The 57671-nt window shown below is 41.6% G+C and carries 44 protein-coding genes and 1 CRISPR repeat array (1 of these 45 running past the window's edge); of the genes, 23 read left to right on the forward strand and 21 right to left on the reverse strand.

All coding sequences use genetic code 11. The features are described from left to right. The first annotated feature begins 36 nt into the window (after nt 1-36). Nucleotides 37-324, forward strand: a complete 288-nt coding sequence (cas2, locus tag F8S12_RS09125) for a CRISPR-associated endonuclease Cas2 (RefSeq protein WP_109006813.1) — start codon at nt 37-39, stop codon at nt 322-324. Between the two features lie 267 nt (nt 325-591). Next, nucleotides 592-2285: a CRISPR direct-repeat array (repeat unit 37 nt; unit sequence ATTGCAATTCATCAAAATCCCTATTAGGGATTGAAAC). 83 nt (nt 2286-2368) lie between these two features. Here cas2 and F8S12_RS09130 read toward each other — a convergent pair. Together F8S12_RS09130 and glmM are read right to left on the reverse strand one after the other, a co-directional pair. After that, nucleotides 2369-3547 (reverse strand): hypothetical protein, encoded by a 1179-nt coding sequence (locus F8S12_RS09130; RefSeq protein WP_196515981.1) that lies wholly within the window; start codon nt 3545-3547, stop codon nt 2369-2371. Between the two features lie 369 nt (nt 3548-3916). Next, nucleotides 3917-5389 carry a phosphoglucosamine mutase gene (gene glmM / locus F8S12_RS09135; protein ID WP_196515982.1) on the reverse strand — a complete coding sequence of 491 codons (1473 nt, stop codon included), beginning with the start codon at nt 5387-5389 and terminating at the stop codon, nt 3917-3919. Nucleotides 5390-5962: 573 nt separating this feature from the next. On the opposite strand from glmM, the gene F8S12_RS09140 reads away from it, so the two are divergent. Then, complete coding sequence (locus F8S12_RS09140; RefSeq protein WP_196515983.1) at nt 5963-6679, forward strand: biliverdin-producing heme oxygenase; 717 nt, start codon at nt 5963-5965, stop codon at nt 6677-6679. A gap of 268 nt (nt 6680-6947) precedes the next feature. Here F8S12_RS09140 and F8S12_RS09145 read toward each other — a convergent pair whose 3' ends face one another. From F8S12_RS09145 to F8S12_RS09165, 5 genes are all read right to left on the reverse strand, one after another. Next, nucleotides 6948-8270: a D-alanyl-D-alanine carboxypeptidase gene (locus F8S12_RS09145; RefSeq protein WP_196515984.1), complete on the reverse strand. Its 1323-nt coding sequence runs from the start codon at nt 8268-8270 to the stop codon at nt 6948-6950. A gap of 308 nt (nt 8271-8578) precedes the next feature. Then, nucleotides 8579-9649, reverse strand: a complete 1071-nt coding sequence (locus tag F8S12_RS09150) for an LOG family protein (protein WP_196515985.1) — start codon at nt 9647-9649, stop codon at nt 8579-8581. Nucleotides 9650-9760: 111 nt separating this feature from the next. Continuing rightward, on the reverse strand, nt 9761-9904 hold the full coding sequence (locus F8S12_RS09155) for a hypothetical protein (RefSeq protein ID WP_196515986.1): 144 nt from the start codon (nt 9902-9904) through the stop codon (nt 9761-9763). A gap of 307 nt (nt 9905-10211) precedes the next feature. After that, entirely contained in the window at nt 10212-11684 is a 1473-nt protein-coding gene (locus tag F8S12_RS09160; RefSeq protein WP_196515987.1) for a pentapeptide repeat-containing protein, read from the reverse strand. A gap of 239 nt (nt 11685-11923) precedes the next feature. Next, a complete protein-coding gene (locus F8S12_RS09165; RefSeq protein WP_196515988.1) occupies nt 11924-12586 on the reverse strand; it encodes a pentapeptide repeat-containing protein in 663 nt (220 codons plus the stop codon). Nucleotides 12587-13095: 509 nt separating this feature from the next. On the opposite strand from F8S12_RS09165, the gene F8S12_RS09170 reads away from it, so the two are divergent. From F8S12_RS09170 to F8S12_RS09185, 4 genes are all read left to right on the forward strand, one after another. Continuing rightward, entirely contained in the window at nt 13096-13575 is a 480-nt protein-coding gene (locus tag F8S12_RS09170; RefSeq protein WP_196515989.1) for a hypothetical protein, read from the forward strand. Nucleotides 13576-13625: 50 nt separating this feature from the next. Continuing rightward, on the forward strand, nt 13626-14006 hold the full coding sequence (locus F8S12_RS09175; RefSeq protein ID WP_196515990.1) for a DUF423 domain-containing protein: 381 nt from the start codon (nt 13626-13628) through the stop codon (nt 14004-14006). A gap of 372 nt (nt 14007-14378) precedes the next feature. Then, nucleotides 14379-15266 carry a phosphate/phosphite/phosphonate ABC transporter substrate-binding protein gene (gene phnD, locus F8S12_RS09180; RefSeq protein ID WP_196515991.1) on the forward strand — a complete coding sequence of 296 codons (888 nt, stop codon included), beginning with the start codon at nt 14379-14381 and terminating at the stop codon, nt 15264-15266. A 19-nt stretch (nt 15267-15285) separates the two neighbouring features. Continuing rightward, a complete protein-coding gene (locus F8S12_RS09185) occupies nt 15286-17145 on the forward strand; it encodes a sensor histidine kinase (RefSeq protein WP_196515992.1) in 1860 nt (619 codons plus the stop codon). Between the two features lie 97 nt (nt 17146-17242). Here the strand turns inward: F8S12_RS09185 and F8S12_RS09190 are convergent, their stop codons facing one another. After that, the gene (locus F8S12_RS09190; protein WP_196515993.1) at nt 17243-17548 is read right to left on the reverse strand and encodes a type II toxin-antitoxin system RelE/ParE family toxin; all 306 of its coding nucleotides are present in this window, start codon (nt 17546-17548) and stop codon (nt 17243-17245) included. Beyond that, nucleotides 17541-17774 (reverse strand): type II toxin-antitoxin system ParD family antitoxin, encoded by a 234-nt coding sequence (locus F8S12_RS09195; RefSeq protein ID WP_089130033.1) that lies wholly within the window; start codon nt 17772-17774, stop codon nt 17541-17543. Before F8S12_RS09195 ends, F8S12_RS09190 begins: the two co-directional genes overlap by 8 nt. Nucleotides 17775-18041: 267 nt before the next feature. Here F8S12_RS09195 and egtC point away from each other — a divergent pair, with 267 nt between their 5' ends. The 3 genes from egtC (at nt 18042) to egtD (ending at nt 21520) form a co-directional block, all read left to right on the forward strand. Continuing rightward, nucleotides 18042-18830 (forward strand): ergothioneine biosynthesis protein EgtC, encoded by a 789-nt coding sequence (gene egtC, locus F8S12_RS09200; RefSeq protein WP_196515994.1) that lies wholly within the window; start codon nt 18042-18044, stop codon nt 18828-18830. Then, on the forward strand, nt 18805-20157 hold the full coding sequence (gene egtB / locus F8S12_RS09205) for an ergothioneine biosynthesis protein EgtB (protein WP_196515995.1): 1353 nt from the start codon (nt 18805-18807) through the stop codon (nt 20155-20157). The genes egtC and egtB overlap by 26 nt, the downstream gene beginning before the upstream one ends. A gap of 328 nt (nt 20158-20485) precedes the next feature. Continuing rightward, nucleotides 20486-21520 carry an L-histidine N(alpha)-methyltransferase gene (gene egtD / locus F8S12_RS09210; RefSeq protein ID WP_196515996.1) on the forward strand — a complete coding sequence of 345 codons (1035 nt, stop codon included), beginning with the start codon at nt 20486-20488 and terminating at the stop codon, nt 21518-21520. 397 nt (nt 21521-21917) lie between these two features. Here the strand turns inward: egtD and F8S12_RS09215 are convergent, their stop codons facing one another. Beyond that, the gene (locus tag F8S12_RS09215) at nt 21918-22175 is read right to left on the reverse strand and encodes a hypothetical protein (RefSeq protein WP_196515997.1); all 258 of its coding nucleotides are present in this window, start codon (nt 22173-22175) and stop codon (nt 21918-21920) included. 979 nt (nt 22176-23154) lie between these two features. Here F8S12_RS09215 and F8S12_RS09220 point away from each other — a divergent pair. The 3 genes from F8S12_RS09220 to argC all read left to right on the forward strand — a co-directional run bounded on the left by F8S12_RS09220 (nt 23155) and on the right by argC (nt 26236). Then, nucleotides 23155-24447 carry a hypothetical protein gene (locus F8S12_RS09220; RefSeq protein ID WP_196515998.1) on the forward strand — a complete coding sequence of 431 codons (1293 nt, stop codon included), beginning with the start codon at nt 23155-23157 and terminating at the stop codon, nt 24445-24447. A 129-nt stretch (nt 24448-24576) separates the two neighbouring features. Further along, complete coding sequence (locus F8S12_RS09225; RefSeq protein ID WP_196515999.1) at nt 24577-25179, forward strand: hypothetical protein; 603 nt, start codon at nt 24577-24579, stop codon at nt 25177-25179. An 85-nt stretch (nt 25180-25264) separates the two neighbouring features. Further along, on the forward strand, nt 25265-26236 hold the full coding sequence (gene argC / locus F8S12_RS09230) for an N-acetyl-gamma-glutamyl-phosphate reductase (RefSeq protein ID WP_196516000.1): 972 nt from the start codon (nt 25265-25267) through the stop codon (nt 26234-26236). Between the two features lie 237 nt (nt 26237-26473). On the opposite strand, the gene F8S12_RS09235 is transcribed toward argC, so the two are convergent. The 3 genes from F8S12_RS09235 to F8S12_RS09245 all read right to left on the reverse strand — a co-directional run bounded on the left by F8S12_RS09235 (nt 26474) and on the right by F8S12_RS09245 (nt 30049). Continuing rightward, nucleotides 26474-26821, reverse strand: coding sequence for a cupin domain-containing protein (locus F8S12_RS09235; protein ID WP_196516001.1), 348 nt, complete (start codon nt 26819-26821; stop codon nt 26474-26476). Further along, a complete protein-coding gene (locus F8S12_RS09240) occupies nt 26818-29733 on the reverse strand; it encodes a glycerol-3-phosphate acyltransferase (RefSeq protein WP_196516002.1) in 2916 nt (971 codons plus the stop codon). Before F8S12_RS09240 ends, F8S12_RS09235 begins: the two co-directional genes overlap by 4 nt. A 175-nt stretch (nt 29734-29908) precedes the next feature. Then, a complete protein-coding gene (locus F8S12_RS09245) occupies nt 29909-30049 on the reverse strand; it encodes a hypothetical protein (RefSeq protein WP_196516003.1) in 141 nt (46 codons plus the stop codon). Nucleotides 30050-30076: 27 nt separating this feature from the next. Here F8S12_RS09245 and F8S12_RS09250 point away from each other — a divergent pair, with 27 nt between their 5' ends. Then, a complete protein-coding gene (locus F8S12_RS09250) occupies nt 30077-30535 on the forward strand; it encodes a hypothetical protein (protein WP_196516004.1) in 459 nt (152 codons plus the stop codon). Between the two features lie 55 nt (nt 30536-30590). Then, on the forward strand, nt 30591-31526 hold the full coding sequence (locus F8S12_RS09255) for an SGNH/GDSL hydrolase family protein (RefSeq protein ID WP_230967904.1): 936 nt from the start codon (nt 30591-30593) through the stop codon (nt 31524-31526). Nucleotides 31527-31599: 73 nt separating this feature from the next. Here F8S12_RS09255 and F8S12_RS09260 read toward each other — a convergent pair whose 3' ends face one another. The 4 genes from F8S12_RS09260 to F8S12_RS09275 form a co-directional block, all read right to left on the reverse strand. Further along, complete coding sequence (locus F8S12_RS09260) at nt 31600-33150, reverse strand: hybrid sensor histidine kinase/response regulator (protein WP_196516006.1); 1551 nt, start codon at nt 33148-33150, stop codon at nt 31600-31602. Next, entirely contained in the window at nt 33150-39134 is a 5985-nt protein-coding gene (locus tag F8S12_RS09265; RefSeq protein WP_196516007.1) for a hybrid sensor histidine kinase/response regulator, read from the reverse strand. The genes F8S12_RS09260 and F8S12_RS09265 overlap by 1 nt, the downstream gene beginning before the upstream one ends. Before the next feature lie 353 nt (nt 39135-39487). Beyond that, nucleotides 39488-41272: an ABC transporter ATP-binding protein gene (locus tag F8S12_RS09270; RefSeq protein WP_196516008.1), complete on the reverse strand. Its 1785-nt coding sequence runs from the start codon at nt 41270-41272 to the stop codon at nt 39488-39490. A gap of 107 nt (nt 41273-41379) precedes the next feature. Further along, on the reverse strand, nt 41380-42000 hold the full coding sequence (locus F8S12_RS09275; protein ID WP_196516009.1) for a glutathione S-transferase family protein: 621 nt from the start codon (nt 41998-42000) through the stop codon (nt 41380-41382). 19 nt (nt 42001-42019) lie between these two features. Here F8S12_RS09275 and F8S12_RS41595 point away from each other — a divergent pair, with 19 nt between their 5' ends. Then, nucleotides 42020-42154 carry a hypothetical protein gene (locus F8S12_RS41595; protein WP_269144789.1) on the forward strand — a complete coding sequence of 45 codons (135 nt, stop codon included), beginning with the start codon at nt 42020-42022 and terminating at the stop codon, nt 42152-42154. Nucleotides 42155-42190: 36 nt separating this feature from the next. Here the strand turns inward: F8S12_RS41595 and F8S12_RS09280 are convergent, their stop codons facing one another. Both F8S12_RS09280 and F8S12_RS09285 read right to left on the reverse strand, forming a co-directional pair. After that, complete coding sequence (locus F8S12_RS09280) at nt 42191-42661, reverse strand: alpha/beta fold hydrolase (RefSeq protein WP_269144790.1); 471 nt, start codon at nt 42659-42661, stop codon at nt 42191-42193. A 183-nt stretch (nt 42662-42844) separates the two neighbouring features. Beyond that, on the reverse strand, nt 42845-43222 hold the full coding sequence (locus tag F8S12_RS09285) for a nuclear transport factor 2 family protein (RefSeq protein WP_196516011.1): 378 nt from the start codon (nt 43220-43222) through the stop codon (nt 42845-42847). 370 nt (nt 43223-43592) lie between these two features. Between F8S12_RS09285 and F8S12_RS09290 the strand changes: the two genes are divergently transcribed. Beyond that, entirely contained in the window at nt 43593-43820 is a 228-nt protein-coding gene (locus tag F8S12_RS09290; RefSeq protein WP_196516012.1) for a LysR family transcriptional regulator, read from the forward strand. 12 nt (nt 43821-43832) lie between these two features. Then, complete coding sequence (locus tag F8S12_RS09295) at nt 43833-44132, forward strand: LysR substrate-binding domain-containing protein (RefSeq protein ID WP_196516013.1); 300 nt, start codon at nt 43833-43835, stop codon at nt 44130-44132. Nucleotides 44133-44369: 237 nt separating this feature from the next. On the opposite strand, the gene F8S12_RS09300 is transcribed toward F8S12_RS09295, so the two are convergent. Further along, nucleotides 44370-44549 (reverse strand): hypothetical protein, encoded by a 180-nt coding sequence (locus F8S12_RS09300; protein ID WP_196516014.1) that lies wholly within the window; start codon nt 44547-44549, stop codon nt 44370-44372. A 201-nt stretch (nt 44550-44750) separates the two neighbouring features. Then, nucleotides 44751-46526: an ABC transporter ATP-binding protein gene (locus F8S12_RS09305; RefSeq protein WP_196516015.1), complete on the reverse strand. Its 1776-nt coding sequence runs from the start codon at nt 46524-46526 to the stop codon at nt 44751-44753. A gap of 312 nt (nt 46527-46838) precedes the next feature. On the opposite strand from F8S12_RS09305, the gene F8S12_RS09310 reads away from it, so the two are divergent. From F8S12_RS09310 to hpsA, 6 genes are all read left to right on the forward strand, one after another. Continuing rightward, complete coding sequence (locus F8S12_RS09310; RefSeq protein ID WP_196516016.1) at nt 46839-47900, forward strand: L-histidine N(alpha)-methyltransferase; 1062 nt, start codon at nt 46839-46841, stop codon at nt 47898-47900. A 191-nt stretch (nt 47901-48091) separates the two neighbouring features. Then, nucleotides 48092-48442, forward strand: coding sequence for a histidine triad nucleotide-binding protein (locus F8S12_RS09315; RefSeq protein WP_196516017.1), 351 nt, complete (start codon nt 48092-48094; stop codon nt 48440-48442). Between the two features lie 158 nt (nt 48443-48600). Beyond that, nucleotides 48601-48855 carry a TIGR03643 family protein gene (locus F8S12_RS09320; RefSeq protein WP_196516087.1) on the forward strand — a complete coding sequence of 85 codons (255 nt, stop codon included), beginning with the start codon at nt 48601-48603 and terminating at the stop codon, nt 48853-48855. Between the two features lie 201 nt (nt 48856-49056). Then, nucleotides 49057-52590, forward strand: coding sequence for a methionine synthase (gene metH, locus F8S12_RS09325; protein WP_196516018.1), 3534 nt, complete (start codon nt 49057-49059; stop codon nt 52588-52590). Nucleotides 52591-52794: 204 nt separating this feature from the next. Next, entirely contained in the window at nt 52795-53163 is a 369-nt protein-coding gene (locus tag F8S12_RS09330) for an endonuclease domain-containing protein (RefSeq protein ID WP_196516019.1), read from the forward strand. A 583-nt stretch (nt 53164-53746) separates the two neighbouring features. Beyond that, a protein-coding gene (hpsA, locus tag F8S12_RS09335) for a hormogonium polysaccharide biosynthesis protein HpsA (protein WP_196516020.1) crosses the window boundary here: on the forward strand, nt 53747-57671 show its 5' portion. The gene runs 1013 nt beyond the window's last position; the window shows 3925 of its 4938 coding nt (coding positions 1-3925); the start codon lies at nt 53747-53749; its stop codon lies off the right edge, out of view.

Consider the following 57671-nt stretch of genomic DNA (forward strand, 5'->3'; position numbering starts at 1 on the left):
TTCCCCACTCCCCACTCCCCACTCCCCACTCCCTTCATGTATATTGTTGTCAGCTACGACATTCCAGAAGATAAGCGTCGTACTAAAATCCATTCGGTTCTCAAGTCTTACGGACAATGGATGCAACTGAGTGTGTTTGAGTGCGATATCACTCCTACTCAGTATGCTAAACTGCGATCGCGTTTAGCTAAATTGATTAAACCCGACACTGACAGCGTTCGCTTTTATTTTCTCTGTGGCTGTTGTCAGCGAAAAGTCGAACGTATTGGTGGAGAACAGCCACGGGACGAAACAATTTTCTTTGCTGAGTCCCCTTCTGGCTAGGTTTCTGTATGTTAAATGCGCGGAAGGGTGGGTGTACAAATTCCACAGTCCCAAAAAAGTGCTTCTATGTCAACTCCAGCAAGGGTTTCACCCGTTAGTCGCCCACTTTTCATCCGCGCAATCTCTGAAATGCTTACTAAAATTGGGTTTCAGCCTTTAAAGTTTCCCGACACTCTTCCCAAACGAATCCTGTAATGCTATGATTGCCCTTGAATCGCGCAACCGCACCTTGAAAACTAAATACAGCTTGGCTTTCAGCCTCCCGCGATTGCAATTCATCAAAATCCCTATTAGGGATTGAAACGTAAGTTCTTACACGGCGAATGTTACCAGAAGCAGATTGCAATTCATCAAAATCCCTATTAGGGATTGAAACTTATAAATGCGCTTCTCTCCAGACTTTCAGAACAAATTGCAATTCATCAAAATCCCTATTAGGGATTGAAACTTGAAATAAACTTGAGCGAGCGTTGAATTGTGTGGATTGCAATTCATCAAAATCCCTATTAGGGATTGAAACAATTCGTCATTGCCCAAAAATTCATCTCGTCACATTGCAATTCATCAAAATCCCTATTAGGGATTGAAACCTTGAGTTCACAAGCAAAGCGATCGCCCTTTTCTAATTGCAATTCATCAAAATCCCTATTAGGGATTGAAACGCGTGAAACTGAATTTCAAAGCAACTTCGGGCGCGAATTGCAATTCATCAAAATCCCTATTAGGGATTGAAACTACCGAGTGGTTGATTCGCTGGTACCGTTCATGCAATTGCAATTCATCAAAATCCCTATTAGGGATTGAAACAATCGTATTATTACGTTTCTGGATATGGCATAGAAATTGCAATTCATCAAAATCCCTATTAGGGATTGAAACTTGTAAGTCTTGCCGATAACGCCTAAAGCTCCACCAATTGCAATTCATCAAAATCCCTATTAGGGATTGAAACCAGTTACAGTAGGAATTGCCGTGCCTACGACAGCAGCATTGCAATTCATCAAAATCCCTATTAGGGATTGAAACAAAAAGTGGATGGGAGAGGATGGAGCGATGAGAAATTGCAATTCATCAAAATCCCTATTAGGGATTGAAACATCAGCCGTCACTCTATTGCCCTGTACTGCAATATTGCAATTCATCAAAATCCCTATTAGGGATTGAAACTACCCTACATCAATTATTTGGTGTTAGTGCTAGCCAAAATTGCAATTCATCAAAATCCCTATTAGGGATTGAAACACAACATGCCATTTATTATCGTTGTAAGCTAATGATTGCAATTCATCAAAATCCCTATTAGGGATTGAAACTTGTACCTTCAAGAGTTAGTATCCCGTAGGAGAGAATTGCAATTCATCAAAATCCCTATTAGGGATTGAAACTAGAGTGTGGCGGGAGTGGGGAGCAAGAGTTATGCATTGCAATTCATCAAAATCCCTATTAGGGATTGAAACTCAAGTGGTTGCTGCTTCCCTAGTGCAGATAGCATTGCAATTCATCAAAATCCCTATTAGGGATTGAAACAAAATACATTTTAATGCCGGGATTTTGAATCAAAAAGATTGCAATTCATCAAAATCCCTATTAGGGATTGAAACGTGGTGCGTTTCAACGGCAACATTTCTATGGAACTATTGCAATTCATCAAAATCCCTATTAGGGATTGAAACCTAAAAATACCGATGGCAAGAACGCAGGTGGTACAATTGCAATTCATCAAAATCCCTATTAGGGATTGAAACTTGGGAGTACCAGTGTTCACAAATCACCCAGTCACATTGCAATTCATCAAAATCCCTATTAGGGATTGAAACTACATTACGAACAGGCTTAGAGTCGTAGACCCGCAAATTGCAATTCATCAAAATCCCTATTAGGGATTGAAACTACCCATTGTCCGTAAATTGAAGAAAATTCCGAAATTGCAATTCATCAAAATCCCTATTAGGGATTGAAACCAATAGAAACAACTACTTAAAAAAACCTCCAGCTTAAATGCTTGGAGGTTTTTTAAGGCTAACACCTAAGAACAAATAGCTTTTTAAAACTTGACAAAATACGTATTTGTTGGCAAGACTTGGGTAGTTCCTGAATTTGTAGCCAAGTCATTTATATTACCTGTTTTAAGTACTGCAAACTTATCAGTAAAGAGCAATACTTCACCATTGCCAGGAGTAACCCAAGCTTGCCGAGTATTCAGATTATTAGGAACAACCAAAAAACTTGCATCGCCACGGTAAGCCGGGATACGTCTACCTAAGAAAAGTTGGCTATCTCTATTGGGAATTGCGTAAGCAGCAGAGGAACCCACAAAAATATTAGTGCCATTAGCATAAATGGTTTTAGGGAAATTACCATTTCCGTCACCCAATCCACTAGATGCAGGGAGTCTTGGAAAGGCTAACTGTCCGCGCTCAACAGTAAAGGTAGTAAGATCAACAACTCCCGTATATACCTTTGTTTCATCGCGCGTCTGGGCAGCATTGGTATACTTGTCGGTAGTAATCAACGTTCCAGTTACTAAGTTTTTACCATTCCATCTAAAAATTGAATTGCCACCATAAACTGAGCCGAGTACATAAAGTTTATCACCAAAAATATGTAGGCGGTTTAATCGGGTATCTGCCATGTCGTTGGCAAGATTAGCAGAATTGTAGCCCCAAAGTTTACCCTGATTATCTCCTGGTAAATTTGGGAGATTAAAAATTCTTGCTCCATCAAAACCCATCCGATAAAGAAAAGCTATTTGGACGGGGACACCTAATCTTTTTTGTTGTTGAAAACCACTGATATAAAGGTAGTTATTCTTGTATTCAAAATCCATTACCTCAGTCACGCCATAAGTATTTTTGGCTTTAAAATTGAGGCTTTGATCGTAAATTGACAGGGTATTCATAGATTGGTGAATAACCAACCCATCAATAAACTTAACTCGCGTTCTTGAATTGGCTGCGTTGGTAACTATTGTTTTATAGGTTCCGTTAGTTTCTATTTTTACTAACCCTGTAGGAACCGCTAAAACATAAGTTGTGTTATTGATCGCTGAACAGCCACGGGCATCATGATTAGAGTTTGGGATTAGTTTTTTTGTCCCATTTTCTTCTACTTCCCATACCCCTTCAGGATTGATGATCGCAACTTTACTACCGTTGGTGCAAGCTGCTCTTGGCGAAGAGATATTGACATAAGCGGCTAAAGCGGGACTAGAGTAATCAAACATATTACACCTAAGATAAAAAAAGACTTCAGTTGGTTAAGACGTTTTCAGCATAGGCCTAACTGATACAGATGTCAAAATATTTTTTGAGCGTAGCAAAATCTAACCGCATTGCAATTCATCAAAATCTCTATTACCTATTAGGGATTGAAACCTGATAAAATACTTTAAATTGGAATCACAAAATTACATTGCAATTCATCAAAATCCCTATTAAAAATCGAAATAATATTAATTATCTAAAGTTAATCGCTTTCCTGCTGATTTAACCATGCTTTTAAATCAGTTATATTAGAAAAATTGCATAGAAAAGGGGCTTAAGCCCCTTGTTTCACCAAACTTGATTTTGCCCAGTTTCACAAAGAATTGGTATTAGTCCATCAAATGTTGCTGAACTTTTGAAACTAATTCATTTGTCCAGTAGTTGGTAAGTTCGGCATCGGCAGCTTCTACCATGACTCTGATTACTGGTTCTGTACCAGAGGCGCGAACCAAAATTCTGCCAGAATCACCCATTGCAGCTTCAGCAAGAGTGATCGCTTGTTGTAGAGGTTGGCAATCTTTCCATCCTAAACGGCGATCGCGATCTATAACTCGCACGTTCCGCAACAATTGTGGATAAGTCTGGAAGCTTTGATCTACCAACTCTGCTAAAGAAACACCCGCCTCTTTTACCAAAGCTGCTACATGCAAGGCTGTTAACAAACCATCTCCAGTCACGGCATAATGACGGCAAAGAATATGACCTGATTGTTCGCCGCCTAGCATTCCCCCAGTCCGCAGCATTTCGGCTTGCACATATTGATCGCCGACTGCGGTGCGAATTAATTTGCCACCAATTTGTTGCCAAGCCTTCTCAAAGCCTAAATTGGCCATGACAGTAGATACAATCAAGTTATCCGGCAACTGTTGATTTTGTTGTAACTGGCGTCCCCACAGGTAGAGAATGTAATCGCCGTTAACTTGTCGGCCAATATTATCTACAGCTAAGACGCGATCGGCATCGCCATCAAAGGCAAAGCCTAAGTCGGCGTTGTGTTCCTGTACTGTTGCTGCAAGAATATCCAAATGAGTGGAACCGCAGTTGACATTAATGCGATCGCCATCTGCTTCATTATGCAAGCAAATTACCTCTGCTCCCATCTGTGTAAATACTGATGGTGCTAACCCAACTGCTGCTCCCCACGCCAAATCTAAAACAATCTTCATTCCCTCAAGATTTAGGGCACTATTCAAGGGTTTTTTCAATGCCTCGCTATAATGCCCCACTAACTCGAAACGTGAGTAATGCCGTCCGCAATTACTAACCCTAGCAATAGGTGATATTTTGCCACGTAGCCCCGCCTCAATTTCTGCCTGCAATACTTGCGGTAACTTCCCACCATCTGCACCAAAAATCTTAATGCCATTGTCTTCTGGGGGATTGTGGCTGGCAGAAATCATCACTCCGCCTATAGCATCACTGATGCTGGTGAGATAGGCAACACAAGGAGTGGGACATAATCCCAAATACCAAACCTCTAACCCTGCTGCTGTTAACCCTGCACTCAAAGCCATCGCTAGCATATCGCTGGAGTTTCTGGAGTCCTGTCCCAGAATGACTGGCCCTACTTTAGTCGCATGGCTACGTAAAACAATACCTGCCCAAAAACCAACTTGTAATACTAGGGGCGCACTGAGTAATTCTCCGACTCGTCCGCGAATACCATCAGTACCAAATAAAGGATTTGCTGGTAGTGGAATTAAATTCAGTGCAAAACTGCTCTCAATCCCTTTGCCCAATCCATCAGCTTCGGAAGCAGAACCCCCAGGAATTCCTGGTGTCCGAGTTATAGATGAAACCATAAGTTTAAACACTCCACACAATCACACTGAAAAATAGCACTTAAGACTTTATTCAGCAATTTTGACATGCTTTTTCTCTTGATAAATTCATTCTAGAGCAAGCTAATTTTACGTAAGAATACTTAAACTTTTCCTCTCTAATTGTAAATTTTCATAAAGTTAGTATTCGTTTTTACTTTATGAGTAAATTTTTCACATTTTAGCTAATTATTCCTTTTATGCCATAAAGTTTAGTCTTGACTTTTATGTGTGTTGGTTCACATTTTGCAATGCTACTCACAAAAAACAAGCAGTAGAAAATATTACCTTTATTTAATCGCAAGTATTTTTCAGCTTTACTGAAAATGAAAGTGAAATTTAGCTAATAACAACAAAAAATCAAAACACCGGAATATAAGCTTCTATTCGCTTAAGCTTGTTACTGTGTAAAAAACTACAAAATTATCCGAGCAGCTTAAAAATTTTTAATATAAATTCTCATCAAATAGTTTTAAGGTAACGGTTTAATGGCTTTTTAGCCATTTAGTGAATTAAAACCTCGGCAGTTGATTTTTTAAAGTTGAGAAATTTAGCATGAGCAGCAATTTAGCAGCCAAATTACGTGTAGGCACTAAAAAAGCCCATACGATGGCAGAAAATGTAGGTTTTGTCAAGTGCTTTTTAAGAGGAGTGGTAGAAAAAAACTCTTACCGAAAACTAGTTGCTAACTTCTACTTCGTCTACTCAGCGATGGAAGAAGAGATGGAAAAGCACCGTCAGCACCCAATTATTTCTAAAATTAACTTTCCCCAACTCAACCGCAAGTATACCTTAGAGCAAGACCTGGGTTATTACTTCGGGGCTAATTGGAGAGAGCAAATCCAACTATCTCCCGCAGGTAAAGCTTATGTACAGCGCATCCGAGAAATATCTGAAACAGCACCAGAATTGTTAATCGCCCATTCATATACTCGTTACCTGGGTGACTTATCTGGGGGACAAATTCTCAAAAATATTGCTGTAACAGCGATGAATTTGTCTGATGGGCAAGGAACAGCCTTTTATGAGTTTCCAGAGATTTCCGATGAGAAGGCATTCAAAGCGAAATATCGTCAAACATTGGATGAACTACCTCTTGATGATGCTATTAGCGATCGCATAGTTGATGAAGCTAACGCCGCCTTTGGTACGAACATGAAGATGTTCGAGGAATTGGAAGGCAATTTAATCAAGGCGATCGGTGTAATGCTGTACAACAGCCTGACACGGCGTCGTACACGCGGTAGTACTGAACTCGCTACTGCTGAATAAGCTAATGTGCGACACAGAGATCCGACCATTAGCTTAATCTTAAGAGTGTTAAAAGCGCTCAATACATTTAGGGGCGATCGCCTTGTGATTGTTTTGGATTTATCAAAGCAAATATAAGGAGATTGCCCCTCAATTATGTTTAATTATTTGGCGTTGCTGAACTAAGGGATGAAATATTATGTATTGAAATCTAAAACTCCTTATCCTCTCTGCGCCTCTGCGCCTCTGCGTGAAAAAATCATCCCGCATTTATGCAAAGTTCGACAAACTAACTTTTGAACAAGATGTCATTGCGACTGACTGCGCCTAACTGGGGTAAAGAGTTGATGGCTGAGTGGGGAGTGAGGGTAGCAGGAACGATTGCAGGTATTTGTAATTGTTTTACAACACTTTGCAACAGTTGGTCTTGTCCAATACGCAAACCGCCGACGTTTGTCCCCCGGTTGATAATCGCAAACCAAACCAAACCGCGATCGCGTGTAGGCATAACTCCTGCCAAAGCGCTCACATCTCGGAGAGTGCCAGTTTTGATTACAGTGGCGGGGGGAATGTGTCTAGAGTGTAGTGTTCCCCGACGATCAAACCCAGACATCGGGAACAAATCAGCCAAATTCAATTGATGGACAGATGCCTCCTTTTGAATAGCCATCAACATTGCACAAGCAGCTCTAGGGGAAATGCGATTCTCTGGCCCCAGTCCAGAACCATTGATTAACTGGATTTCCACTTGTGGCACCTTAGCAAGGTTGGCAGCAGTTGATTGCACTACAGCTGCTCCCCCCACTGACTCTGCTAGCATCTCTGCCATCTCGTTGTTACTGTAAACATTCATTTCCTTGATTAGTTGCTTCAAGGGTAATGAACGATGACGTAGTAACAAGATTTGTTGAGGATTTGGTTGCACCGCAAATTTGATCGCACCTGCAATCACGACTTTCGGCTTGGGTGTTCCCTTGGGCATGATTGAGTGGATGTAAACAGCAGGACGACCCCAAGTTGCATAATTTAGAGTTTGCTTGAGTATTAGACCTGCTAGCATCGGCTGACGTTGGAAATTCATGGCAAAATTGCCAGTAATAATCAAATTTCCCTTTACCTGCTTGATACCCATTTTATTGAGAGTATTACCAAGAGCGATCGCTTCTTCCCAAACAAACAAAGGATCGCCACCGCCAGTAATCACCAAATCACCTTGCACAACTCCTTTGACCACTGGCCCAGTGACACTTACTAAAGTATCAAATTGGTAATCTGGCCCCCAAGTTTTCAAAGCAACTAGTGAAGTAGCAATTTTGGTTAAAGAAGCAGCCGGCAGAGGTGTAGTACCTTGGTGATTTGCCATCAGCATCGGACCCGACTGCATCCAAATTCCCTGACTCTCAGCCAGATTTTGCGCCACCACTTTTGATGTTACAAGCTTTTTTAGATATGCTTGCACCGTCGTCGCCCCAGCTGGATTGGGATCAGGGGCAAGAACCAAGCCAGGGCTAGTTTGCCAAGTCAAAGCATCTAGGGCATCCAGAGGCTTGAACTGTACCCCGGCCATTTCCAGCCAGAGGGTAACCAAACCTGAACCCAATAATTCCAGCATGTTTTATTCCTCTGTTAGGATTTGATACGTTGTTTCCTGTGCCAATATACAAGGTTTTTTACAATAATCAGTATTGAGTCATCATAAATAGTGTATTTCTCATCTGTTAAGTAGGGTAAATCATATTGTTTTCGTGGCTCCTTTGATCATGCTTTTGTAGAGACGGCGATTTATCGCGTCTCTTGCCTGAACCAAACAGTCATTGCGATCGCAGCAAAGCAATCCCAGCCCTTGCATTGCTGCATAAAGCCCTTGGGTATGGCTGCGTTTAGCGCAATAACACTGTGTAATTAATTGTGTTTACTTACCTACTTTCTTTCTGGATGCGCTGCATCCTCCGGTGAAGGAGTACCCATCTGGTTAATTGTGGCAATCATCTGATACAAGCGCCCCAAGTCGCGTTGATTGAAGTACAAAAGCAGGCGGGGTAGTCCAACGGTTTCATCTTGTGCTTCTTCAGGTAATGCCTGACTTTTTTCAATGCGTCCTTGAATAATAATGTCTTTAAAATCAGTATTGAGTTGCTCTACCAGAGCGTTTGATAAAACTGTCTTGAGGCGGATGACTAACTTATTGCTTACATATCGACAGGAGTGATAAACCTGATAAAAACGGGTGATAACATCACAAGCTACATCCAGGTTATCTGTCACCGTGTAAAGGCTGGGGTCTTCAGGACTAACAAGACCTTTTTGCACAAGTTGTTTATCAATGTATTCGCTCCAAGACCGCCAGTAGTCACCACCAGGGTGATCAATTAAAACTAAAGGTACTGGGCCGAATTTACCAGTCTGGCTTAATGTCATACATTCAAAAGCTTCATCTTGAGTGCCAAAGCCTCCAGCAAACAAGGCTACAGCATCACTTTCTTTGAGGAGAAACAACTTGCGGGTAAAGAAATATTTGAAGTGAATGAGCTTAGGATCACCTTCGATAAACGGGTTCGCTTCCTGCTCAAAGGGTAATTGAATGTTTAATCCAAAGGAATTTTCTCGCCCCGCGCCTTCGTGACCCGCTTGCATAATTCCACCACCCCCGCCAGTCATCACCATAAATCCTAATTGGGAAACAGCGCGAGCAAACTCAACCGCCATTTTGTACTCTGGTGTATCTGATGCGAGGCGAGCCGAACCAAAAATGGTGACTTTGCGAACACGTCGGTAATCATAAAAAAGCTGGAAACCGCGCTCCATATCTGTTAATGAAGCCGACAATATTTTCCAATCGAGACGCTCAATTTCACTATCAGCTAGACGAACAATAGTAGCAAGTGCTTGCTGAATAAGTTGCCGATTTTTTAATGTCGGTAAGCGAGTAATCAATTCAGCGATATCCGCCTGTACAGACTCTAATGTGTCAAACGACGCAGATGAGGTCATGATAACTGCCGCAACAATGGCATTATATTTTACGTGAATGACTCACACTCTAGCAAGCGGGATATAGCCCTCTGATGTGCATTTAACACACTCAAAACTAATTTTGAGGTATTATTGCTCATTACTCAAGCTAATATCACCATGTTTCGTGTTCAAAGCTCGGCCGTTCATGCTCAAAGCTCGGTCGTTCATGCTCAAAGCTCGGTCGTTCATGCTCAAAGCTCGGCCGTTCGTGTTCAAAGCTCGGACGTTCATGCTCAAAGCTCGGCCGTTCGTGTTCAAAGCTCGGTCGTTCGTGTTCAAAGCTCGGTCGTTCGTGTTCAAAGCTCGGCCGTTCGTGCTCAAAGCTCGGTCGTTCATGCTCAAAGCTCGGTCGTTCATGCTCAAAGCTCGGTCGTTCATGCTCAAAGCTCGGCCGTTCATGCTCAAAGCTCGGCCGTTCGTGTTCAAAGCTCGGCCGTTCGTGTTCAAAGCTCGGCCGTTCGTGTTCAAAAGAATTGTTACGGAGACTTTTGGTAAAAACGGTAGAATGCGCCCAAATAACTAATGATGCTGAGATAATTTAACTAGACTGCCGCCAATGTGTCGGTGCTTCCATATAATCAGGTAAGCGAGTAGTGCGATCGCCAAGTGCCTTTCTAATCTGCTGCAACTCTAAGTTTTTAGCTCCTGTTAAAATTGTCCCTTCCAGTTTGACATCGCTAAGATTAGCTTCTAAAAAGTTAGCTCCCATGAGGTTAGCCTGAGTCAGGTTAGCTTGATAAAAGGTTGCCCTATGCAGGTTTGCTCCGATGAGGTTTGCCTGATACAAATCAGCTTCCGTTAAGCTAGCTTCTGAGAGATTGGCAAAATAGACTTCTGTTTGCTGGAGTTTGGCTGCATTCAAGTTAGCCCCAGAAAGGTTGGCACCATTCAAGTTAGCCCCAGAGAGGTTAGCACCAATCAGCCCCGTTAGTTGCAGATTAGCTTTACCCAGTTTTGCTCCTTGCAAGTTAGCTAAAAACAGCTTTGCCCCAGAGAGGTTAGCAATTTTCAAAGTTGCTTGTTGCAAGTTAGCTTTATAGAGATTCGCTCCTTGCAGATTAGCTGCACGCAGACTTGCCCCAGAGAGGTTGGCTGAACGCAAGTTTGCCCCAGAGAGGTTGGCGCGATTGAAATTAGCCCAACAGAGGTTCGCTCCACACAGACTGGTTTTTAGCAATTTGGCTTCATAGAGAACAGACCTAACGAGTTTAGCGCCGTTAAGGTCTGCCTCACTCAAGTCAGCCTGTTGCAGGTTAGCCCCACTAAGATCAGATCCACGGAGGTCAGCCTGTTGCAGATTAACACCTAGCAGGTCTGCTCCTCTGATGTCAATATTGCGTAAATCAAGTTTTTGATCTTTCGGGTCTTCGAGTAAATTACGCCTGCCGATGACAGTCAGGGCGGCTTGAATATCGGTGCGTATTTTTGGCACTTCTTCATGGAAATTCTCCTCCAACTGCTGTGTCGGACGCGACCCACCTCTACGCCTACTTGAGTAAACTACTGATGAATATTCCGGCTGTTGCTCCCCTTTTAGCTGCTCTTTTGCTGCATTTTCTCGCACAAAGGCAGTGAGAATTTCCATAATTGTCCAGTGTTCTTTAGAAAAATCTTGAGCAACTCTTTCTAAGGCATAAATTGCGCCTGTCCGGGTTTCAATCTTTTCATGTCCAAGCTGGGTAATTGCCCCCATAAAACGTTCTGCAATCAATCTATCTTGATTTAGCTTTGCATTTTGAATGCCAATTTCGAGGTTTTTCTCAGCTGCGATCGCATTTTTCTGCATCGCCTGGACACGTTTGGCTGCATAATAAACATTAAACATTGCTGCCGATGCCAGAAAAACTATTGCAGTAGTTGTTAATGCTTGGTTTCTATACTGGATCTTTTCCTGAATTGATAATTCCTTGATACTAGATAATGCAAAGAAAATTACAGTCAATGAGAAAGCAAATATAACTGTTATAGTTATCAACCAATTCAACAAAGCGTCTGTCTTTTTAGAAGACATGGTAAAAATTTTCCTTACAACCTAGAATTATTACTTAGATGTTAAGAAAAAATAGTATAGCATTTAGCAGAAAATTATCATAGGTGTCAAAAGACCCGTTTAACTAGGCAATGACATCGAATATAGTTGTACATTACGGTAAAAATAAACCACCGATTCCAAATCATTGAAACCCTCGCGGTATAGTAATTACGAATTACGAATTACGAATTACGAATTACACATAGCGGTATAGTATTTTACTCAAAGAATTTGGCTTCTCTGAGGTTTGCTCCATCAAGTATGGCATCAGTGAGAATTGCTCCATGCAGATCAGCTAGATATAGGTTTGCTCGATGCAGGTTAGCTCCAGAGAGGTTGGCTCCTTTGAGGTTGGCTGCACTAAGGATTGCCCCTTCTAGATTAGCTAAATATAAATTAGCTCTTTCTAAGTTAGCTGCACTGAGGATTGCTCCTGCTAAATTAGCTTCGCTGAGGTTCGCCCCAGCAAGATTAGCTTGATAGAGATTTGTCTGTTTTAGGTTCGCCCCATTTAGATTTGCTCCTCTTATATCCGCGTAACTCAAATCAATTTGCTCATTTTTTGGGTCTTTGTTTGCATCTCTTTTAGCGATAACACTAAGGGCTGCTTGAATATCTACACGAACTTTTGCTGATCGGTTGCTCATTACTTCCTGTTGGGGTCTATGAGAAGCATTTTCTCGGACAAAAGTAGTCAGAATATCCATAATTATCCAGTGGTAATGTGGATGATTATGGGCAATTTGCTCTAAATCATTAATTACAGCCAGACTGGTTTCAATTTTGTTATTCTCCAGCTGTTCAATTGCTATTCTTAAACGTTGTTTTGGCAATTGATACTGAGCTTGTTTAACTTTTTCTTGTAAAATATATATCCTCATGAATGTTTTTGATAGCTCGATGTTATTTGTCGATTAAATATTTTTAATGGCATAACAAGCATTAATAATTACTGTTAACATTCCTCATGCTGGCAGTAGATTTAACAATTTAGTTGTGTATCTGATGGTTTCAAGCATGATCAATAATTGAAGATGCTAATGTAACAAAATAGAGAATATAGCTGTTGAATAAATGCACATTAAAATATATGCTACCTGCCATATTCAATCATCAGTTGTATTCACTACTCTTCATTCTTCACTGTCAATTAACCTTCATCATGATGATTTTGATTTATATCTAATCAGTGATAAATGTCCAACAGCTATTTAATCCTAAATCTAAGTATTTAAATGCAGCTAAATTTACAGATAATAATTAAAGAGCTGGTGCTGATTGGTGGCGGTAACAGCAATCTCTGGAATGTTACCGGATTTTATTGATAAATTTGAACCTTTGCGAAAGTCAGGTTAGAATTTCTAGCAAAGTTCAAATTTGAAGTGGAACTATGAAAACTGCTGAAAAATTGGCTGCCGGTTGGCTACTGACACTCGGATTCATGTTTTTAACGCTATCAGCAACAGCAGCATTAGAAAAATTTGCTCCACGTGAGGTGATCATACTACCCAAAGATGAGCATGATTTTTTAGCACCAAATGCTACTTATGAAGCTGATAATACTGCTGTTAGTGGTCTAATTTTTGGTGTGCCAACGCTAACATTAGGGGCATGGTTAGCTTTGGGATTGTACCGTCAAAGTCGGCATGAGAAAAAAGCGCTTAATCAAGAAGTTAGCGATCGCCTGCAATCAATTTTTTATAAAATGCTACAAGAAAATCATGGCCGCGTAACTGTTTTAGGCTTTGCAATGCAGTCACAACTACCCGCAGCTAACGCCAAACAATTTTTAGATGAAAAAGCTAAAGAATTCAATGCAAACTTTAAGGTGAACGAAGAAGGGGCTGTATCATATCATTTTGATGCCTAATTGATATCCAATAGCGCGTTAAATTCCACACCAACTTACGGCTAAGTCTAATGACGCAGATTTTTTTGACCATAGCTGCCGTTTTAGGCGGTTTGTCAGTGGCTGCTGGTGCCTTTGCTTCCCATGCCTTACGAGAAAAACTTAGTGAGCGATCGCTAGAAATTTTTGAGACTGGCGCTCGTTACCAAATGTATCATGCTCTAGCACTTTTTTTAGTAGCATTACTAATTAGTCGCACCGAGTTTCCTCAACCCACCCTTGTAACAAGTGGATGGCTTTTCATCATTGGCATTGCTATTTTCTCAGGTAGCTTATACGCCCTTAGCTTAACTGGTATTAAATCCTTAGGAGCGATCGCGCCACTAGGCGGCGTAGCCTTTTTAGCCGGTTGGGGTGCTTTAGCTTTTGCCGCTTGGAATCTGAAGTTGTAAAAAGGCTAGGAATTAAGAGTTAGAAGTGAATGAATTAAAAACTCCTAATTCCTATCTCCATTTGTTAAAACCTCAATTTTCTCCTTTTGACATCGTATTTTATATTAATAGACCACAGTGGGCATTAGAATGCCCACACACAAGCTTTTGTAGAACCCGCGCAGGCGGTTTTTTTGTGTGCAAGATGAACCATTATTTATAATAGCCAGGTATCTTTTCCAAAGTGGGACGCACCTAATATTTTTAACAAACAGAATTCCCAAATTCATAAAACTTATTCCCGTAATATTACAGAAGCTACAAATACAAAAAAGCAATAAAATTACTAAATAATAGCTAAGAAATTTCTCATTTATAATATCATTCAAACCGATGAAACGACGCCACTTACTTTGGTATTCGCTCTTGTTTACTGCTGGCTGCACAACAGGAGTAAATTCTAATAATAGCTCAGATAAAATGACAATAACTGCACCCAAAAATCTAAAGTTTTCAGTTACAGATGTCGTTGGTATGGAAGATTTACAACGAGATTATGGACTTTTTCGTACCACATTAGAAGAGATATTAGAGACAAAAGTTGAGTTTTTTCCTGTAGAAAATCCTACAGCGGCAGCACCAGCACTGTTATCGAGAGAGGTGGATATTGTATTTGCAGGGCCTTCAGAATACTTGATTTTGAATGCTAGGGCAAAGGCTATTCCGATAATTGCCATAGAGCGTAGCAGCTACCATTCTATTATGGTAGTTCGTGCGGATAGTAAAATTAAATTATTAGCTCAATTGAAAGGCAAAACAATTGCCATGCGAAAAATTGGCTCAACTTCTGGTCATCTTGTCCCCATAAAACTATTAATGGATGCTGGATTAGATGCAAAAACTGACTTCAAAATTGTCATGTTAAATGATAAAGGAGTACAAGCTTTAAAAAAAGGTGAGGTAGATGCCTGGGTAACTTCATATGACAGATACAAAAATATTCTAGAATCTGAAGGCTTATTTGAGAAAGATTTTTCTGTAATATTTAAAAGCCAATTACTACCGGGTGATGTATTTGTTGGTAGTAATCAGTTGGCATCTAGCTTTATAGCAGATATGCGATCGCGCATGATTAAGCATCAGGATAAACTAATTCAAAGTTTAGCAACTGCCAAAGAAAATAAAAAATATAAAGGAAGTAAATTTATTCCGGCAAATGATGCTGATTATAATATAATTCGTGAAGTTTATCAAAAAATTGGGCAAGGAAACTTCTTGTAATAATACAGTCGATAAATGAATGATAGCTGATAGAAAACGCTATTTTAAAAGAATTTTTATTTTACTTAGCCACGTAACTGATAACTGTAATATCGCTAAAAAAATTAGTTTTGGCTATACCGTGGCGGGTAGTATTACTTTTATAGGCACAATAAGTGGTTTGTTAATTGCATACCGTTATGAAACACTTGCCCAGCAACAGTTAAATTTATCTTATCAACAACAATCTCTCTTAAAAAATTTAGAAACTAAAATAACTAGAGTTAGATTACATCCGCAAAGATTAGTTACTGTTTTGGAAAATTCTATTTGGTTAGAATTTGAAAAAAATAGATTTCTAGATGAAATGAGCCAAGTTAATCAACAGTTATCTAAACTAGAAACTTTTATCAATGCCCATGATCATGATTCGACAATCAACAATACAGATTTGTTGCAATTATTGAATAATTATAAAAAAAATACAGAAATATATACTCAGACAGTAAAAGATTTTTGGCAGCAGATTGAACAAGATAAATTGTCAATCAAAGAAACAAAAGCTGATCAGGAAGAGCTACTTACATTTTTCAAAAAAGAAGTTAATCTCTCCGTTGAATTCGAGAAACTTTCAGATGAATTAATTCGGATTATTGGATATGCTGAAATTCAAGAAAAGCAAGCAAATGCTAATTTTGATAATGCCCAAAAATTGCGAATTCAGGTTATTATTGTAAGTATGCTGTTATCAGCTGCGATCGCAGCTATACTAGCACTATATACCAGTAGGTTAATTGCCCGTCCTCTACAGATAGTTACTGACGTTGCCAGAAAAATCACGCAAGAATCAAATTTTCAGCTTAGAGTTCATGTCACAAGCAACGATGAAATAGGAACATTAGCTACTTCCTTGAATCAATTAGTGGAATGGGTAGAAGATTATACCCAAGAACTAAAGCTAGCTCGCCAAAGTTTAGAGCAACGTGTAGAAGAACGAACCCAAGAACTAGAACTAGCTCGCCAAAGTTTAGAGCAACGCGTAGAAGAACGAACCCAAGAACTTCAAAAAACCCTGCAAGACTTAAAAGAAGCTCAAGGGCAATTAATCCAAACAGAAAAAATGTCTTCTCTTGGGCAGATGATAGCAGGTATAGCTCATGAAATTAATAATCCTGTTAATTTTATTTATGGTAATATTCAGTGTGTCAATGACTATACTCAAGACTTATTTAATTTAGTGAGTTTATATCAGCAAGAATACCCAGATTCGATTTTGTTAATTGAAGAAAAAATCGAAGAAATTGATTTAAATTTTATTAGTAAAGATTTGCCACTTATACTTTCTTCTATGAATACTGGTGCTGAACGCATTCGTGAAATTGTGTTATCTTTGCGGAACTTTTCTCGATTAGACGAAGCTGATATGAAAAAGGTAGATATTCATGAAGGAATTGATAATACTCTGTTAATTCTGAATCACAGACTTGAACCAGAAATTGAAGTAATTAAAAATTATGGGTATTTACCTTTAGTTGAGTGTTATCCAGCAAAACTTAACCAAGTATTTATGAATATTCTGAGTAATGCAATAGATGCTTTGCTAGATCAAAAAGCTGATTCAATTAGAAGTCAACAAATTATTATAACTACATTAAATATAGACGATATTTACATCCAAGTAGGAATCAAAGATAACGGTTCAGGAATTCCACCAGAAATTAAAAATAAACTATTTGATCCTTTTTTCACAACTAAGCCAGTCGGAAAAGGTACTGGGTTAGGTTTAAGTGTTTGTTATCAGATAATTGATAAACACCAAGGTAAAATAGAAGTAATCTCAGAATTTCAAGAAGGGACAGAGTTTATCATCAAATTACCTATTAAAACGCAAATAACCTAGGCCGTTACTTGATGAAAAACGGAAAATTGACAAGAACGAGATGAAGTTAAACGACAAGCATTTAGAGAAGAGATAGCAGCGATACGTTGTCTTTGCGTTAGTCTTCGTTGAAATGAGACTCTACATCCATACGATCATGCAAAACACGAATAATATCGATATGTTCATCGGTTTCCTGATAAAAGATCAAATGTCGTCCGACGTGGTACTTCCGATATCCTGGGCGAATATCATTACAAGTTCGTCCCCTCTGTGGCTCTCGTGCTAAGAGATGAAAGCAGTCGTCCAACATAGCAAGATAACGGTTTCTCTGCTCAGTGCCCCATGTTTTTTGGGTGTAGCGACCGATTGATAGTAAGTCCTGCTTGGCTAATTGAGTAAGGCGAAAGGCAAGGTTATTCACGGTCAAGTTCTGCTAGCAGCCCTGATAGAGAATAGTCAGCAAATCCGCTGTTCTCGCCTTCTGTTAATGCCCGTTGCAAAGCGGCAAGCTTTATTTCTCGTTCTTCTAAAAGGCGTAGTCCAGCTCGAATCGCTTCACTGGCACTATTGAAACGACCGCTTTCAATCTGATTGGCGATAAACGCTTCAAAATGCTCACCCAAGGTAACACTTGTATTTTTTTGCATACAATTTCCTCCTGTATAATACCAATATATAATATTTTTTGGTATTACTCCAGCGTAAACTTCAACCTAAAAAGAGTAAGTATTTCACTTTGCAATATTATCGGGCGTACTTCTTAACCCTAAGAGTAGTAATCAAGATGTAATGATGGAGAAGAGGTCAATAGGACAGCATTCGCTAACGATAATATCGCAAATTTATCAAAAAATCAGCTAATTCTCAGCAAAAAAGCTTATTCTATAAAGCTATTGGAAACAAATACTTTAATCATGTGCCGTTTACTTGCCTACCTCGGTTCGCCTATTTCCCTGGAACATCTTCTGTATAAACCAGAACATTCGTTGATAGTCCAGAGTTATCAACCCCGCGAAATGACCTCTGGGGTAGTAAATGCAGATGGCTTTGGTGTGGGTTGGTATCATAGCCAAAAAGATACTGACCCTTTTATCTACAAAAATACCCTACCTATTTGGAATGATATAAATTTACCCAATCTCAGCCGTTACGTTGAATCAAAGTGTGTACTTGCTTATGTCCGCAGTGCTACACCAGGCGAAGCCGTAGATTTTGCTAATTGTCAGCCCTTTAACCATCAACAACAGTTATTTATTCACAATGGACGAATCGAAAATTTTCGTAAAACATTATACAGAAAAATCCGCAGCATTTTAACTCAAGATTTTTACGAAAAAATTAATGGCAGTACTGATTCCGAACATATTTTTGCATTGTTACTTTCACAAAGTAAAATTAATAAACATCGACCTCCAGAGTATGCTTTACGCACTACATTATTAACGCTTTTAGAGATGGCAAAAAGCTATCAAGTAGAAGCCTCACTCAATGTAATCTTTAGTGACGGACATCGCCTGATAGCCTCTCGTTTTGCTACCACTTCACCGCCTCCATCTCTTTACTGGATACGAGATGATCCGACTTTCCCAAAATCTGTAATAATTGCATCCGAACCTTTATTTATAGGTAATTGGATTACTTGCCCAGAAAATAGCATCATTAGTGTGGGAGCAAACTGTGATATCCGAATTGAGCAAATATAGTGTGAAAGAGTCTATTTTTCAGGATTTCTATGAATGTCGCCTGAAAACTTTTGCACTGTTCCAAGATATAGAAGAAGCCACATTCTGTAGTCAGCCTCATCCTGACTTTAGCCCTGTTGGTTGGCACTTGGGGCATATTGCCTATATCGAGTCTTTATGGTTGCTAGAACGCTGTGCAGGTAGCCGTTGTTTGTTCCCGCAATATAGTAAGCTATTTGCAGCTGATGGTTTACCCAAATCAGAGCGCGTTAAATTACCAAACCTAGAGGAAATCCGTTATTACGTAGACACAGTTAGAGAAAAAGTTCTCGAATACTTAGAAGTAGTTGATATTGAGCAACAAGAACGTCTCTGGCGCTTTTTGATTCAGCACGAAAGCCAGCACTGCGAAATTAGTAGCTTCGTGTTGGAATTGGTGAAAAGTCAAGAGTCAAGGAAAGTCAGTCATGTGCGTATTTTCCCCGCGTTGAGGAGCCACCCCTGTCTGGAGGTTCCCGATGCTCGATTACTCGCTAACGCTGCGCTATCCGTTGAAGGGAGTGGCGTTGAACTGGCGCTCAAGAGTCAAGAGTGCCGAATTCTCCCTCTCGAAATGATTCAAATCCCAGCAGGCGAATTTGAGCAGGGGAGCGACTCAATTAAGGCACTAGATAACGAACGCTTTGCCCATAAAGTATATTTAGATACTTATTTGATTGATCGTTACCCCGTGACTTGTGAACAGTATCGCGTATTTATGGAGGCGGGAGGCTACCAAAATTCTCGTTGGTGGTCACAATCTGGGTGGCAATGGTTACAAACGGAGTCAGTGACACAACCACTTTACTGGTGCGACAATCGCAGTTGGGATAATCACCCGGTTTGCGGTGTTAGTTGGTATGAGGCCGAGGCATACTCGCGGTTTGTGGGTAAGCGGCTACCTACAGAAGCCGAGTGGGAAAAAGCAGTCAGTTGGGACGCACAAGTTAATCATCATCGCACCTATCCTTGGGGAGATGAAGAATTAACCACTCAACGTTGTAATTGCGATCGCTTAATTGGCAAGACAACAGCAGTAAATGCCTACCCTACTGGGCGAAGTGCCTATGGTTTGGATGATACTCTCGGCAATGTCTGGGAGTGGACGGCTTCCTGGTTTAATGGCTACAACGGGTTCCAAAGTTACCCTTACACAGGTTACTCACAAGTTTATTTTGGCGAGAAACACCGCGTTTTAAAAGGCGGTAGTTGGGCAACTCCTCCTTGGATACTGCGTTCTAGTTTTCGCAATTGGTATCATCCGGGTGTGCGCCAGATTTTTGCAGGGTTTCGCTGTGCAGCTGATTAAATAACGGGTTAGTAATAGCACTTAGGTGCTTAAATAGAGCGGCGTGAATAATTCAATGTTTGTAGTAAGGACTTTAGTCCTAATTTGAGGGCTGAAGCCCTCTCTACGAACTCATCTCAAGATTTTTACATTACTTAATCTACTTTGATTTATTCTCACCTACTTACTTACTTGCTGTCATTTTAATGCAATAATTCCTAAAAATAGCTTTAAAGCTTGAGTAATATGGCTCAGGCATGATTTTATTGGCTATGGCTATGTGTTTCACTGATTGGGGTAAAGGTCTGCTATTAAAGGTAATCTATTATGCCAACAATACGGAGGTTAAATGTCGATATCTAAAGCTTTTAACAGCAATGTTACTTCTCAAAACAGTATTGAAAAACGCTTGCAGATACAGCGTTTGGTAAAAGCAACCGAAGTAGTTACACTTAGCGCTGGGAGTGATGTGGTTAAGGGATTAACTCAAATACCTAAATCTTTACCCCCGTGTTACTTTTATGATGACCGTGGTTCTGAGCTTTTTGAGCAAATTTGTGATTTACCAGAATATTATCTCACACGCACAGAAACAACGATTTTACAACAGTGTGCTGACGAAATTGCCAAGATAACTGGCGCTTGTGAATTGGTAGAACTTGGCAGTGGCAGTTCTAGCAAAACGCGCATTTTACTAGATGCCTACCAGCAGCGAGGCTATCCCCTGCACTACTTACCAATTGATGTGTCTACAGGCATATTGGAAAGTAGCGCCAAGCAGTTACTACGAGATTACCCTTCACTACAAGTTTACGCACTGGCGGGAACCTATGAATTAGCCCTTGCACAACTCCTAGCAAGGCAATTACCCAGCAGGATGATTTGTTTTATTGGTAGCACTTTAGGTAATCTTACACCTAATGAGTGTGATATTTTATTTAGTGAAATTACAGAAGCCCTGCAAGTGGGTGAGTATTTCTTGTTGGGAATAGATTTACGAAAGCCGAAACAGATTTTGGAACCAGCTTATAATGACAGCCAGGGAGTGACAGCAGCATTTAACCTTAATATGCTGGAGCATTTAAATCAGCGATTTGAGGGAAATTTTGACACCACGCAGTTTGAACACTGGGCGTTTTACAATGAAAGTGAGCATCAAATAGAGATGCATTTACGCAGTCTGCGATCGCAAATTGTCGAATTACGCGCTCTTAACCTCAAAGTTGATTTTGCACTAGGTGAAACTATCCTCACCGAAATTTCTCGCAAATTTGACCTCAATGCTATCAAGCAACAACTCACCGCACAGGGTTTATTACCTCTTCATGTGTGGACAGATCCAAATCAGTGGTTTGGTTTATTGCTCTGTCAGCTGCAAGCATAAAGCAAATCAGGCGTTGCTGAATTAAGGGATGAATATCTCACGCAAAGGCAAGGCAGCGCGTTGCGGGGGTTCCCACGGCAGTCACTCATGGGGGAAACCCCCTTGGCGCTAGCCTCTCCCCTTGGGAGAAGACCGCGCTGCCTCCCCGTTGTAGCGACTGCCGCGCAAAGGCGCAAAGAAAAATCCATAAAATCATCCCGTATTTATGCAACGCCGCAAATCAGAGTATGCCTTATATATATATTGATGATATTCGTTCTACTCAGCAAGAGAGATTCCAATTGTTCTCTCTTGCTATGGTAGTATTTTCACTAGTTAAAGTTGCATATCATGTATATAATATGTTAATTCACCTCCCTATTAGGGCAAACGAGTAAACTAAACTTTGAGCCTATGATTATTGCTGCATCGAAGTTATGGGAAAAATTCTGCTGAATATGGGAATCCGTGGCTGAGGCTTAGTTGCAGTTATATTGGCATTAGCAGCAGAAGAGTTATTAGCTGCCTCTGGGAGGATAGGTGGTTTGTTATTAGTAGAATCGGCAAAATCACTCAATTGGGTAGCGGAAGGTGAATTTGAAGATGTGGAGCTAACATTATTAGTATTTTGACTGTTGGATTGGTCAGTAGTTTGAGCTTGAGATGGAGTAACCATGAAAATCGAACTCGTTCCTAATACTAGTACTAGCAGATTACAAATATATTGTTGCATGGTGATTATTCAAATTGGTTAATAAACATTCAAAGCTTAAAGAAGTTGTGTTGATTCGCAGTTTAAAATAAAACCGCGATTTTCCCAGATAAATCATTACGCTCTCAAATAAAACCTGATTGCAGCGATTTTTACATGAATAGACTACTAACGTATTCTTCATATTTAAATGCAGCTTAGTACATCGATTCACTAACAAAAACCTACCCCCAGTCACCTTTCATGCAAGGTAATATCATCTTTGCTTGATTGCTGATTAAACCCCAAGAGCCAGAGAGTAGCTTTGTCTTGCCTAATAGTGTGTAGGGAGGGGATTAAAGAATCGAGTGTGATGACTTTAGTCAGAATAACTAATTATCCAGACTTGATATCAGGGGAAGCTAAATTCCCGTTTCCTAAAAGGAGAACGGTGATTATAGAATTACTGAATTGGCCTTAATAGAGAGTTCGGAAATAGATACATCTGGAATACTTGACGTTTTGTCATTAACTAAACCAGCAGTACTATTAATAATTTAGTTCTATTTAAGTTGTTATTAAAAGAGAAATATTACTGAAGTTTTTGAAAAACCTGATTTTTAGCAAATAAGCTATTGGTTAGTATATTTAAGTAACTAAAACAAAAAATATGTAAATCTTTAATAGAAATCCTCAATGATTCATGAAATTCTTGATTGGATGATTTTCACAATTCAAACAGGATTGCTATATAAGTTTAGCTGTAGATACTCTAAAACGGCATCCCGCTACCATTACACGAGCTAGCCAAGAATTAAACAAGAATTGTTTTGATCTATGTCGATATTTTAAGTTTTAGCATCCTCACCAGAAACTTTCAGAGCAGTTATTGGTTATTACAAGTTAGACTAGACCTCTCTAGTTAGTGACGGCGATACTGCACCCCCTATTTTCCTATAAATATATGAAATTTAGAATCTTCAAATATCCCTTCGCACTTATGCTAGTCAGTCTCAGTCTCTTGCAGACAGCTGATGCTCAAACTTCCATAGCTGAAATCTCCAAGCTATCTCAGGAAGTTTCTGTGCTTCGGAAACAGGGGCCAAGCGGGTTACAGGTATTTCTCAAATCCCATGCTAATAAGCTAAATACTGATTCTTCAGGTACAGTTATACCTTCCCCTGCACTTCGGATAGCTTTAGACGAATTATGCCAACAACGGGACTGTTACGCCTCTCGTCTGTACTGGTACACTGATATAGAACAAGCCAAGGCTGCTGCTAGAACTAGTGGTAAACCCATTCTATCTCTGCGGTTGCTGGGCAGGTTAGATCAAGATTTGAGTTGTGCTAATAGTAGGTTTTTTCGGGTAGCGCTGTATCCGAATGTTGAGATTTCTAAACTGTTGCAAGACCGCTTCATTTTGCATTGGCAATCAGTGCGTTCTGTACCTAAGGTAACAATTGATTTTGGCGACGGACGCAAGTTAGAGCGAACGCTTACAGGTAATAGTATTCATTATATATTGGATGGATCGGGTCGTCCAATCGATGCAATTCCAGGGTTATATAGTCCTAAAGCGTTTTTGCGTCAGCTACAGCAGGCTGAAGTAGCAGTAAAAAATTACAGCAAACTTACACCAAGCGATCGCGAGGCTTATTTAAGAAAATACCACAGCGATCGCCTGAATTCTATCCAAGCCCAATGGATTGCAGATTTATCCCGTCTGGGTATTCAGTCTCCTCCTAAGTTGGTGGAACTTCCCAGCAATCCCAGTCAACCACCTACAGCAGAAATAGCAAGCTCTCTGGCAGTTTCTAAGATGATAGTCGAAAGGCCAATGCTAACTGCTCTCCAGTCTGATGCTGAACGGAATCAAAACGCCTTAACTGAAATTACCGACCAGGAAGTTTGGAACAAAATCGCTCAACTCTATACTGGTGATGCCAAGCTAGATCAGAATAGCATTTCTTTGATCAGAGCTAAAAAGTCTCAGTCTGCAAACACTCAGGAAGATAATTTACCGATAATAGTGAGAAAATTTGAAGCCACAATGGCTTTAGATACAGTCAGAAATGAATATATGCTGCACAGCCAGATTCATCAATGGTTCACGCAGGGTAAGCAAACAAGAAGTGTGGAAGCGCTCAATGAGCAAGTATACGCCCAATTATTTTTAACTCCTAGTTCTGACCCTTGGTTAGGGCTTTTCCCCAGCGACAGCTACAGCGCTATTGATAATGATGGCATCCGTTAGAATAATTCGTAATTCGTAATTCGTAATTCGTAATGACGCTCTCTACGAGACGCTAAAAGCGTAGCTTGCTTCTCCGTAGGAGTAGGCGGACTCGCTAACAAAATTCAAAATTGAACAGAGTTATTTATCATGCCTTACAGTCAATTCACCATTGACAAAGTGAAACAAAATTTTCACCTGAGTACTGTGGAAGGAGTCCGCTTTTTCCCCGACTCCATTGAACCTATTACTCCAAGTTACAGACTACAAGGTATTTTAGAGGATTTACCGTGGGCGATCGCAGTAGATACAGAAAAAGCTCGTTCAGAGGTAATTATTAATCCTGTAGTGCTGGAAGTACGACGTATCCTTAATTCCTCAATCAGCGTGTTTTCAGGGGAAGAGTTTAACGTTGATGCGAGTATTGGACTCAACGGTGTATGTGACTTCCTCCTTTGTCGTTCACCTGAACAATTAACAGTAGAAGCACCTGCAATTGTCATTGTTGAGGCAAAAAAATCAGATTTAAAATCTGGACTCGGACAATGCATTGCAGAAATGGTAGCTGCACAGCGATTCAATCAAGCAAGAGTTCAACCCTTAACAGCAGTTTACGGTACTGTAACCAGTGGAACACAATGGCGATTTCTCAAGCTAGAGGGACAAACAGTCACAATTGATTTGATGGATTATCCTCTTCCTCCTATTGAACCAATTCTGAGCTTTTTGGTGTGGATGGTGAAAGCAGGCTAATTTCATTCAAAAATTGATCATTAAAATAACTCCTACTTCTATAATTCATTTACCAGAGATCGTATTAATCAGTTGAAAGAAGCGCATGACTACTAAACCGAAGATTTTCATTGATGGGGAATCGGGAACCACAGGCTTACACATTTACTCGCGCCTCAACCAACGGGATGACATTGAGTTAGTTAGCATTGAAGCATCTAAACGTCGGGATGCAACTGAGCGAGCCAAACTGATTAATGCTGTCGATGTTGTCATTCTTTGCCTGCCTGATGACGCAGCCCGCGAAGCTGTTAGCTTAGTCAGTAGTACTACGGTTAAAATCCTTGATGCTAGTAGTGCCCATCGCACAGCAAAGGGCTGGGTATATGGCTTCCCTGAACTCAATCCAGGGCAGCGAAAGGAAATCGCCAGCGCCCAGTTTGTCAGCAATCCAGGCTGTTATCCTACGGGATTTTTGGCTTGTATCCGTCCGTTAATTGCCAAGGGACTCCTTAAGAGCAACTTTCCGATTACTGTTAATGCAGTGTCAGGTTACTCTGGTGGCGGAAAGAATCTGATTAAGCAGTACCATACCTTCCACGAACAGCAAGCTGGAGCAGAGTCACTCTATCCCTATGGCATCTACGGTTTACAGTTTGGGCATAAGCACGTTAAGGAAATGCATCAGTATTCGGGGTTAGAATCGCCGCCGTTATTTGTTCCATCTGTGGGAGATTTTGAGCAGGGAATGCTGGTACAGGTGCCTTTGCCGTTGGGGACTTTGGATAATCCACCATCAGGTGAGGTCATTTATCAAGCAGTTGCTGACTACTACCAAGGTGAAACGTTTGTGCAGGTTGCTCCATTTCAAGATTCTACTCTTTTGAGAGACGGAATATTTCTGGATGCGATCGCAATGAATGGCACCAACTTTGTTCAGGTTTTTGTATTTGCCAATGACGCTACCAAAGAAGTGTTGCTAGTTGCTCGTCTTGACAATCTGGGCAAGGGCGCATCTGGAGCCGCAATTCAAAACCTAAACATCATGCTGGGTTTTCCAGAAGAGTTGGGCTTTTGACATACTCACCGTCCTGGAGGAGCGGTGATTCTTGACACTTCGATGGGATGTGCTGGCGAACCACCAGTCTGACCTTCCCTCCATGTCCGTTTATAGTCTCCCAATGCCCTATGGCGATTTCTTCCATATCATATAACAAAAGCCGTCCTAAAAGGACGGGGCTTGTATCCCAATTCTTTGGTCATAAAAGTTAAAAGAGGCAAAAAACAAGCTTTGTTTCTTCTTGCTAACTGATAATTATGCTGATTTTTCGACTCGCAAACCAAAGTATGTCAAAACAAGCTCAGTTGAGCCACTATTAACAACTTCGTGTACTTCTCCTGGTTCTATGGCTACGCAGTTTCCCGGAAGCAGGGGGTATTCTTTACCATCAATGTGAATTACTCCCGAACCAGCTTCTACAAAGAATACTTCACACATATCTTGATGCGCGTGTGCTGGTGCGGTTTGTCCGGGAGCAAAATGTGCTTGTGAAAAGTTAGTCAAGTGAGGCAAATCGCCAAAGCGTAGCATTACCTTCTTTTTGATTTCGGGATTGTGAGAAACAGACTCTTCTGGCAAGTTTTTCAGAGAAGTAATAATCATTCGGGTCTTAAATCGTTAGATAATTCCACAATACCCCTAGACCCATCAATTCTTACTCGTTGACCATCTTGCAGGAGCCATGTAGCACCTCGAACATCCATCACAGCGGGAATCCCATACTCACGAGCAACGATCGCACCGTGAGAAAGCCGTCCACCAACTTCGGCTATTAATCCTCCAGCCCTTAATAACAAGGGTGCCCAGCCGGAATCTGTGTAAGGCACTACTAAAATTGTATCGCGGTCAATATCTGGCACGTCTTGTAAATTTCGCAACACCTTCACCCTACCTTCGGCTTGTCCCTGACTGGCTCCAATGCCTTGTAAGATTTGGTCAGAGTAGAGGGCAGAGGGAGCTAAGGGGTGAGGGGGTGTATTGCCGTAGACTAAAAGGGGTATTTGAATGAATTCGCTATCTTGCACGAATTGCGATCGCCTCAATTCCACTAACTCATCCAACTGCTCAATTAACTTAGAATCTCCACCCCCAACTAAACGCCGCACTTCATCAAAGTTTAGAAAAAAGATATCTCCTGTTTTCTTGAGTAAGCCGGACTTTAACCAAATCTTCTCTAAAGCCACAAAACTCCAACGCAATTCAGCCAAAAGCCGGGAATAAACTTCGGTAACTCGTCCTTTGATATCCACACGTCGTTGCACAAATCCACGTTTGCGCCTACCAGCCAAGATGCTATTAATCGCGTCTTTAGCGCCTGCTTGTGGTTCGTTACCCTGCATTAACTGCACAAACATCTGCTTGATCATTTGGGGATTTTCCCGCCAAGTGGGAACGGAAATATCAGTTCCCACTTCACTTAAATAGCCGTAATCCTGAAGCAATTCGTTAAATGCTTGCAGGATCTTTTCTCCCTCTGGGGTTTGCTTTAACTGCTCAAACACCTTCTGTGGCTCAAAGGCAAGCAATACCTGCTTGGCATCTGTAGCTATTGCACTGAGCGATCGCAATGCCGCTACCTCTGGGGTAACGCTATTATCAATTTGCTCATCCTTGACTCGAAAAATCGCCTGCCGCAGAGCAGCACTCAAGGGAGCTAATATGCTGTAATACGTCCCTTGACGCAGTAACTCTAAGATAAAGTCAATTCTTACCAACAGCTTGGATGGTTCCAAGTTATCCATATCTGCCTGCGCCAACTGCGACAAGCCAGGAATGAATCGTTTGTGATAATCTCGCTTGAAGTCCTTTTCTAAACTTAATTCCCGCCCCAGCAACCTTGCTAGTCCGGGCAAATTTTCCCAGGTTGACTCCCAAGACGGCTTACTTAATTTAGCTCCTCTAGTTAAAAATTCCAGACTTTCCGACGGCAGTCCCATGCGGAGAAAAATACTTCCTAAGAGGGATGCATTAAAATACGCTCTAGAATAATGCAGAGTAGCTGTTTCGGTGAAATCTAACCCCAAAGCGCGATCGCCTAAAACTAAAGTAAAGAATTCTCCCCAAACTCCACAAGTTAAGGGACGATTAATCGACCATGTTAAGGGGTGAATTACGCCGGGAATAACTTCGGCGGCAATTTTGCGTGTCCAAATGGGCAGCAGAGTGGTAATCGGTCGAGATTGCAACACCCAGAGGGTTTGACCATCATAACTCCACTCTATATCTTGAGGAGTGCCATGATAGCGTTTTTCGAGTCGATAGGCTAAGTATGCAACTTGCTTGATTAATGCTTGGGGGACTCGTCCTTCACCCTCTAATTGGACAGAGGAAGAATTTTCTGTTTCCAGGACAAAAGCGCGATATTGTTCTGGTGTAAATTTTCCCGAAACCACTTGCGTGGCGCTGCCTGGAAGGGCTTCGATGATGATCGCATCACCTTGTTGGGTAATGGGATCGCGGCTGAAAGCTACGCCAGAATAGACACTCTGGACTTGTTGTTGAATCAACACAGCCATTGCTGAGTCAGTTAAGCCGCGATCGCGCCGATATTGGACGGCAGATGGATGATTGTAGGAAGCTTTAACTTGAGCGATCGCTTCTTGCAATGCCTGTGGGCTAGTAACATTTAAAACTGTTTCATACTGCCCAGCAGCAGAAGAGTGTTCTGAATCTTCTCCAATTGCAGAGGAGCGCACCACTAAAGGAGATAATTCTGATGGCTGGAGAAATTCTGTCAACAGTTCAGGATCATCGATTGTGGCGAGTACCCACCCCTTCGGAACTGGATAGCCCCAGCGCTTGATTTGGGATAATGTCGCCGCCTTTTCTCCAACTATGGCAGCATCCAACTCTTCATCTAGAGAAACCATCGCGCGTTGGCGTAGCCCGTCGTAGACATCGCCGCGTAAAAATTCTAACATCGCTTGCGATTCTGTTTGTGCATCTTGGGCTGGCAGGTTCATATCATCAGGAATTTTTGTATAAATCCAGCCCATTAAACCAGCTAAGGCAACAGCAGCAAGCATTCTAGGGATATCGCTAATGTGCAGAAGCGCCACAAATAGAGGAAAGAGAAGCAAAACCCCAAATTTAACTACCTGTTTTGATTGCAGAATTGTAAAACTAATGCCTGCAAAGAAAGACACAAATATTGCCACCAGTGGATCATGTAGGACAAATCCCCAGACAACATTTGTCGTACCTGCCCCTTTGCCTATCCAGTATCTACCGATTACTAGAGCAATAAGGGCAATCAGTTCCCAAGACGAATTAGCTGGAAAGAAAACGCGGCTGAGTAAGATTGCCGCAAATCCTTTGAAAGCTTCTGATAAAACCGCCAGAATTCCGACAAATTTACCGCCGTGATAAAAGGCAGCTGAGACACTAATGTTTCCTGTACCAACTTGCGATAGTTGCTTCCGCTTGAGGGCGTAAGTAATCCATGCAATCAGGGGTAATCCGCCCAAGAGGGGGCAGACAATTAAAATAACTAAGACACCCCAATGTTCAAACATTCTGGATTTTGGATTTTAGATTTAAATTTTCCATCTAAAACCTCAAATCTCAAATCTAAAGTTTTTCTGAAATTTTTGATGGTTATCAGGGCGCTTCTGTTTACTAGTTGCTTAATGGACACTTGGCTACGACGGAAACCGTTTTTGCCAAGTGTCCTTCAGGCTACTAATGATTTTAGTTTAGCGCATAGGCAGCTTGCAGCGCCCAGATTATCAGAGCAGCGATCGATCCCAGAAGCAACACGGTAGAGATAGTGACTGCTTTTGGGGAATCTGCACCTTCAAATTTCATAATTCCTCGATTTAAGTCGGACACAGCTTTGTAATCCTCCTCTATTGCAGGATGAAACATTTATCCGCTTTGATTGTAGTCCTTCTATTTGCGGATGATGTTAAATTCCTAATATTATTTTGTTTAAGCATTGGGAATTGGGCATGGGGGCAGAGGAGATATATTTTAGAATGCGACAATGAGTCTTTGATACTCGTGAATGAAGCTCGGAACTTCGTTAACGAGTCTTTGATACTCGTGAATGAAGCTCAAAACTTCGTTAACGAGTCTTTGATACTCGTGAATGAAGCTCGGAACTTCGTTAACGAGTCTTTGATACTCGTGAATGAAGCTCGGAACTTCGTTAACGAGTCTTTGATACTCGTGAATGAAGCTCGGAACTTCGTTAACGAGCCTTTGATACTCGTGAATGAAGCTCTGAACTTCGTTAATGAGTCTTTGATACTCGTATTCGTAAACAAGGGGCATATAAAACTCTGCCCCGTGTCCAATCCCCCATACCTCAGTTAATATCGTTGAAAAGCAACTCAGTATAAGAGGGTGTGAGTAGGTGAAAGTGACCCTGATGGTAATTTTGGCTGTGGTTGTGGGATTATTTGTGGTGTTAGAAATAGGACTGCGATCGCTCTTTGGTTTTGGTAATCCCCTAATTTACATTGGCGATGAGCAGATTGGTTATTTGTTGGCTCCTAACCAACGTACCCGTCGTTTTGGTAATCGCATTGAAATTAATGAGCATTCTATGAGAGGTAGTCCGATAAAAAAGACGCTTTCACCTTCTCAATTGCGAGTCTTACTGTTAGGTGATTCTATTGCTAATGGCGGCTGGTGGACAGATCAGGTTAATACAATATCCAGCTTGATGATGAGTTCTCTGGCATCATCCATTAACAGTAATTATCAGGAAATAGAAGTACTAAATGCTTCAGCGAATTCTTGGGGACCAAGGAACGAATTAGCTTATTTAGAAAAGTTTAGCAATTTCAACGCGCAGGTAATAGTATTACTAATTAATACCGATGATTTGTTTGCTACTGCTCCCACCTCTTTACCGATAGGACGCGATCGCAACTATCCAGAGAGCAAACCTGTCTTGGCATTAGTGGAAGTGTGGCAGCGCTATATCGTTAAGCAAAAGCCAATTCCCGAAATGAAGGCAGTGCATAATGAATCAGGCGATCGCGTTGGCATTAATCTGGAGGCGATCGGTAAAATTCAAGCGCTAACTCGTCAAACCAACAGCCAATTTTTGCTAGTCATGACTCCCTTACTACGAGAAGTTGGTGAACCAGGCCCCCGCGATTACGAAATTAAAGCCCGCCAGCGCTTGAGCGAGTTTAGCAAAGCGCAGCAAATTAACTATATAGATTTTTTACCGATATTCAATTCAACCACCAACCCGCAAAGTTTGTTTCACGATCACATTCACCTCAACTTGCAAGGCAATAAATTTGTCAGTGAAGTTATGGAGCGATCGCTTTTGGAAGTTTTGGGGAATTAACCACAGAATAACTCTGTGGTCAATTGCGGGTGAAGGAAAAAATGATTACTGAAATCTTTGTTTAATATAGGTTTTAGGTATTAGTAGATAATTTCTCGTTTGGACACGGTGTCGCTAAAGCCAATTCGAGAGAGGGCGATCGTATCGGAATTTTAATTATAAACTCTGTTCCCTGCCCTGGTGCTGAAATACAGATTATCTGACCACCATGTTTGGAAACAACAATTTGCTGGCTAATCGACAAGCCTAAACCCGTGCCTCTACCTACAGGTTTTGTGGTAAAGAAGGGGTCAAATAGGCGATCGCGTATTTCCTCTGTCATACCGGGGCCAGTATCCTTAATCCTAATAGCCACAAACTCATTGTCAGTTACTTCAGTGCGAATCCAAATCGTGCTGCGGCAAAAGTAAATCTCCTGGGGCGATCGCTCTTTGTCAAACTCCTCTAAAGCATCAATTGCATTCGCCAATATATTCATAAACACTTGGTTGAGTTGTCCTGCATAACACTCTACAAGCGGTAGATCGCCATACTCTTTAACGAGTTGAATACCTAATTGGTTAGAGCTGGCTTTGAAGCGATTGTGCAAAATCAGCAATGTGCTATCTAACCCAGCGTGAATATCCACTGGCTTCATTTGGGCTTCATCCACGCGGGAAAAAATCCGTAATGACTGAATAATTTCGCGGATGCGGTCAGCCCCAACCTTCATCGAACTCAGCAATTTCGGCAAGTCTTCACTCAGAAATTCTAAATCTATCGCCTCAGTCCGCTTCTGAATTTCAGGTAGCGGTGAAGAAGTGCACTTGGCATAGAGGTTCAAGAGGTCGAGCAAATCTTGAGTGTATTGATAGGCGTGAGCCAGATTCCCATAGATGAAGTTGACGGGATTATTAATTTCATGAGCAACACCCGCCACCAATTGCCCCAGACTGGACATTTTTTCACTATGAACCAGGTGGCTTTGAGTTTCTTGAAGTTGGCGAAAGGCAAGTTCTAACTGATTGGCTTGTTCTCGATAGCGGGCTTCTGATTCCTGCAATGCTTGCTCTGTACAAATGCGCTCTTGGATTTCCTGTTGCAGCAGCTGATTAGATTCAAAAAGTGCAGCCGTCCTTTCTTTCACCCGTTCTTCTAACTCAGATGTCAGTTTTAAAAGTGCGTTCTCTGCCTTAGTTCGCTCTTGAATCTCCTGCTCCAGACGTACATTTTGCTCTTGCAGTTTCTTAGTCAAATTTCGGATGCTTAAATGGACTTTGACACGGGCTAAAACCTCTTCATGCTGAAGCGGCTTAGTGATGTAATCCACCGCCCCAAGATTTAAGCCTTTGACTTTATCCACTGTCTCAGAAAGCGCCGTCATAAAAATCACGGGAATGTCTTTAGTTGATTCTTTAGATTTCAACTGCTGGCAAGTTTCAAACCCATCTATACCGGGCATGAGTACATCTAACAAAATCAGATCGGGAAGAGCATATTGTACCTGCTCAATTGCATCCTCACCATCCTGCGCCACCAACACTTGAAAGCCAGAATCAGTCAAGAAATCGAATAACACTCCTAAATTTGTCGGGTTGTCATCAACGATTAAAATAATGCCATTTTCCACGGTTGAAATACTCATTAATTTACTCCTGTATTTTTTAGAATTTCACGAATTTTTTTAACTTGAAAACCTTTAGCCAATTGACGCAATTCTAAAGAAAAAGGTGTATATTTAACATCCAATTCTTCCAAGTGAGTAACTCGCTCCACAATACCTTTGAGATCGCCTTTCATTGCTAAATTCAACAGAGCCGTAATTTCCTCTGCCGGGGGAGCTACCAATGATTGATGAGAATTTTCTTCTTGATTACCTTTACATACTTGAGTTTCACCCTCTTCATAAAACCATTCCAATTCTAGGTGAATCTGTAACTTTTCTAAAAGCTCTGTGATCCTGATTGGTTTAGGTAGAAAATCATTGCAACCTGCCTCTTTACTTTTGTTGAGATCGAAATCAAAAACGCTGGCAGAAGTACCAATTACGATCACATTTTTTAGTTTAGGCGATCGCCTGATGCGACGAGTAGCTTCTAAGCCATTCATTTGAGGCATCATCAAGTCCATTAAAATACAATCGGGATTCGATTCAGATGCCTTATTGAGACAATCTTGACCATCTATTGCTTCCATAATTTCAAATCCTAAAGGCAACAGCATCTTAACCAAAATTGAGCGATTTTCTGCTCTATCATCTGCCACGATAAGTTTCCGCTTATAGCCTTTAAAACCTTGAATATTTCGTTGCTCTTTTTTGACCACATCAGCGTATTGAGAAGCTTCAGGCAAATCTAAATCAAAGAAGAAAATGCTTCCTTTGTCTAAGGTACTCTTCACCTGAATTTCGCCACCCATCATCTGAATTAATTGGCGGGTAATTGCCAGTCCTAATCCCGTTCCTTCCGCTTTGCGATCGTGATCTCCTACCTGTTGGAACGGCAAAAATATCTCTTCTAATTGCTCTGGTGCCATGCCAACTCCTGTATCTTCCACCTGAAACCGAATTTTACCTTCGTGATAGCCGACTTTGAAAGCTACGCCTCCGGTTTCCGTAAACTTAACGGCATTACCCAGTAAGTTAATCAAAGCTTGCCGCAACCGTTTTTCATCAGCCTTAACACCTGTAGGAAGTTGGGTAATCTGTTCAAAAATTAAGCAAATACCTTTTTGTTCGGCGCGGATGCGGCAGATTTCGGCAATGCCTTCGAGAAAATCTGTAAAATGAAAATCCGTAGGGTGGAGTTCCATTTTTCTCGCTTCAATTTTAGAGAGGTCTAAAATGTCATTGATCAGGTTCAAGAGATGGTCGCCACACTGATGAATAATATTCACACCATCTTTTTGTGAGTTAGTTAAACTTTTGTCTCGTTTAAGGATTTGGGCATAACCCAAAATGCCATTAAGTGGTGTTCTCAGTTCATGGCTCATATTAGCGAGAAAATCGCTTTTAGCGCGGTTGGCAGATTGTGCAGTTTCTTCTGCTTTTTGCAGATGCACATTTTTTTCCTGTAACTCTAAAGTTCGCTCTTGGACTTTGGCTTCTAAGTTAGTGTTGGCTAATTTCAAGTCTTTATAAAGACGAGCATTTTCAATGGAAATTGCCGCTTGAGAAGATAACAGTTGTAATACTTCTAAGCGATCTGATGTAAATGCACCAATGGTGAGATTATTTTCTAAATAAAGGATGCCAGTAAGTTTTCCTTGATGGATGAGCGGTGTACATAAAACCGATTTGGGTTGATGGGTGGCGATGTATGTATCTGTGGTAAATGTTCCTTCACGAGTTGCATTACTGAGGACAACATTTTCTTTAGTTCGGGCTACATAGTTAATCAGTGAAATTGGTAGCTGCTGACTGGTTGATACTGGAATTTCTTGTAGCACAGTTACATCGTTTTTGTCTACTGCTCCTGATGCTTCTATTAGCAGTTCTCCTGATTTTTCTAAAATTAAGTAGCCTGTTTGAGCGCCAGCATTCTCTAGTACAATTGTCATTAATTTAGCGAGCAACTTGCCCAAAACTATTTCTCCAGAAAGAGCTTGAGATGCTTTCATAACTGTGGCTAAATCCAGCGAGTCTGAAGCATTTTCACCCGTAGAGCTTATCATCCGAGTCGCGTTTGTACTGACGGTTTCTCGCTTTGATATCCGAAATAGTTGGGGATATCTTTTTTCCAAGTCTTTGACTTTTGCCTTCGCTCCCCAGCAACCATATCCATAGTAGGCATCGTTGAGATAGGTATTAGCAACTTTCTCTCTCCCACAAGCAAAATAAAACTCTGCTGCTAATTCCAAGGCTAGGGCTTCTTCCTGAATATATCCATGTTCTTTGGCTCCAGTTATTGCTCGATCGTAAAATGCGATCGCTTTGGCATCTTGTTGCAATACTCGCGCCTTTTCTGCTTCCACTAGATCGTATTTATGCTGATAGTTCGCAGGAGAATGCAACGCCCATTGCTTCATTTTTTTCTGCTGTGCTACCACTTGACTGAAATATTGTTGGCGTAGCTTGCCGCCGTAGGCATCGCTTTTTGATGCACTGGGATACAAAGCTAGGAGAGTCAGAGAGGAGTAGAACTTGTGTTCGGCTTTGTACATCAACCCTAGTCCACCTTGTTCGTATTTTTCTGCCAGCAAGGCATTCTCAGCAGCGCGATCGTAATTTTTAAATAAATAACCCAGAATTAGTTTAGAAACATAGATCGGATAAATAGCCATAGAATTATTGCTATTTATCAGAATTGGCAACATTTTATTTTCATCAAAACTTTCGCCAATTAATCGATATGGCTCCGCCGTTTTTTTAATTAAATTCAAGCCTGTCTGTCGGACTATCTGAGCATAAATAATTTGAAATTCTTGTTTGGTTCTTTGCATCAAAGCAATATAATGTGCCTGTTTCTGGAGAGCTATTTCTAGATTTTCACCGATAAAAAACAGATGCGTACAATAAAAACAAGCCGAATAAGAAGCATATTCTAAATCTCCTGTTTCTAGCCCTCTTTGGACACCCTCAATTAACGGTTCTATAGTATTAATAGCTGGTTCTTTCCAATGCCTGATAAAATAATTAAATGTTTCATATATTTTCGCCGTCATTTCCTTAGCATTGAATTGATTTAACAGCTTTAAGCCTAGCTGACCGAATTGATAACCAGAATCCATGTCTTCAAAAGCGCCACATAGGAGCACTCCATAAAGTGCATACGTATAAGCTGACAGTGGAGAGTTCCCATATTTGAGACAGAGATTGGTCATTTTAAAAACGACCTGGGGATAAAGTTCGGGAGCTGCAATATAAACCGGAGGAATCAGATTGCTCAAGACTCGCAGTGCGGCTAATTTATAAACATCAGTCATTTCTGGCAATTCTGTTAAATCCTCAATTCGTTTCCCTCCTAAATTCAATCTAGTCAATCTTGTCCGGGGGGTTTCTGATAAAGGCAACCCTAGCATTTTTAGCACTTGCAGTCCGGTATTTAACGCAGCTTGCATTTGGTTTTTAGCAATATAAAACTGCATTTTTGTCTCGTACACCTGGACTCGATCGAGTAGGGTTTTTGCCTGTGACAAAACTACATCAGAAAGCATTTCTGCTCTCTCGAAATTAGTATTGAGGAATTCTACTGCTGCTGTTTTTACATAGAGATTAAGTGTCATGTCATACTGACGCTGCCAACTATCTGCTGCAAGAAGTTCTAAACCTACATTTAAATATTTAACAGATGATTCATACGCTGTTGCTGCTTTTGCTTTCTGTCCAGCTATAAGATTGAGTTGAGCCAGTCTATCTTTTTGAGGCTGTTGGGTGATAAATTCAGCACCAACATTCAGTTGGTTGACAATTTCAAAAATGTTTTCTTCAATGTCCGTTTCCGAGGTATGTATTAGTAGTAATTCACCGATTTCTAGGTGAGTCTGTTTTTTCTGATCATCTGGAATGAGAGAATAAGATGCTTGCTGCACCCGGTCATGTAAGAACTTATAGGTGATGGGTGATGGGGGCTGGTTAATGGGCGATCGCCTGTTCTCAGTCTCCATTTGTTCTGAGTCAAAAACAAGCGGTGTTTTGTAGGAATTATTGAGGGGTAGAACCAAACCTGATTGCAGAGCTTCCCACAAATCTGCTGCTGTTTCTGACTGAGATGTTTTATTAATAATCGCCAACATATCTAAAGTAAATTTGTCTCCAATGCAGGCGGCAAACTTTAATACATTCTGTGTTTTTTCAGACAACTTTTGAATTTGGCTGACCATCAATTCAACAACATTATCAGTTATATTAATTCCCTGAAGAAACTCAATATTCCATTGCCAAAAACCGCGATCAAAGTCAAAGGATAACAAATTATCTTGATAAAGAGATTTGAGTAATTGGGTTAAGAAAAAGGGGTTGCCTTGGGTTTTTCTAAAAACTAACTCAGCTAGCGGCTTTATCTTTAAAATCTCACTACGAAGAGTATCGGCTACTAACTGGTTGACATGAGCGATATCCAAAAGCTGGAGGATAATGTTATTGACGACCGCACCAGTATTTTGAATCTCCTCCAAGGTCTGAATCAAGGGATGAGTGGCATTTACTTCGTTATCTCGATATGCACCAATTAGCAATAGATATTGGCTATCCGGGTCGGTCATAATTAACTGGATAAGCTTGAGGGAAGCTGAATCTGCCCACTGCAAGTCATCCAGAAACAAAACTAGCGGATGTTCGGGTTGACTAAATACATGAATGAATTGTTGAAACACCCGATTAAATCGGTTTTGTGATTCTGATGACCCTAATTGAGGAACTGCTAGCTGCGGGCTAATAATCCCTTCTAATTCGGGAATAACGTCTATAATCACTTGAGCATTGGAGCCGAGGGCATCTATTAATTTTGATTTCCAAACAGCTATTTGGTCATCGGTTTCTGTTAGCAATTGCCGCATCAAATCTTGGAATGCTTGAATTAGAGAAGCAAAAGGAATATTCCGCTTGAACTGGTCAAATTTACCGGAGATAAAATAACCGCGCTGGCGCACAATCGGTTTGTGAACTTCGTAAACTAAGCAAGATTTACCGATGCCTGAGTAACCAGAAACTAGCATCATTTCTGTACTACCAGAACTGACGCGATCGAATGCTTCTAACAAAGTAGCAACCTCTATTTCCCGTCCGTAGAGTTTTTGCGGGATGGAAAATTGGCTGTATGAATCTAGTTGACCGACAATAAAGTGGGAAATCTCGCCATTCGTCTGCAACTGAGTCAGACAGGTTTCTAAATCGGCTTTTAGTCCGAGAGAGCTTTGATATCTATCTTCAGCAGTTTTAGCTAACAATTTCATGACAATATCAGAAACCGCTGAAGGAATTTTGGGATTGAACTCTTGAGGCGTTATTGGTATTTTTGCAATATGGCAATGAACAAATTCCAGAGGGTCAGCGGCATTAAAGGGCAGCGAACCTGTCAGCATTTCATAAAAGGTAACGCCTAAAGAATAGAAGTCGGTACGGTAGTCAATTGACCGATTCATTCGTCCGGTTTGCTCCGGTGACATATAGGCGAGAGTCCCTTCGATTAAATTGGGATTGCTGATGCTTTGATTTTCTTTTTCTAAACGCGATGCAATGCTGAAGTCGATAATTTTAACTTGCCCGGTTTCTGGGTTGATGACGATATTGTCAGGTTTAATATCTTTATGAATAATCTTGGCTTGATGCAGTTGTGTGAGAGTGGATGCTAGCTGAATGGCTATTTTTAGAAATTCGGTTAATGACAATTGGCGATCGCTAGTATACTTTTTTAGAGATTCTCCCCCAAAGTCTGCCAAAATTAGAGCTAGGCCGTTATGATGATTTTCTAAAGCTAAAGACTTGACAATTCCTTCTATATCTACTATGATGTTCGACATTTTATATTCATGTCTTAGTCGGGTTAGTTCTTCGAGACTGGGATACTCTGCTTTGAGGGCTTTAACGATCACAAAGGTTTGATCCGACTGCTTGGAAGCACGATAAATAACGGTATTGACACCTTCATGTAGAGCTTCAATAAAGTTGTAACCGGGAAGGACAGGGATCATTTTCTAGGACTGAGTGCTAGGGTGAACTGGGCATGAAGCTAATAGGCAGTATCCACCACTGTCAAAAAAAAGGACAATGAGGTGCTTTATTTAGCATTCCCAGCCAGCAACAAAATTCCACAATGCTAATTAAATAATTCGTAATTCGTAATTCGTAATTCGTAATTAAAGACATTTTCAGACGGGGATTTAAACCCCGTCTGAAACTGACGCTACGTGTAATGGTTGGGGTCTTAAACCCTTTTATTTACGATAAACCTCAACATTTGAAAATATAATTTTGCTGCTAATAACCCCACTTTGATTAGAGTGGTAATTTTTGCGTAAGTCCTGATGCAAATGAGAGAGAACCGCTATATTGTGTTTGCTGCACCCAGTTGGAGGGCATAGAGGTTGGCATAGACACCTTGCTGATCGATGAGTTGTGTATGAGTGCCCTGCTCTACAATTTGTCCTTGCTGAATCACTAATACCTGATCTGCCTGGGTAACTGTACTGAGGCGGTGAGCAATCACGAAGCTGGTACGACCTTGCAGTAAGCGGGCGATCGCAATTTGTACTAGCGCTTCTGTGCGGGTATCAATGCTGCTAGTCGCTTCATCGAGAATGAGAATTCGGGGGTTGATTAACACCGCACGGGCAATACTGATCAGTTGTCGCTGTCCTTGGCTTAGGGGAGCGCCCCGTTCACCCAATTGAGTAGTATAACCCTGTGGCAGTGAGGTAATAAATTCATGCACATTTGCCAGTTGTGCAGCCGCTTCGATATCAGCTTGAGTGGCGTAAGGAGCGCCAAAGGCAATGTTTTCGGCAACGGTGCCACTGAACAGAATATTGTCTTGCAGGACGAGGCCAATTTGACGCCGCAGACTTGCTTGAGTAACGCTACGCACATCAATGTCATCAATTTTCACTGCACCGCCAGATACATCGTAGAAGCGCAAAATCAAGTTAATAATTGTACTTTTCCCCGAACCGGTCGGCCCTACCAACGCAACCATCTGCCCTGGATAGGCGCGCAAATTCACTTCTTTGAGAACCAATTGATCTGGGTTGTAGCCAAACTTGACATTCTCAAATGTCACCTCACCCCGAATAGGCGGCATTTCTGTTGCATCGGGTGCATCTTTGAGTTCTGACGGTTCATCTAGCAATAGAAAGATTCGCTCTAATCCGGCGAATGCAGATTGAGCTTGGGTGTAAAACTGGCTGAGAATTTGGATAGGGCGGAAGAACTGCTGGACGTAAAGTAAAAAAGATGTTATTACACCCACTGTTGCAGCTCCCGTTACCGCGAGATAGCCACCATAGGCCAACACGCCTGCCGTTGCTAGTGTGTTGAGAAAATCAATCGACGGTAAAAAGGCAGAAGTAATTGCCACAGCCTCGACGTTGGCATCACGATTGGCAGCGTTGAGAACGTCAAATTCTGCGATGTTTATCTGTACACGATTAAATGCCTGTGCTTCTCGGACGCTGCCAATATCTTCTTCTAACTTGGCGGAAAGCTGTCCAATGGTTTGTCGGGTAACGCGAAATCTGACTCTTGCCCAACGTGCAAACAAGCTTGTGGTAAAAATCATCAGTGGCACAACCAGATTGCTCAACAAACCAAGTTGCAGGTTGATTGAGAGCATAGCAATGATGATGCCGACCAAACTAAAGGTGTTGCCGAGCATTTGGGCGATGGTCAGTCCAAATGCCTGATTCACGGTATTGACATCATTCAACAGGCGGCTCATTAAATCGCCCGCTTCGCTGCGATCGAAAAAGCTGAGTGGCAGACTTTGGATTTTAGTGAAAATGTCTTGCCTCAGTTGAGCCAGCAATCGCTGCATAATCCAGCCGACTCGAATAATTTGACCCCGGATTGCCAAAACACCAAGTCCGTAGTTTAGCGCTAGTAGCCCTAATAACAGTAGTAGTCCCTGCAAATTCTCCTGTTCAATTAGGTGATCAATCGACCAACCGAGGAAGAATGGCCCAATTGCCTGGGTTACGGCACCAAGAAATACTAATGTCAAAGCAATGGGAATTTCTTTGCGATAGAGTAAAACGTATTGCAAAAAGCGCCCCAGGGTAGAGAGTTGCTGACTAGCTTTTTGCTCAGATGCAACAACCGGAATAGTGCCTCTCATAAAAACTTGGGATTTTAGATTTTGGATTAAAAATCCTTATTATAATTTACGATTTTGGTCACTGTTGAGGTTGCTTTCCCAGGACAAAACTTTCTCGAAACAAACATTTAGTCAATGCCCTGTTGTTCCATCGCCCTTTGTACGCCTGCGTCTTGGTAAAGTTGCTGATAGAAGCGGTAGAGGTTGGGATAATCGGACAGCGGTTTGGGTAAAAAGTTGCCCCAGCGCGTCATCGCAAAGGCATAAGGGTCAGCGATCGTGCGACGATCGCCAACTAAATGAGTTTTACCATCTAAGTGCTTGTCTAAATGCTGATAAACGCGATCAATTAGCCGATAAGATGCTTCCTTGATGGTCTGCCGAATTGTCTCGCTACCATCGGTTGTGTAACGCTGCGGAACAAAGAAGGGAAAAAAGGCTGGATGAACATCGCCTGTGAGAAATGCCAACCAGCGATCGAGTTCGTAAGCATCTTGCAGAGTACCATCATCGCCGAGCTTGGCATTAGGGTATTTGTGAGCCAGATATTTCAGCAGTGCATCCGCTTGATTCATCACGCTACCATCGCCATCAATCATCGCTGGAACTTGTCCTAACGGATTCATCTGGAGATATTCTGGGTCGCTTGGCTTGACTTTCTGCAACTCGTAGGGTTCACCGATCCACTCTAGAGCAATATGAGGCGCAAGAGCGCAAGTCCCTGGAGCATAAAACAGTTTAATCATCATGTTCCTCTTGAGAAAAAAAATGGTGAATCACTCGTTAGCTCGGAGTTCATTCAGCAAGGCGCTGCCGTTGTTAAAGGAAGCTAAGGCTGCAACTGCCAATTCCGTAGTTGCGCTTGATCGCTGTGCTGCGATCGCACGAAACCTCAAGTTTTGAACCCAAAATTTTCAGCCTGGAACTTAGAGGGTCACGTTACGCAAGCCTTTCATCACATCTTTGCGCCACCATTGGCACAAATATCCTGTTGTCGCAGTGAATTTGGAAATACCACGATAGCAAATCACGCTCTCGACCAGCAATGAATCGTTCGCAAAGGTCGGGAACCGTGAAGGCAACCAGTTGCCAGCCATTGTCCCACCCGCGCTTCGGTGTAATATATTCCTCATAGCCAAAGCCAGGGAAAACAAACTCAGCTAAAACCAGACGGCGTACAGCTTCAGGATGAGTAGCGGCGTAGGCGTAAGCAGTTCCTGCACCTTGGTCATAGCCAACGAGGTGGATGCGATCGCAGCCCAACACCTCATGCACCAGTTGGTAAATGTCGGCGGCCATCGTGCGTTTGTCATAACCACTGGCAGGAATGGAGGAACCTCCCATGCCGCGCTGATCTAGAGCGATGACGGTGAAATGTGCAGCGAGGGTTGGCATAATACTGCGCCACATAAATTACGAGTGTTGCGGAAATCCATGCAATAACACTAATGGATCGCCTGACCCTGCCTTTAGATATGCGAATGTTAACTCTCCAACCTTGGCCGTGTGCTGTTCAATTATGGTACTGACGGAACTCATCGTATAGTAATCTCCATAATTTCATCTCAGGTCTGTGTTAGCAATGAAAGACATCTACTCAGGTTCGTGGTCAGCGTAAACTGGGGAGATGTCCATATTGATACGGAAGTCATATATCTGGTCATTGTGTGAACGTAGAATACTCGCGCAGGGTAAGGTGACTTGAGTGCCATTCTTGCGAGTATAGGTAACATCTGCTTCGCATACGGCTGAGTTGCCGTCTTCACCAAACCACAGTCCCGTAATTTCGTGATGCATTTCCTTAATTATTTCAAAAAACTGAGCCAGAGCATCTCGCACCGCTTGCCGTCCGATTACCGCAGGTTGATTGCTAAACCGAAACTTGCCATCATCGGTGAAATGAGTAGCGATCGCCTCTGCATCTAGCGTATCCACCGTTTTGAAATAATTGCGTACCCAATCAGCATTCATTTATGTTAATCTCCTAAACTGTGATAATCCTGCTACCATCGATTCTGATATTGGTTCCGTTGATGTAATCAGCTAACAGACTACTCAAAGCATCTGCGCGTATTGACTGGAGTTTTGAGTTGTAATGTTATTCATGAGAAATTCCTTTCAGGATAATTGAAATCAAAAAAGCAACTGACTCCGCAATCTAAATCAAAGGTTGAGGCTGTAATAGAGCTTTCACTAGAAGCAATTGTGATTTAACTTTGTAATTATTTTTATTGATTCAACTCAGCAACACCACTACCCTAAAGATATAGATTATTCATTGTTTAATATCAATGTTGAAGTCCAGGGATACCTTTAAGATATTGATCATCTCAGCTTAAACATGGAGTTTCGGCAGTTACATTATTTCCTGATAATCGCAGAAGAACTCAGCTTTAGTCAAGCAGGGCGACGGCTCAACATGGCTCAACCGCAGTTTACCCGCCAAATTCGCCAGCTTGAGCAAGAATTAGGGGTACAGCTTTTTGTTCGCACCAGACGTCGAGTTGAATTGACCGAGGTGGGCAATGTGTTTGTTAAAGAAGCCCGCCGCATTCTAGAACAAGTTTAGCAAAGTATTGAAATGACTCAACGTGCTAGTCATGGCGAAGTTGGTCGGTTAGTCATTGCCTTTGAAGGATCTTCGGCCTATGACGTGATTCCTGTGTCATTGAAAACCTATCGTGAAATTTTTCATGATGTTGAGTTGGTTGTGCTGGGCATGACAACCGAACAACAAGTTGAGGCACTTCACAATAATCAGATTCAAGTCGGATTTGTAGTGCCGCCGCTGCAACATCAGACAGAAGATTTAGAGATTGAAGCAGTGCTAGAAAGACCTATGGTTTTGGCACTGTCAGAAGCCCATCCTCTAGCGGCATAGTCTAAGATAAAAGTGCGATCGCTCGCCAACGAAGCATTTATCTTGGGACAAGGCGATAGCGGCTGTGGCTGGTATGACCAAGTGATTGTTCTCTGCCATCAAGGAGGCTTCAGCCCTAATGTAGTGCAGGAAGTGAATGAAATGCAAGTCCTGTTAGGTAACAAGTCGGCAGATCTGCCCAACGTAGTGGCTCTCCTTAAAAAGGGTAACTTTAATTCCGGTTCTCCCCTTTTTAAGCTACCGTGTACACACAAGTCTTTTGACTCGCACCTTAGTTACATTGACTCGCACCTTAGTTGTATCGACTCGCACCTTAGTTGTATCGACTCGCACTTTAGTTGCATCAACTCGCACTTTAGTTGCATCAACTCGCACTTTAGTTGCATCAACTCGCACCTTAGTTGTATCGACTCGCATCTTTGTTGCATCGACTCACACCCTTGCTAATACTGCTCGGTTAAGAATATTCGTAGGTTGGGTTGAGGCAATGCGTTACCCAACAAACCGCGCAAAATGTTGGGTTTCGTTCTTCAACCCAACCTACCCCGGAGTGTTTTTTTAGGCAAAACCTACGCAGTATTGACACCCTTGCTGCATCGACTCGCTAATTGGGGATTATTATTTCTTCTTCGGCTTTACCTGAGATTCTAAAATCACACCGTAGAGCGAACTCGTTTGCATCAATTCCTCATGAGTGCCTTGTGCTACCAATCGTCCTTTATCTATCAGAAAAATGCGATCGGCATTCTTGACGGTGCTAATGCGTTGAGCTACTACAAAAGTTGTACAAGCTTTTTGGTGCATTAAGTCATCTAGCTCGGCTTGAATCTGGGCAGCAGTTTTGGCATCCACAGCCGAGGTACTATCGTCCAAAATCAGAATGCTGTAATCGGTCAATAAAGTACGAGCGATCGCAATTCGTTGTTTTTGTCCACCAGACAAACCTACGCCTCGTTCACCCACAATCGTCTCGTAGCCATCAGGCAGACTGGTAATAAAATCGTGCATTTGTGCGGTTTTTGCCACCTCAATCACCTGCTTTAAGGTTGCATCGGCTTTTGCGTAAGCAATATTTTCGCGGATTGTGCCAGAGAAGAGGGTTGTTTCCTGAAATACAATGCCAATAAGCGATCTGAGGCTTTTGAGCGTGAAATCTTTTACATCTCGTCCGTCAATGCGAACCGCTCCCCCTGTGACATCATAAAAGCGGGGAATTAAGTTCATAATTGTGCTTTTCCCGGAGCCTGTCATCCCTAGAACAGCGATCAGTTCGTTGGGTTTCGTTTCAAAGGAAACTTCTTTGAGACTTTCGCTGGTCGCTCCTGGATAGCGAAAGGAAACATTTTCAAAGGTGATTCTACCACCGCAAGTTTCAAATGGGACAGCACCGGGGCGATCGCGAATTTCTATCTCCGCATCCACAACTTCGTAGACTCGTTCGGCGGAAGCAGCTGATTGAGCGATCGCAGGTGCAGCAAATCCAATCAACAAAATAGGTTGGAGAATCAACGCTAGGTAGGAGTTAAACGCCACCAGTTCACCAAGGGAGAACCGATCTCCAATCACCCGCGCTCCTCCGTAGCCAAAAACTGCCAGTGTTACCAAATTACTCAGCAAAAAGATAAACGGGAAGGTATTATGGATGGCGCTAATGGTCTTCATGTTTGCCTTGACTAGGCCATCATTTAGAGTTGTGTAACGCGACCTCTCAGTTGACTCCCGCACAAAGGCTTTCACTACCCGGATTCCGATTAAATTCTCTTGCAATACAGCATTGAGGTTGCTCAGTTGCTCTTGTACTTGCCGAAAAAGTTTGTTATTTCGGGTGATGAATCGCGCCATCAACCATCCAGAGAGGGGTACTACTGTCAGCGTAATCAGTGCTAATTCCCAGTTCATCACCAGCAAAATCACCGAAATACTCACCAATGTCACAACTCCACCAATAACCTGAATTAAGCTAGTGCCAACAAAGGTACGAATCTGCTCAATATCGCTGGTGACACGGGTTAGTAGTTGGGAAGTATGGACCTGGTCATGATAGCTGAAACTGAGATTTTGAATCTTGCTGAAAATTTTGTTTCGCAGGTCATAAGCAACACCCTGAGACACCGCTTCTGCCAAATAGCTTTGGCCAAAGTTAAATAAACCACGAGCGATCGCAGCCAATACCATGCAAGCGGCGCTGTAAAGCACAATTTGGAGGTTTTTTTGGATGATCCCCTGATCAATTCCCCACCGAAATAGTTGCGGAGTAATTGCGTTTGCGATCGTCAACAGCAACAGGCTGGCTAAGGCTCCCAGCGAAGTCCATCGGTAAGTGCTTAAACTCCTAAGCACGCGCTGGATTGACTGTATAGACGAAGTTTCCTGGAGTTCTGGTTGCTGAACCAATGGTATTCACCCCTGTATCTTTGTAAAATTATCTCCTACTTTTGATTCTAAAAACCAATTGTGTTAGTTGAAGGTGGAGAATTTGGGATCAAGAGCAACCTTGTATTTGTGGTGGAAATTGCTAGTTTGGGGACAGCAGCATGAGAAGATACCTTTTTGGCAAGCATTGTCGCCACTCCGTTTAAATACCTATAGGACTTACGCAAACAATAGTCGAAACCATTATTTTATGGTAGGGGCAATTCATGAATTGCCCTTACCGTGTGTAGCTTTGCGTAAGTCCTAACCTAAGAAAAGCAAAAAACAAGAACAATGGCTAAAATTTTTCATAGCAATTCACAACTTCCCTTAGATATGCCAAATTCTATTAGTCGTACAGCAAAGCCAAGTTCTGAGTTCTATTCTATTTTTTCTGAAGAAGAAATTTTAGGGATAATTCATGCTTTAGAATTTAGAAGAGAAATACCTTTAAAGTATTTTTATAAAGGTAGAGGTGCAAAAATCTGGGATGATTTTTATCTAAAATATCTTATTCCTAAATGGTATGGAAGATCGAATGTAGAAATTGACCTTTTAAAGAATAACTTTCAATGCCTGAATGACAATATTCAAAGTGGTGAAAAAATCAATATTATAGACGTTGGCGCAGGAAATTCATATCCTGTTAAAAAGTTTATACATAGGCTTAATCAATTGGGTAGAGTTAATAAATATATTGCCTTAGATATTAGCGAAGAATTACTTAATTTATCCAAAAGAAATTTTAAAAAATGGTTTCCACTAATAGAGTTTATCAGTTCCACAATTGACATAGAAAACAGTTGTGTACCCAAAAATTTATTCCAAAATCAAGCCAGTCTTGAAATTGATGATACAGCAAAAATATTTTTCCACTTAGGTGTTACAATTGGTAATCATCAAAATAGAGATAAAGTACTCCAAAACTTTAGAGATAGCATGGGAAAGAATGATTTTTTGGTATTCACTAACGAAACAGGTTCTAACTCTGAATGGGATGGAAAAGTAAGAGGTGGCTGCAATTATCATGTAGAAGGAATATATGAATGGGTTAAAAATAAGATTGGGATTAAAAATGAAGATTGTGAACTTTTGAGAAAGTATGATTTAAAAACAGATAGTATAGTTGCTAATATTAAACTCCGTAATCATTACACTATAAATTTCAGTCGGATGGGAATAGATAAGAATATTGAAATCTCCGAAGGTGAAGAGATTACTATTTGGCGACATCATAAGTATGAAATGCCTAAACTTATGCAAGAAATAGAACGATGTGGACTACAACTCGTTCACTATAATACTGACAAATATAAATCACATATTATGGTGATTTGTAAAGTAGCCAGTAACTAACCTATAGATGGTTGAATAGGAAAGTTTAGAAATTTATGAGAGCTTATTTGAGAATGCGATCGCACTATTTTGAGCCAGCAGAAAAATTAAGTATAAATAATTTAGCAGCACACAGAATGGTAAAATTTACCTAAGCGATCGCTTATATAGCAAACCTTTAAAATCTTTAGTAGATCCGTAGGTACATTAGCATGAGTAAAACTACAGAAACGATTTTCAGCAAAATCATTAGTCGGGAAATTCCCGCCGATATTGTATATGAGGATAATTTGGCACTGGCATTCAAAGACATCCACCCCCAAGCGCCCGTTCACATCCTCGTTATTCCCAAAAAACCCATTGCCACACTAGCTGATGCTGAATCTGAAGATCATGCTTTGTTGGGGCATCTTTTGTTAACCGCCAAACGTCTTGCCGAAGAAGCTGGACTAAAAAATGGTTATAGAATTGTCATCAATGCTGGTGATGACGGTGGTCAAACAGTCCATCACCTACATATACATATCTTAGGAGGACGGCAGTTAAACTGGCCTCCTGGTTGATCAAACCGGATGAATTGCGTCTCGATACGCAATTCACGACTAAAAAATCAATGTCATAATCAATAATAAATGTGATATTTATTTACAAATCTCAACTTTGTATAGAAATTGTGTGTGGTCATTCAACTCAGGACTCTTTACCAATTGCCAGCAAAAGAATGAAGCTACCTAACCTCGATCCGGAAACCATCGATCGCATCATTGAAATGGCATGGGAAGATAGAACATCTTTTGATGCCATTGAAGCTCAGTTTGGGCTGCTTGAGAAACAGGTAATTGCTTTAATGAGGCGTCAAATGAAGGAATCCAGTTTTCAAATGTGGCGAGAGCGAGTTACCAAACGCAAGACAAAGCATTTATATAAGCGAGAATTTATTGCAGGTAGGTTTAAATCGCACAATCAAAAAACGTAAAATTGTGATGACAACACATCTCCATACAGCTTGGATACTAGGGAGTTGAGGCGATCGCTCTAAATTTACAGTCAGCGATCGCTACGTTGTAGCATCTTTTACTTCAATAAATACTGACAAAAATATCATAATTTTGGAAAATAATAAAGTAAGGCGAGTATCACAAGACTCACTTGATTTCCTTATTTCCTCTAGGCAAATATGACTCATCCTTTCCTTGAACGCCTGCGTAGTCCAGATAGTCCAGTCCTCGTCTTCGACGGGGCAATGGGAACCAGCCTTCAAACCCAAAACCTCACTGCTGAAGACTTCGGCGGCGCACAATATGAAGGTTGTAACGAATACTTAGTCCACACGAAACCCGAAGCTGTCGCTAAGGTTCACCGAGACTTTCTTGCTGCTGGTGCCGATGTCATTGAAACAAATACCTTTGGCAGTGCGTCCATTGTGCTGGCAGAATATGACTTAGCAGACCAAGCCTACTATCTCACCAAGACAGCCGCAGAATTGGCGAAGCGTGTCGCTGCGGAATTTTCTACGCCAGAAAAACCCCGGTTTGTAGCGGGTTCCATCGGCCCCACAACAAAACTACCCACCTTAGGACATATTGACTTTGACACCATGAAAGCTACTTTTGCCGAACAAGCAGAAGCGCTGTGGGATGGTGGTGTCGATTTATTTTTGGTGGAAACTTGCCAAGATGTGCTGCAAATTAAAGCGGCGCTGAATGCGATTGAAGAAGTCTTTGCTAAAAAAGGCGATCGCCGTCCGTTGATGGTATCTGTGACAATGGAAAGCATGGGTACAATGTTGGTAGGTTCAGAAATCAGCGCTGTACTGACAATTTTGGCACCTTATCCAATTGACATTCTCGGTCTGAACTGTGCCACAGGCCCAGACTTGATGAAACCACATATCAAGTATCTGGCAGAACATTCACCTTTCATCGTTTCCTGTATTCCCAACGCCGGTTTACCTGAGAACGTTGGCGGTCAAGCACACTACCGCCTGACCCCGTTGGAATTACGGATGGCGCTGATGCATTTTGTTGAAGATTTGGGTGTCCAAGTGATCGGGGGTTGCTGTGGGACACGTCCAGAACACATTCAACAATTGGCAGAAGTTGCTAAAGACCTAAAGCCAAAAGTTAGACAGCCTAGCTTAGAACCAGCAGCAGCATCAATTTATACTACTCAGCCCTACGACCAAGATAATTCCTTCTTGATTGTCGGTGAACGTCTAAACGCCAGTGGTTCCAAGAAGTGCCGCGATTTGCTGAATGCGGAAGATTGGGATGGACTCGTTTCAATGGCGAAGTCTCAGGTAAAAGAAGGCGCACACATCCTTGACATCAACGTCGATTATGTGGGACGTGATGGTGTGCGGGATATGTATGAACTAGTTTCGCGCATCGTCAATAATGTGACATTGCCTTTAATGCTTGACTCTACCGAATGGGAAAAGATGGAGGCAGGTTTAAAAGTTGCCGGTGGTAAGTGCTTGCTGAACTCCACCAACTACGAAGACGGGGAACCCCGTTTTTTGAAGGTGTTGGAATTGGCGAAAAACTACGGAGCAGGTGTAATCATTGGTACTATCGATGAAGATGGGATGGCACGGACAGCAGACAAAAAGTTTGCGATCGCCGCGCGCGCTTACCGTCAAGCTGTAGAATATGGCATACCTCCCACAGAAATCTTCTTTGATACTCTAGCTTTACCAATTTCTACCGGGATTGAAGAAGACCGAAAAAACGGTAAAGCCACAATTGAGTCCATCCGGCGAATACGTGAAGAATTGCCTGGATGTCATGTGATTTTGGGTGTTTCTAATATTTCCTTTGGTTTAAACCCAGCATCGCGAATCGTGCTGAACTCAGTGTTTTTGCATGAGGCGACGACGGCGGGAATGGATGCAGCCATTATCAGTGCCAACAAAATTTTACCGCTATCCAAGATTGAGCAACGCCATCAAGAAATCTGCCGCCAACTGATTTATGACGAGCGGAAGTTTGATGGTAGCATTTGCGTTTATGATCCCTTGGGAGAGCTTACCACAGCCTTTGCCGGAGTGACGACAAAACGCGATCGCTCCTTAGATGAAAGTCTCCCCATCCCAGAACGCCTCAAGCGCCATATCATCGACGGCGAACGCATTGGCTTAGAAGAACACTTGAGAAAAGCCCTAGAAGAACATCCCCCTTTGGAAATTATCAACACCTTTTTGCTAGATGGCATGAAAGTTGTCGGGGAATTATTCGGTTCTGGACAAATGCAGCTACCCTTCGTCTTGCAATCTGCCGAAACCATGAAAGTAGCGGTGGCATATCTCGAACCGTTCATGGAAAAGTCAGAATCCGGCAACAATGCTAAAGGAACCTTTATCATTGCCACAGTCAAAGGCGATGTCCACGACATTGGTAAAAACTTGGTGGATATTATCTTATCCAACAACGGCTACAAAGTGATTAACCTGGGAATTAAGCAGCCAGTAGAAAACATCATCAACGCTTATGAACAGCACAAAGCTGATTGTATTGCCATGAGTGGTTTGCTGGTTAAATCCACCGCCTTCATGAAAGAGAATTTGGAGATATTCAACGAAAAAGGAATTACCGTCCCCGTGATTTTAGGTGGTGCGGCGCTGACTCCCAAATTTGTACATGAAGATTGTCAAAACACCTACAAGGGTAAAGTGGTTTATGGCAAAGATGCCTTCTCTGACTTGCACTTCATGGATAAATTAATGCCAGCGAAGACTGCTGGTAACTGGGAAGATTTCCAGGGATTTTTGGATGAAGTTAGCACTTCAGAACCAATAACTCACCACTCAGCACTCACCACTCAGCACTCACCACTCAGCACTCACCACTCACCACTCAGCACTGAAGTGGATACAAGACGTTCAGACGCAGTAGCGATAGATATTGAACGTCCCATTCCGCTTTTCTGGGGAACGCAGTTGTTGCAACCTAGCGATATTCCCATCGAGGAAATATTCTGGCACTTGGATTTACAAGCTTTGATTGCTGGACAGTGGCAATTCCGCAAACCAAAGGAGCAATCTAAAGAAGAATATCAGGCTTTCTTGGCTAAAACAGTGTACCCAATTTTGGAAAGTTGGAAACACCGGATTATTGAGGAGAATCTGTTACATCCACAAGTGATTTACGGGTATTTCCCTTGTCAAGCTGAGGGGAATTCTCTACATATATATAACTCAGAGAATCAATCACAACAGGTTGCAAGTTTTGAGTTTCCGAGGCAGAAGTCATTGAGACGACTGTGCATAGCAGATTTCTTTGCACCGAAGGAGTCGGGAATTATTGATGTGTTCCCAATGCAAGCGGTGACTGTAGGGGATATTGCAACAGAGTTCGCCCAAAAGCTGTTTGCTAACAATCAATATACCGATTATCTGTATTTCCACGGCATGGCAGTGCAAGTAGCGGAGGCTGTAGCTGAGTGGACACACGCCAGAATTCGCCGGGAGTTAGGTTTTGTTACTGAAGAACCAGATAATATTCGGGATATATTGGCACAGCGTTATCGTGGCTCAAGGTATAGTTTTGGCTATCCAGCTTGCCCGAATATCCAAGACCAGTACAAGCAGCTAGAGTTATTGCAGACTGACAGGATTAACCTATATATGGATGAAAGTGAACAACTTTATCCAGAACAGTCTACCACTGCGATTATTGCTTACCACCCACTAGCAAAATACTTTAGCGCCTAACCCATATCCCCTCTCCTTAATAAGGAGAGGGGTGCCCGAAGGGCGGGGTGAGGTTCTTGTATTGCTCACAATACAAGGCTAGATAAACATTTTTAGTTAGTTATCGCTTCATCTCACCCTAGCCCTCTCATTATCAAGGAGAAGGAACTGGGATCGGAAATAAATCAGTTTTTTTGTCCCAGTTTAAAAATATCAAAGTTAATAATGACTAAACTTTATAATAAAAATAGTGAAATCGAAAAAAGGCGACTATTACGCCAAAATATCACAAAAGCTGAGAAGCTTATTTGGGATGAAATAAGAGATAGACAGCTAGAAAACTGCAAATTTCGCAGACAATATAGTGTGGATAAGTTTGTCATAGATTTTTATAGTTCTGAATTAAAGTTAGCTATAGAAATTGATGGTGAAAGCCATTTTCAAGAAGGTGCTGCTGAATCCGATAAGGCAAGACAAGAATTTATTGAATCAGCAGGAATTAAGTTTATTAGATTTACGAATAATGATGTGTATGCTAATTTGTCTGGGGTACTGGAAAGTATTGCTCAGAATATACGAAATTTAAGGGGATAGTAGTTGAACCTCACCCCCAGCCCCTCTCCTTATTAAGGAGAGGGGAGCAGGATTAAGCCTAGATGTTTGAAAACTAGACTGGCATTGTCCACCTGCGTGGACTAATACAAAATGAAGGGCTTGTTAACCCACGGAGGTGGGTTTTGTCTGTGTAGCCGCAACTTCCAGTCGCCGGGCAAATCGGAGCCGAACCTCTGATTATTTTGCACTCAACTGATATCTTTCCTTTAACAAGTGGGTATTATAGGTTTACTTTGCTAACAACATCTTCATAAATTCGCCTTAAAATAAAATACATTTCCGTAAATTTACCGTGAAGTTAGCTCTTGTTCTTTATCAAACTTGATTGAAATAATTCTCAAAAAATCAGTATTTACCGGATAAGATGAACAATTCATAAATGATATAACTTTAATAAATTGTCTTTTGTTGTGGCTACTTTTTTAAAATTTAGTAAAGCAAGATGCAGTAGTTACACAAATATAGGTTCATTTTTTGCCTACAAAATTAATTTATAGGCACACCTACTAATTTTGATAAAAAATCAAAAATCCGCTATAAACCACTTGACAGGGAAGCAGCTATGTCTCGAAAACGTCAGCCAGTCAAGGTAATTCAAAAAACCTTAAAACAAATTAGTAAGCAGTTTTTATCTACACTTAACAAACAAATCATCTGGCTACTGCGGACTATTTTTGGCACGAACAGAAGACACGGATCGGCGAATGCTGGGTTTGTGTTACCAACGGTGGCAATGGTAACTTTGGTAGTCGTGCTGTTAACAACTGCAATTTTGTTTCGGTCTTTTGAGCGTTCCAAAAACGCTAGTAATGTCCGAGTAAATGAGGCCGTACTTAACGCAGCTACCCCAGCTATTGATCGTGCTAGAGCTAAGTTAGATGCACTACTAGAAGACCCAACACTACCACGAGGAACTCCCTCTGATAGTGCCTTATATGATGTTATTAAAAAAGATAAGTATAGGCTTGGTGATGAAACTCGCCTGAAGCTAGCTTTTGAACTTCCTTTAAATCCTGATGGCACTACCAATACTGCGGGCATTCAAAATCCAACTACCACACCACCAATAACACCAATAGAGTATGATGAAACACTAAAAAGTGCTTGGAAATTTGCTGTTGACACAGACAATAACGGCAAAAAAGATACCTTTACTCTTTATGGAATCTTCTTTCGCTCACCCAGTAGAGACTCTATTACAGGGAAGTTTAATCGCGAAAGAAAACCCATAGATGCTAGAACACCACCAATGGATAGTAGCTCAAACCAGCAGTGCGGTGGTGCCAGTGGTTTTGCTAGCTTAGTGGGCAACTCCAGTTGGTATAAGTTAAACAGTGGCAATCTGGGTAAAAGCTTCTTTGTTTATACCATTAACGTGCCTATTACTCAACAGATTTATGATAGTCTGCCAACAACTACTACGCCTATTAATAATCAAAATAATTCTGAACCATACAAAGGAAACAAAAGCGTTGTAGCACTAGAGTTTCAGCAAGACCGCACTCGCGTTCCTCTAGCAAATAACGCCGTTTTCTTTGAGAATGACTTAGAAGTGATAGTTGGTAGTACGACTTTATTATTGAACGGAAGGGTTCACACTAATGGCAACTTGCTAGTAGGGGCTATTGACAGTGGAGGTAATATAACTTTCCGGCAAGTTAGCAGCAAAACATCCTGTTTCTACAATCAAGAAAACGGGCAAATTAGCGTTGGGGGAAATGTCGGAAATGGTAGCCTTTCTCAAAATAATACTAGTACAGGTGTAAACGTTGACCTTTATCAAGGTTTTGGCAACAACATCAGTACTGCTGCCATTAACAACACTAACAAATCTACTGGCTCTACTGGCGGTGGCAGTATCGGATTTGATGATGCAGCATTCAATCAACGCATTGATGCAATGAAGACTACTGCGATCGCTTTATGCTCAGATTGCAATAGTGCAGTTAGTGGTAGCGCTCTCAAAGCAGCTGTTAATCTTAGTGGTTACCCAGCAGACGTAAAAACCAACGTCGCAGCCAAAGTACAAGCGGCTGATGATGGTACTACAGCCAAAAATATCCTCTACGACGAAATAGAAGTTTATCTGCGGAATCGCACCCGTCGAGTACCTTTTGCAGAAGTATCAGACGCATACACTGCCATTGGTGCAAATTTACAGCCTCAAGCAACTTGGAGGGAACCACTAAACGCCAGTAACCAGTTCACTAATGCAACAAGTATCTCTGTAAATACATCTCAGCTACAAGCCACACAGCCAAATTTACAGAAGCGAGAAGGCGTTCAAACCAATTTGGGCGATCGCGTTTTTGTAGGTAATAACCTTCCTGCTCTATGGTTAAAAGATAATGAATATGTTGGTTCAGATGCTCAACAGCCAATTTTGAACAGTGGTACTCCGGTTAACTGGACTAGATATGAGTCTGAACCACCAGCAAGATGGCGTAACACTCAAATACAAGCAGTTGCCGACTTAGGTCTATCTGACCGTAATGGCTTTTGGGAAGAAAATGCTACAAAAAATCCCATAAACGATTTAGACAATGTGGGTGGTGTGCGGATTGTTACTGGCGCAGGTATTTATGTAGATAGCGCTGGTAATACTGAAAACCCAACAACTGGCCCGTTTTATGCACGAACTGTGCGTTCATTTTTACCAACTACGGGTGATCCTCTAGTTGTCTGGCCTGACACAATGCCGATGTCAACCCCTGGAGATCCTATTCGCAGAGGCTTTCTACAAATGCGAGCCACGGCTGTTTATCACTACAAAGTAGACTATGGCGATGACCAAGAACCGATCGCTTGTGTAAGCAGTTACTACGATCCTACAACCGAAGACACAAGAAATAATGCACTTGCACTACCTTGGGGCAATGTTGCTAATGGTAGATCCAACAATGGCATTGTTTACAACTTTCCTGGAAGAACCTCGTTTACGACTAACAAAACTCTTCTACAACGACAAGCCAACTTGAAATTCCCTAATGGGCGTTGGGTTAATAAACCTTTACAAGAGGCGCTGGGAAAAATTGGAACTGGTACTACAGTACCTAGCACTGGTTTACAGCTAGCTGATTATTCAGCAATTGACACAGCGCTTTGTGCCATTTCAATTTTGAATAATGAAGCCGGTTTTGTTACCCCTACTAACCAGCCTGCTCACGGTGCAATCAGAGAAGCAACTTTCCTTGATGCTAGGGAAGTAAAGCAGATTAGTACACCAGCCTCACCAACTACCTACGACTTAGATATAGAACAACGTCAACCCTTAGAGATTCGGGTGACAGACATTGACTTAGGTTCGCTAGCCAGCACAGTAATCACTCCTACTAGTGGCACTAGCGACTATTTGTTGCCTTACAGTGGCATTATTTACGCCTCTAGAGATGATGCGTTGCGCGATGCGAGTGTGTCATTCGTTGAAACTGATGTAAGTAGTATATCTAGATCAGAGTTACTCAGTCCAACTGATTTTAACCTTGACACTACTCGTCGCCCAAACGGCATCCGCCTGATTAATGGGGGAACTTTAGCAAGAGCTGGTACTAATACCTACAATGCTAGAGAAAAAGGTCTAATTTTGGTAACAAACTTGCCCGCCTATATCAAAGACAACTTCAATTTACACCGCACAGACACAACTAGCACTACAGAAATTGAGGAATTTACAGAAATCGAATCATCAAGTGTCAACTTCTATAATCGCAGCACTCGTGAAGATAGGTTTGCCTGTCGTCCAGGAAGATCGGGTTGTCCTAATGCTGCCATTGGAGGTGACTTTTGGAGACCAGCAACCATTATTGCTGATTCCATGACCTTGCTTTCTGGCAGTTTTCAAGAGGGTGCGCGTAGATTCAGTGACTACGATTTGAATAATAACACTGGCATTCCTGTTGAGGCTAGCTTTAATCCCGCTAGCGTGGATAGCTCTACCTTAGACCCCACAAGACAAAAACGTCTGAAAAATGGCTTTTGGGACAACAACTTTGTTACTAGTTCATATTGGACAGATGGCGGTAATCCTAGAACAGCAGCTATTGGTTCTTACTTAACAAATGGAGTGACACCAATTCAACGCCGGGTTGTTTCTGATCCCTCTCTGTATGTCATGGAAATGTGCCGTAAGTTGGTAGTTTCAGAGTGTGATAACAGTTCATCAGACCTTACTAAAAATTGGGTAGTTGGGTTTGATATCAATGGAGATGGGGTTTTAAGCACCACTTCACGAACTTACACGATAGACGGTAGTAATATCCCACTTGTTGAAAGAGACATCAAAACCTATCAGTTAGGTCAAGCCATAGCTGCTGCTGCTGGTTCTACTACTGCTACTACAACTGCACTGTCAAATTGGTCTACTGCATTCTCTTCCGCTTTTCCATCAAGTTGGTATACTGGTTCTTCTTGTAGTACCACTACTGGTACAACTACATGTAGCAAAAGCATCAGAGATAGACTTGGGGCTGGCGATACAAGCAGCAAAC

It is taken from the genome of Nostoc sp. WHI, from assembly GCF_015714725.1.
Taxonomy (GTDB): Bacteria; Cyanobacteriota; Cyanobacteriia; order Cyanobacteriales; family Nostocaceae; genus Nostoc.

What these genes read in the sequence shown, in the direction of transcription:
- cas2 (WP_109006813.1), top strand. Translation starts at nt 37, where the DNA reads ATGTATATTGTTGTCAGCTACGACATTCCAGAAGATAAGCGTCGTACT.
- F8S12_RS09130 (WP_196515981.1), bottom strand. Translation starts at nt 3,547, where the DNA reads ATGTTTGATTACTCTAGTCCCGCTTTAGCCGCTTATGTCAATATCTCT.
- glmM (WP_196515982.1), bottom strand. Translation starts at nt 5,389, where the DNA reads ATGGTTTCATCTATAACTCGGACACCAGGAATTCCTGGGGGTTCTGCT.
- F8S12_RS09140 (WP_196515983.1), top strand. Translation starts at nt 5,963, where the DNA reads ATGAGCAGCAATTTAGCAGCCAAATTACGTGTAGGCACTAAAAAAGCC.
- F8S12_RS09145 (WP_196515984.1), bottom strand. Translation starts at nt 8,270, where the DNA reads ATGCTGGAATTATTGGGTTCAGGTTTGGTTACCCTCTGGCTGGAAATG.
- F8S12_RS09150 (WP_196515985.1), bottom strand. Translation starts at nt 9,649, where the DNA reads ATGACCTCATCTGCGTCGTTTGACACATTAGAGTCTGTACAGGCGGAT.
- F8S12_RS09155 (WP_196515986.1), bottom strand. Translation starts at nt 9,904, where the DNA reads ATGAACGTCCGAGCTTTGAACACGAACGGCCGAGCTTTGAGCATGAAC.
- F8S12_RS09160 (WP_196515987.1), bottom strand. Translation starts at nt 11,684, where the DNA reads ATGTCTTCTAAAAAGACAGACGCTTTGTTGAATTGGTTGATAACTATA.
- F8S12_RS09165 (WP_196515988.1), bottom strand. Translation starts at nt 12,586, where the DNA reads ATGAGGATATATATTTTACAAGAAAAAGTTAAACAAGCTCAGTATCAA.
- F8S12_RS09170 (WP_196515989.1), top strand. Translation starts at nt 13,096, where the DNA reads ATGAAAACTGCTGAAAAATTGGCTGCCGGTTGGCTACTGACACTCGGA.
- F8S12_RS09175 (WP_196515990.1), top strand. Translation starts at nt 13,626, where the DNA reads ATGACGCAGATTTTTTTGACCATAGCTGCCGTTTTAGGCGGTTTGTCA.
- phnD (WP_196515991.1), top strand. Translation starts at nt 14,379, where the DNA reads ATGAAACGACGCCACTTACTTTGGTATTCGCTCTTGTTTACTGCTGGC.
- F8S12_RS09185 (WP_196515992.1), top strand. Translation starts at nt 15,286, where the DNA reads ATGATAGCTGATAGAAAACGCTATTTTAAAAGAATTTTTATTTTACTT.
- F8S12_RS09195 (WP_089130033.1), bottom strand. Translation starts at nt 17,774, where the DNA reads ATGCAAAAAAATACAAGTGTTACCTTGGGTGAGCATTTTGAAGCGTTT.
- egtC (WP_196515994.1), top strand. Translation starts at nt 18,042, where the DNA reads ATGTGCCGTTTACTTGCCTACCTCGGTTCGCCTATTTCCCTGGAACAT.
- egtD (WP_196515996.1), top strand. Translation starts at nt 20,486, where the DNA reads ATGTCGATATCTAAAGCTTTTAACAGCAATGTTACTTCTCAAAACAGT.
- F8S12_RS09215 (WP_196515997.1), bottom strand. Translation starts at nt 22,175, where the DNA reads ATGGTTACTCCATCTCAAGCTCAAACTACTGACCAATCCAACAGTCAA.
- F8S12_RS09220 (WP_196515998.1), top strand. Translation starts at nt 23,155, where the DNA reads ATGAAATTTAGAATCTTCAAATATCCCTTCGCACTTATGCTAGTCAGT.
- F8S12_RS09225 (WP_196515999.1), top strand. Translation starts at nt 24,577, where the DNA reads ATGCCTTACAGTCAATTCACCATTGACAAAGTGAAACAAAATTTTCAC.
- argC (WP_196516000.1), top strand. Translation starts at nt 25,265, where the DNA reads ATGACTACTAAACCGAAGATTTTCATTGATGGGGAATCGGGAACCACA.
- F8S12_RS09235 (WP_196516001.1), bottom strand. Translation starts at nt 26,821, where the DNA reads ATGATTATTACTTCTCTGAAAAACTTGCCAGAAGAGTCTGTTTCTCAC.
- F8S12_RS09240 (WP_196516002.1), bottom strand. Translation starts at nt 29,733, where the DNA reads ATGTTTGAACATTGGGGTGTCTTAGTTATTTTAATTGTCTGCCCCCTC.
- F8S12_RS09250 (WP_196516004.1), top strand. Translation starts at nt 30,077, where the DNA reads ATGAAACATTTATCCGCTTTGATTGTAGTCCTTCTATTTGCGGATGAT.
- F8S12_RS09255 (WP_230967904.1), top strand. Translation starts at nt 30,591, where the DNA reads ATGGTAATTTTGGCTGTGGTTGTGGGATTATTTGTGGTGTTAGAAATA.
- F8S12_RS09260 (WP_196516006.1), bottom strand. Translation starts at nt 33,150, where the DNA reads ATGAGTATTTCAACCGTGGAAAATGGCATTATTTTAATCGTTGATGAC.
- F8S12_RS09265 (WP_196516007.1), bottom strand. Translation starts at nt 39,134, where the DNA reads ATGATCCCTGTCCTTCCCGGTTACAACTTTATTGAAGCTCTACATGAA.
- F8S12_RS09270 (WP_196516008.1), bottom strand. Translation starts at nt 41,272, where the DNA reads ATGAGAGGCACTATTCCGGTTGTTGCATCTGAGCAAAAAGCTAGTCAG.
- F8S12_RS09275 (WP_196516009.1), bottom strand. Translation starts at nt 42,000, where the DNA reads ATGATGATTAAACTGTTTTATGCTCCAGGGACTTGCGCTCTTGCGCCT.
- F8S12_RS41595 (WP_269144789.1), top strand. Translation starts at nt 42,020, where the DNA reads ATGGTGAATCACTCGTTAGCTCGGAGTTCATTCAGCAAGGCGCTGCCG.
- F8S12_RS09280 (WP_269144790.1), bottom strand. Translation starts at nt 42,661, where the DNA reads ATGTGGCGCAGTATTATGCCAACCCTCGCTGCACATTTCACCGTCATC.
- F8S12_RS09285 (WP_196516011.1), bottom strand. Translation starts at nt 43,222, where the DNA reads ATGAATGCTGATTGGGTACGCAATTATTTCAAAACGGTGGATACGCTA.
- F8S12_RS09290 (WP_196516012.1), top strand. Translation starts at nt 43,593, where the DNA reads ATGGAGTTTCGGCAGTTACATTATTTCCTGATAATCGCAGAAGAACTC.
- F8S12_RS09295 (WP_196516013.1), top strand. Translation starts at nt 43,833, where the DNA reads ATGACTCAACGTGCTAGTCATGGCGAAGTTGGTCGGTTAGTCATTGCC.
- F8S12_RS09300 (WP_196516014.1), bottom strand. Translation starts at nt 44,549, where the DNA reads ATGCGAGTCGATACAACTAAGGTGCGAGTTGATGCAACTAAAGTGCGA.
- F8S12_RS09310 (WP_196516016.1), top strand. Translation starts at nt 46,839, where the DNA reads ATGGCTAAAATTTTTCATAGCAATTCACAACTTCCCTTAGATATGCCA.
- F8S12_RS09315 (WP_196516017.1), top strand. Translation starts at nt 48,092, where the DNA reads ATGAGTAAAACTACAGAAACGATTTTCAGCAAAATCATTAGTCGGGAA.
- F8S12_RS09320 (WP_196516087.1), top strand. Translation starts at nt 48,601, where the DNA reads ATGAAGCTACCTAACCTCGATCCGGAAACCATCGATCGCATCATTGAA.
- metH (WP_196516018.1), top strand. Translation starts at nt 49,057, where the DNA reads ATGACTCATCCTTTCCTTGAACGCCTGCGTAGTCCAGATAGTCCAGTC.
- F8S12_RS09330 (WP_196516019.1), top strand. Translation starts at nt 52,795, where the DNA reads ATGACTAAACTTTATAATAAAAATAGTGAAATCGAAAAAAGGCGACTA.